This window comes from Streptomyces sp. NPDC059909, from assembly GCF_042730885.1.
GTDB lineage: Bacteria > Actinomycetota > Actinomycetes > Streptomycetales > Streptomycetaceae > Streptomyces.
The window spans coordinates 1-55904 of sequence record NZ_JBHWKX010000029.1 but is presented as its reverse complement, the minus strand read 5'-3'; the positions used below and the strand labels follow the sequence as shown (position 1 = coordinate 55904).

The 55904-nt window shown below is 69.9% G+C and carries 53 protein-coding genes and 3 pseudogenes; 16 read left to right on the top strand and 40 right to left on the bottom strand.

Translation table 11 applies throughout. The annotated features are described in order from the left end of the window. Window positions 1-176 precede the first annotated feature (176 nt). The 12 genes from ACFV9O_RS20695 to ACFV9O_RS20640 all read right to left on the bottom strand — a co-directional run bounded on the left by ACFV9O_RS20695 (window position 177) and on the right by ACFV9O_RS20640 (window position 10536). Window positions 177-947 (bottom strand): class II aldolase/adducin family protein, encoded by a 771-nt coding sequence (locus tag ACFV9O_RS20695; RefSeq protein WP_385419933.1) that lies wholly within the window; start codon window positions 945-947, stop codon window positions 177-179. Further along, a complete protein-coding gene (locus ACFV9O_RS20690) occupies window positions 944-2191 on the bottom strand; it encodes an NAD(P)/FAD-dependent oxidoreductase (RefSeq protein ID WP_385419931.1) in 1248 nt (415 codons plus the stop codon). The genes ACFV9O_RS20695 and ACFV9O_RS20690 overlap by 4 nt, the downstream gene beginning before the upstream one ends. After that, a complete protein-coding gene (locus ACFV9O_RS20685) occupies window positions 2188-2385 on the bottom strand; it encodes a ferredoxin (RefSeq protein WP_385419929.1) in 198 nt (65 codons plus the stop codon). Before ACFV9O_RS20685 ends, ACFV9O_RS20690 begins: the two co-directional genes overlap by 4 nt. A gap of 85 nt (window positions 2386-2470) precedes the next feature. Further along, window positions 2471-3256: a 3-(cis-5,6-dihydroxycyclohexa-1,3-dien-1-yl)propanoate dehydrogenase gene (gene hcaB / locus ACFV9O_RS20680; protein WP_385419927.1), complete on the bottom strand. Its 786-nt coding sequence runs from the start codon at window positions 3254-3256 to the stop codon at window positions 2471-2473. Then, window positions 3253-3558 (bottom strand): hypothetical protein, encoded by a 306-nt coding sequence (locus ACFV9O_RS20675; RefSeq protein ID WP_385419925.1) that lies wholly within the window; start codon window positions 3556-3558, stop codon window positions 3253-3255. Before ACFV9O_RS20675 ends, hcaB begins: the two co-directional genes overlap by 4 nt. Beyond that, window positions 3555-4181: a 3-phenylpropionate/cinnamic acid dioxygenase subunit beta gene (locus ACFV9O_RS20670; protein ID WP_385419923.1), complete on the bottom strand. Its 627-nt coding sequence runs from the start codon at window positions 4179-4181 to the stop codon at window positions 3555-3557. The genes ACFV9O_RS20675 and ACFV9O_RS20670 overlap by 4 nt, the downstream gene beginning before the upstream one ends. Next, window positions 4178-5644, bottom strand: coding sequence for a Rieske 2Fe-2S domain-containing protein (locus tag ACFV9O_RS20665; RefSeq protein ID WP_385419921.1), 1467 nt, complete (start codon window positions 5642-5644; stop codon window positions 4178-4180). The genes ACFV9O_RS20670 and ACFV9O_RS20665 overlap by 4 nt, the downstream gene beginning before the upstream one ends. Window positions 5645-5859: 215 nt before the next feature. Then, window positions 5860-6639 (bottom strand): ABC transporter ATP-binding protein, encoded by a 780-nt coding sequence (locus tag ACFV9O_RS20660; RefSeq protein ID WP_385420006.1) that lies wholly within the window; start codon window positions 6637-6639, stop codon window positions 5860-5862. Beyond that, window positions 6639-7403, bottom strand: coding sequence for an ABC transporter ATP-binding protein (locus ACFV9O_RS20655; RefSeq protein ID WP_385419919.1), 765 nt, complete (start codon window positions 7401-7403; stop codon window positions 6639-6641). Before ACFV9O_RS20655 ends, ACFV9O_RS20660 begins: the two co-directional genes overlap by 1 nt. After that, complete coding sequence (locus tag ACFV9O_RS20650; protein WP_385419917.1) at window positions 7400-8422, bottom strand: branched-chain amino acid ABC transporter permease; 1023 nt, start codon at window positions 8420-8422, stop codon at window positions 7400-7402. Before ACFV9O_RS20650 ends, ACFV9O_RS20655 begins: the two co-directional genes overlap by 4 nt. Next, entirely contained in the window at window positions 8419-9297 is an 879-nt protein-coding gene (locus ACFV9O_RS20645) for a branched-chain amino acid ABC transporter permease (protein ID WP_385419915.1), read from the bottom strand. The genes ACFV9O_RS20650 and ACFV9O_RS20645 overlap by 4 nt, the downstream gene beginning before the upstream one ends. Before the next feature lie 3 nt (window positions 9298-9300). Beyond that, complete coding sequence (locus ACFV9O_RS20640; protein WP_385419913.1) at window positions 9301-10536, bottom strand: ABC transporter substrate-binding protein; 1236 nt, start codon at window positions 10534-10536, stop codon at window positions 9301-9303. Between the two features lie 161 nt (window positions 10537-10697). On the opposite strand from ACFV9O_RS20640, the gene ACFV9O_RS20635 reads away from it, so the two are divergent. Beyond that, a complete protein-coding gene (locus ACFV9O_RS20635; RefSeq protein ID WP_385419912.1) occupies window positions 10698-11492 on the top strand; it encodes an IclR family transcriptional regulator in 795 nt (264 codons plus the stop codon). Window positions 11493-12093: 601 nt separating this feature from the next. Here ACFV9O_RS20635 and ACFV9O_RS20630 read toward each other — a convergent pair. Beyond that, window positions 12094-12858: a FadR/GntR family transcriptional regulator gene (locus ACFV9O_RS20630; protein ID WP_385419910.1), complete on the bottom strand. Its 765-nt coding sequence runs from the start codon at window positions 12856-12858 to the stop codon at window positions 12094-12096. Between the two features lie 271 nt (window positions 12859-13129). On the opposite strand from ACFV9O_RS20630, the pseudogene ACFV9O_RS20625 reads away from it, so the two are divergent. Further along, window positions 13130-13525, top strand: a pseudogene (locus tag ACFV9O_RS20625) (hypothetical protein); the annotation flags it as partial. Between the two features lie 339 nt (window positions 13526-13864). Then, a complete protein-coding gene (locus ACFV9O_RS20620; protein WP_385420012.1) occupies window positions 13865-14110 on the top strand; it encodes a hypothetical protein in 246 nt (81 codons plus the stop codon). Between the two features lie 89 nt (window positions 14111-14199). Here the strand turns inward: ACFV9O_RS20620 and ACFV9O_RS20615 are convergent, their stop codons facing one another. From ACFV9O_RS20615 to ACFV9O_RS20590, 6 genes and pseudogenes are all read right to left on the bottom strand, one after another. Beyond that, entirely contained in the window at window positions 14200-14736 is a 537-nt protein-coding gene (locus ACFV9O_RS20615; protein WP_385420004.1) for an enoyl-CoA hydratase/isomerase family protein, read from the bottom strand. Beyond that, window positions 14728-15215: pseudogene (locus ACFV9O_RS20610) on the bottom strand (IS6 family transposase); the annotation flags it as partial. The pseudogene ACFV9O_RS20610 and the gene ACFV9O_RS20615, both read right to left, overlap by 9 nt. 36 nt (window positions 15216-15251) lie before the next feature. After that, window positions 15252-16367: a hypothetical protein gene (locus ACFV9O_RS20605; RefSeq protein ID WP_385419909.1), complete on the bottom strand. Its 1116-nt coding sequence runs from the start codon at window positions 16365-16367 to the stop codon at window positions 15252-15254. Window positions 16368-16429: 62 nt separating this feature from the next. Further along, complete coding sequence (locus ACFV9O_RS20600) at window positions 16430-17872, bottom strand: ethanolamine ammonia-lyase reactivating factor EutA (protein WP_385419907.1); 1443 nt, start codon at window positions 17870-17872, stop codon at window positions 16430-16432. After that, complete coding sequence (locus ACFV9O_RS20595; protein WP_385419906.1) at window positions 17782-18645, bottom strand: TOBE domain-containing protein; 864 nt, start codon at window positions 18643-18645, stop codon at window positions 17782-17784. Before ACFV9O_RS20595 ends, ACFV9O_RS20600 begins: the two co-directional genes overlap by 91 nt. Before the next feature lie 184 nt (window positions 18646-18829). Next, entirely contained in the window at window positions 18830-19489 is a 660-nt protein-coding gene (locus ACFV9O_RS20590) for an ABC transporter ATP-binding protein (RefSeq protein WP_385419905.1), read from the bottom strand. Between the two features lie 695 nt (window positions 19490-20184). Between ACFV9O_RS20590 and ACFV9O_RS20585 the strand changes: the two genes are divergently transcribed. Together ACFV9O_RS20585 and ACFV9O_RS20580 are read left to right on the top strand one after the other, a co-directional pair. Continuing rightward, complete coding sequence (locus ACFV9O_RS20585) at window positions 20185-21264, top strand: ABC transporter substrate-binding protein (protein ID WP_385419903.1); 1080 nt, start codon at window positions 20185-20187, stop codon at window positions 21262-21264. Between the two features lie 77 nt (window positions 21265-21341). Then, window positions 21342-23078, top strand: coding sequence for an ABC transporter permease (locus tag ACFV9O_RS20580; protein ID WP_385419901.1), 1737 nt, complete (start codon window positions 21342-21344; stop codon window positions 23076-23078). A 454-nt stretch (window positions 23079-23532) separates the two neighbouring features. On the opposite strand, the gene ACFV9O_RS20575 is transcribed toward ACFV9O_RS20580, so the two are convergent. From ACFV9O_RS20575 to ACFV9O_RS20515, 13 genes are all read right to left on the bottom strand, one after another. Next, entirely contained in the window at window positions 23533-24084 is a 552-nt protein-coding gene (locus tag ACFV9O_RS20575; protein ID WP_385419899.1) for an NAD-binding protein, read from the bottom strand. Window positions 24085-24095: 11 nt separating this feature from the next. Beyond that, window positions 24096-24374, bottom strand: coding sequence for an NAD(P)-binding domain-containing protein (locus ACFV9O_RS20570; protein WP_385419897.1), 279 nt, complete (start codon window positions 24372-24374; stop codon window positions 24096-24098). Continuing rightward, on the bottom strand, window positions 24371-26542 hold the full coding sequence (locus tag ACFV9O_RS20565; protein ID WP_385419895.1) for an acetate--CoA ligase family protein: 2172 nt from the start codon (window positions 26540-26542) through the stop codon (window positions 24371-24373). Before ACFV9O_RS20565 ends, ACFV9O_RS20570 begins: the two co-directional genes overlap by 4 nt. A 52-nt stretch (window positions 26543-26594) precedes the next feature. Next, the gene (locus ACFV9O_RS20560) at window positions 26595-27683 is read right to left on the bottom strand and encodes a mandelate racemase/muconate lactonizing enzyme family protein (protein ID WP_385419894.1); all 1089 of its coding nucleotides are present in this window, start codon (window positions 27681-27683) and stop codon (window positions 26595-26597) included. A 2-nt stretch (window positions 27684-27685) separates the two neighbouring features. Continuing rightward, entirely contained in the window at window positions 27686-28171 is a 486-nt protein-coding gene (locus ACFV9O_RS20555; protein WP_385419893.1) for a Zn-ribbon domain-containing OB-fold protein, read from the bottom strand. Window positions 28172-28173: 2 nt separating this feature from the next. Then, window positions 28174-29367 carry a thiolase family protein gene (locus ACFV9O_RS20550; RefSeq protein WP_385419892.1) on the bottom strand — a complete coding sequence of 398 codons (1194 nt, stop codon included), beginning with the start codon at window positions 29365-29367 and terminating at the stop codon, window positions 28174-28176. 164 nt (window positions 29368-29531) lie between these two features. Next, window positions 29532-31301 (bottom strand): hydantoinase B/oxoprolinase family protein, encoded by a 1770-nt coding sequence (locus tag ACFV9O_RS20545; RefSeq protein ID WP_385419890.1) that lies wholly within the window; start codon window positions 31299-31301, stop codon window positions 29532-29534. Beyond that, complete coding sequence (locus ACFV9O_RS20540; RefSeq protein ID WP_385419889.1) at window positions 31298-33412, bottom strand: hydantoinase/oxoprolinase family protein; 2115 nt, start codon at window positions 33410-33412, stop codon at window positions 31298-31300. Before ACFV9O_RS20540 ends, ACFV9O_RS20545 begins: the two co-directional genes overlap by 4 nt. Before the next feature lie 66 nt (window positions 33413-33478). After that, window positions 33479-34237, bottom strand: a complete 759-nt coding sequence (locus tag ACFV9O_RS20535; RefSeq protein ID WP_385419888.1) for an SDR family NAD(P)-dependent oxidoreductase — start codon at window positions 34235-34237, stop codon at window positions 33479-33481. Window positions 34238-34306: 69 nt separating this feature from the next. After that, a complete protein-coding gene (locus tag ACFV9O_RS20530; protein WP_385420002.1) occupies window positions 34307-35206 on the bottom strand; it encodes an NAD(P)-dependent oxidoreductase in 900 nt (299 codons plus the stop codon). Beyond that, window positions 35191-36048: an ABC transporter permease gene (locus tag ACFV9O_RS20525; RefSeq protein WP_385419886.1), complete on the bottom strand. Its 858-nt coding sequence runs from the start codon at window positions 36046-36048 to the stop codon at window positions 35191-35193. The genes ACFV9O_RS20530 and ACFV9O_RS20525 overlap by 16 nt, the downstream gene beginning before the upstream one ends. Then, window positions 36045-36902 (bottom strand): ABC transporter ATP-binding protein, encoded by an 858-nt coding sequence (locus ACFV9O_RS20520; protein ID WP_385419884.1) that lies wholly within the window; start codon window positions 36900-36902, stop codon window positions 36045-36047. The genes ACFV9O_RS20525 and ACFV9O_RS20520 overlap by 4 nt, the downstream gene beginning before the upstream one ends. A gap of 78 nt (window positions 36903-36980) precedes the next feature. After that, window positions 36981-37985, bottom strand: coding sequence for an ABC transporter substrate-binding protein (locus ACFV9O_RS20515; protein ID WP_385419882.1), 1005 nt, complete (start codon window positions 37983-37985; stop codon window positions 36981-36983). 478 nt (window positions 37986-38463) lie between these two features. Between ACFV9O_RS20515 and ACFV9O_RS20510 the strand changes: the two genes are divergently transcribed. Beyond that, on the top strand, window positions 38464-38607 hold the full coding sequence (locus ACFV9O_RS20510) for a hypothetical protein (protein WP_385419881.1): 144 nt from the start codon (window positions 38464-38466) through the stop codon (window positions 38605-38607). A gap of 151 nt (window positions 38608-38758) precedes the next feature. Further along, window positions 38759-39997, top strand: a complete 1239-nt coding sequence (locus ACFV9O_RS20505; RefSeq protein WP_385419879.1) for an NAD(P)/FAD-dependent oxidoreductase — start codon at window positions 38759-38761, stop codon at window positions 39995-39997. A gap of 40 nt (window positions 39998-40037) precedes the next feature. Here the strand turns inward: ACFV9O_RS20505 and ACFV9O_RS20500 are convergent, their stop codons facing one another. The 4 genes from ACFV9O_RS20500 to ACFV9O_RS20485 all read right to left on the bottom strand — a co-directional run bounded on the left by ACFV9O_RS20500 (window position 40038) and on the right by ACFV9O_RS20485 (window position 43680). Further along, a complete protein-coding gene (locus ACFV9O_RS20500) occupies window positions 40038-40286 on the bottom strand; it encodes a hypothetical protein (protein WP_385420011.1) in 249 nt (82 codons plus the stop codon). Window positions 40287-40424: 138 nt separating this feature from the next. Further along, a complete protein-coding gene (locus ACFV9O_RS20495; protein ID WP_385419877.1) occupies window positions 40425-41447 on the bottom strand; it encodes a Bug family tripartite tricarboxylate transporter substrate binding protein in 1023 nt (340 codons plus the stop codon). A 68-nt stretch (window positions 41448-41515) separates the two neighbouring features. Further along, entirely contained in the window at window positions 41516-42169 is a 654-nt protein-coding gene (locus ACFV9O_RS20490; RefSeq protein ID WP_385419876.1) for a tripartite tricarboxylate transporter TctB family protein, read from the bottom strand. Further along, window positions 42166-43680 carry a tripartite tricarboxylate transporter permease gene (locus tag ACFV9O_RS20485; RefSeq protein WP_385419874.1) on the bottom strand — a complete coding sequence of 505 codons (1515 nt, stop codon included), beginning with the start codon at window positions 43678-43680 and terminating at the stop codon, window positions 42166-42168. Before ACFV9O_RS20485 ends, ACFV9O_RS20490 begins: the two co-directional genes overlap by 4 nt. 375 nt (window positions 43681-44055) lie before the next feature. Here ACFV9O_RS20485 and ACFV9O_RS20480 point away from each other — a divergent pair, with 375 nt between their 5' ends. The 4 genes from ACFV9O_RS20480 to ACFV9O_RS20465 all read left to right on the top strand — a co-directional run bounded on the left by ACFV9O_RS20480 (window position 44056) and on the right by ACFV9O_RS20465 (window position 47881). Next, window positions 44056-44970, top strand: a complete 915-nt coding sequence (locus ACFV9O_RS20480) for an NAD(P)-dependent oxidoreductase (protein ID WP_385419873.1) — start codon at window positions 44056-44058, stop codon at window positions 44968-44970. Continuing rightward, entirely contained in the window at window positions 44967-45767 is an 801-nt protein-coding gene (locus tag ACFV9O_RS20475) for a class II aldolase/adducin family protein (protein WP_385419872.1), read from the top strand. The genes ACFV9O_RS20480 and ACFV9O_RS20475 overlap by 4 nt, the downstream gene beginning before the upstream one ends. Window positions 45768-45772: 5 nt before the next feature. Continuing rightward, a complete protein-coding gene (locus ACFV9O_RS20470; RefSeq protein ID WP_385419870.1) occupies window positions 45773-46999 on the top strand; it encodes an MFS transporter in 1227 nt (408 codons plus the stop codon). Window positions 47000-47116: 117 nt separating this feature from the next. Next, complete coding sequence (locus ACFV9O_RS20465; RefSeq protein WP_385419868.1) at window positions 47117-47881, top strand: IclR family transcriptional regulator; 765 nt, start codon at window positions 47117-47119, stop codon at window positions 47879-47881. A gap of 90 nt (window positions 47882-47971) precedes the next feature. Here ACFV9O_RS20465 and ACFV9O_RS20460 read toward each other — a convergent pair whose 3' ends face one another. Continuing rightward, window positions 47972-48694: a FadR/GntR family transcriptional regulator gene (locus ACFV9O_RS20460; protein WP_385419867.1), complete on the bottom strand. Its 723-nt coding sequence runs from the start codon at window positions 48692-48694 to the stop codon at window positions 47972-47974. 171 nt (window positions 48695-48865) lie between these two features. Between ACFV9O_RS20460 and ACFV9O_RS20455 the strand changes: the two genes are divergently transcribed. From ACFV9O_RS20455 to ACFV9O_RS20435, 5 genes and pseudogenes are all read left to right on the top strand, one after another. After that, a complete protein-coding gene (locus tag ACFV9O_RS20455; RefSeq protein ID WP_385419865.1) occupies window positions 48866-49066 on the top strand; it encodes a ferredoxin in 201 nt (66 codons plus the stop codon). Then, window positions 49056-50354, top strand: coding sequence for an NAD(P)/FAD-dependent oxidoreductase (locus ACFV9O_RS20450; protein ID WP_385419863.1), 1299 nt, complete (start codon window positions 49056-49058; stop codon window positions 50352-50354). The genes ACFV9O_RS20455 and ACFV9O_RS20450 overlap by 11 nt, the downstream gene beginning before the upstream one ends. Then, window positions 50351-51805 carry an aromatic ring-hydroxylating dioxygenase subunit alpha gene (locus tag ACFV9O_RS20445; protein WP_385419861.1) on the top strand — a complete coding sequence of 485 codons (1455 nt, stop codon included), beginning with the start codon at window positions 50351-50353 and terminating at the stop codon, window positions 51803-51805. Before ACFV9O_RS20450 ends, ACFV9O_RS20445 begins: the two co-directional genes overlap by 4 nt. 17 nt (window positions 51806-51822) lie before the next feature. Beyond that, window positions 51823-52353 (top strand): 3-phenylpropionate/cinnamic acid dioxygenase subunit beta, encoded by a 531-nt coding sequence (locus tag ACFV9O_RS20440; protein ID WP_385419859.1) that lies wholly within the window; start codon window positions 51823-51825, stop codon window positions 52351-52353. Window positions 52354-52536: 183 nt separating this feature from the next. Beyond that, a pseudogene (locus ACFV9O_RS20435) lies at window positions 52537-52973 on the top strand (transposase); the annotation flags it as partial. 142 nt (window positions 52974-53115) lie between these two features. On the opposite strand, the gene ACFV9O_RS20430 reads toward ACFV9O_RS20435, so the two are convergent. The 3 genes from ACFV9O_RS20430 to ACFV9O_RS20420 are packed head-to-tail and all read right to left on the bottom strand — an operon-like array spanning window position 53116 to window position 55818. After that, the gene (locus tag ACFV9O_RS20430) at window positions 53116-54111 is read right to left on the bottom strand and encodes an ABC transporter substrate-binding protein (RefSeq protein ID WP_385419857.1); all 996 of its coding nucleotides are present in this window, start codon (window positions 54109-54111) and stop codon (window positions 53116-53118) included. A gap of 2 nt (window positions 54112-54113) precedes the next feature. Beyond that, window positions 54114-55139 carry an amidohydrolase family protein gene (locus ACFV9O_RS20425; RefSeq protein WP_385419855.1) on the bottom strand — a complete coding sequence of 342 codons (1026 nt, stop codon included), beginning with the start codon at window positions 55137-55139 and terminating at the stop codon, window positions 54114-54116. Then, window positions 55129-55818: a 4-carboxy-4-hydroxy-2-oxoadipate aldolase/oxaloacetate decarboxylase gene (locus ACFV9O_RS20420; protein WP_385419854.1), complete on the bottom strand. Its 690-nt coding sequence runs from the start codon at window positions 55816-55818 to the stop codon at window positions 55129-55131. Before ACFV9O_RS20420 ends, ACFV9O_RS20425 begins: the two co-directional genes overlap by 11 nt. Window positions 55819-55904: the final 86 nt, after the last annotated feature.

Here is a 55904-nt window from a genome sequence, read left to right as displayed (position 1 = left end):
GGGGGAACGGCCGACCAGGCAACACCAAGTGCGCCTGCTCGCCGCCGAACTCGGCGAGCTGGGCATCCGCGTGAACGGCGTCAACCCGTACGGTGTGGTGCGCGGCTCATGCACCACCGAGCTCGTCGGTGCGGCCCAGCCGTCCTCCGGATCGGTGTGTGCACGACCCGCTCATGTCACGCCGGTGCACCCCCAGGCTGAGACGCGTGGACGCGGGTCAGTTCGTGGCGCCAGGCCGTGTCGTGGTTGAAGCCGCTCCCGAGGTCCGGGAGCTCACGCAGGTCTTCGGGCGGGAGGTCCTGGAGGGTGCCGCCGGCCTGGGTGATGGTCAAGGACAGACGGGCGATGGTGTCGATGGAGATGGCGCGCAGCACCGCCTCCTCGACGCACGAACCGGTGCTGGTCAGTCCATGGCCGCGGAGCACCACCGCCGGCCGGGTGCCGAGGGAGCGGGTCATCTCGCCGGCCAGACGGCGGTTGCGGATGAGTACGCCCCGGGGGTGGACCGGCACGCCCCCGGCAGCCAGGCGGGTCCCTGGGATGTCGAACGCGCCGATGATCGGCCGGATGGCCAGCCCGGCAAGGTCTGCCGCCACCACAGCCACGGGGTGGGCGTGGACGACGGCGGTGACGTCGGGACGCGCTCGCAGTACCTCGGTGTGGAGCGGGAGTTCGTTGGGCGTCGACCATCCGCCCTCGAGTTCACCGACGTCGCCCGGCTTCCCGTCCAGGTCGACCAGGTGGATGTCGTCGGGAGTGGTGTGGAGGAGTCCCTGTTCCCGGGGGCCCCGGCAGCGTACGAGGAGCGTGTCCTCGCTGATACGAAGGCTGATGTGGCCCAGGATGCCGTCGGCCAGGCCGCGTGCGGCGAGGATCCGGCAGGCTTCGGAGACGAGTTGGCGCTCGGCGGTCAGTCCACGCCCTGAGGTCAGGTCGCGGTCGTTCATGTGGCGGCTCCGGAGGTCTGCGCGGGGCGGGCGGTGAGGCGGTCCAGCCGGGCGGCCGCGGTATCCAGCGTCGTCGTGCCACCGGCGACCAGCCGGCGGCACTCGACCAGGGCCCGGGGCCAGTTGACGGTCATCGCGGCGGTCAGCAGGCCCGTCTCGTCGGTGTACAGGGCAGCTCCCCTGGCCGACGCCCCGTCGAAGCTGCCGACCAGGGTGTGATGGGCGGCGTCGGCAGGGCATCCGACGATCTGGATCTTCCAGTCGTACTGATCGCTCCAGACGTACTCGACGGGTGCGTGGGGCCGCAAGTCCTCGGGGTGGGTGATGTTGTGCGCGACGAGGGCGGCCTGGTCGACGGCGTTGGTCCAGTGCTCGACGCGGAGGTGCCGGCCCCGTCCCGGGTGGTACCACCGGGCCAGGTCTCCCGCCGCGTACACGTTCTCCACACCGAGGGCGCGGCAGTACTCGTCACACAGCACACCGTTGTCCACGCGCAGCCCCGAGCCGGCGAGCCAGGCGTCGTTGGGGACGGCGCCGATACCCACGACGACGGTGCGGGCGGGCAGCACCTCGCCGTCGTCGAGCGCCACCGACAGGTTCCCGGCGGTTCCGGTGACGGCGGTGACGCCGCGGCCGAACCGGGCAGCCACCTCATGGCGGGTGTGCAGGTCTGCGAAGAGTGGTCCCGCGGCGGGGCCGAGGACGCGCCCGATGGGGCTGGGCAGCGGATCGACCACGGTGACATGACAGCCGAGCCGGTGTGCGGTGGCGGCGGTCTCCGCGCCGATGAAGCCTCCGCCGACCACGACGACCGACCCGCCGGCCCGCAGGTCGCTACGGAGCGCCGCGGCGTCGTCGAGGGTGCGGACGACGTGCACGCCGGAGGTGGCCCCCCACGGGGAGGGACGTGCCGCGGCCCCGGTGGCCAGGACACAGGCGTCGTAGGCGAGTTCGCTGCCGTCGGCGAGTTCGACCCGCTGGGCGGTCGGGTCCAGGCGCCGGGCGGCGACGCCCAGCCGCAGTTCCAGACCGGCGTTCCGTGCGTCCTCGGGGGTGAGGAGCCGGAGACGGTCGGCGTCCCATTCCCCGGAGAGGAACTGCTTGGACAGCGGCGGCTTGTCGTAGGGGACCTCGGAGTCGGCGTCCACCAGGACGATGCTGCCCTGGTGGCCCTCGGCCCTCAGTGCCTGGGCGGCACGGACGCCGGCGACCGAGGCGCCCACGACCACGACGGTGCCGTTCACGCTTCCTCGATCATCAGGGCCGAGACGGGGCAGCTGCGGGCGGCCTCCTGGACGCGGGCCAGGTCCTCATCCGGAATGCTGTCCTTGAGCAGGACCACCACGCCGTCGTCGTCCAGGTCATAAGTGTCGGGGGCTGCCATCACACAGTTCGCGTACCCCTGGCACGCGCCGAAGTCCGCCTTGAGTACGGGCATGAGTCTGTTCCTTCCACGCCATTCTTCGTGTTGCCGGTCAGGCCTTTTCCGGTGAGGCCTTGCTGCTCGTCAGACCGTGTTCTGATCAGCCCTTGATGCCGATCCCGCCGTCGGGATGGACGGCGCCTCCGGTGATGCCGCGGGACCGGTCGGACGCCAGGAACACGTAGCTCCAGGCGTGGTCGGCCCCGGAGAGGGCCACCCGCAGCGGTACGCGTCCCGCCAGCTCGGCCGCGCGGCCGGGGGTCTCGCCCAGGCTGCGGGCGTCGAGCCCGAGGCTGCCGAGCCCGCGCAGGTCGGTGCCCAGGGTGCCGCCCGGGGCAACCCCGTTGACGCGGACCTCGGGGGCGAGTTCGTGGGCGAGCGTGGTGACCAGGCCGCGCACCGCGAACTTCGACGCCACGTACAGCACTCCGCCGCGCCCCGGATAGTAGGCGGACGTCGACTCGGTGAGGACGATCGAGCCCTTGGTCTTCCGGAGTTCGGGCAGTGCCGCCTTCACGGCGTGCAGGTGGGTCTTGACGTTCACCGAGAACATCTCGTCGAACGCGGTGTCGACGAGGTCTGGGTCCAGGTCGGCGAGTGCCTGGTAGAAGTCGAACACGCCGACGCAGTTGACCAGGACGTCCAGGCCGCCGAACACCTCCACCGCGGTGGCGACCGCCTGCTCGTTGGCGGCCCGGGTCGCGGCGTCGCCCGTGACGACCGGGACGTCGGGGGCCGTCTCGCTCAGCGCACGGCACTTCTCCGGGTCCCGCTCGAGTACCGCTACCCGGGCGCCCTCCGCGCGGAACGCGTCGACGACCGCGCGGCCGATGCCCGAGCCGGCGCCCACCACGAGCGCCCGCTTGCCCTCCAGCCAGCCCGTCACAGCTCCTCCTGCAGCAGCGGGCCGAACGGGTTGCCGATCATCGCGGAGAAGGTGGCGGTGTTCTGCCAGGTGAGTGACTCCAGCTCCAGCGGGCACAGGGACACCCACTGGCCGGAACGGGTCGACTCGATCAGGAGCCGGGTCCCGTTGCGTGTCTCCACCCGGCTCACCCGGATCTCCGAGAACTCGTTGCCCAGGGTGATGGGTTCGCCGACCGTGCGGGAGACCAGTTCGGCCTTCTCGGCGGCCGCCTTCCGCGCCGCCCTCGTGTCCTCCTCCTCGCCTTCCCACTGCAGGTTCACAGGAAGACCGCCAGGTTCTGCATGCGGATGACGGAGTCGTCGGCGAGGATCGTCCGGCGCGCCAGCTTCCAGCCGTCGTCGGTGCGGCGCAGCAGGTCCTCGCGGCCGTAGGACATCTGGGCGGCCTCGCGGACATCGCCCCGGCTGCGGTAGAGCAGGACCCCGGACTCGACGATCAGGTGGTCCGCGTCCTCGGTGGCGAAGGTACGGACGTTGGTGAGGTGGTGGCGCATCCTGGAGGGCGGGTCCTCGGTCCAGGCGTGCTCGGTGAGGAAGCGGGCGACCCGGCGGGAGAGCGAGTACTTGTCCTCGTCGAAGTGCGCCATGCCGGGTGCCGTGTCGAAGCCGGAGCCGAGCGCGGTGGTGACCCGGACGGGCATCAGATAGTGGATGTCGTCGGTGAGCAGGTCGAGCCAGCTCTGGTAGCTCTGTGCGTCGAACAGGTACGTCTCGTCGACGAGCCACTGGTGTGCCAGCAGGTGCCGCTCGTCGGCGAAGCCGAGCGTGTCGCCGGTGCGCTGGACGCGTGAGGCGCCGCGGCCGAGGATGGCCTGCTCGGAGTGGGTGCCGGTGCGGCCGGCCGAGTAGCTGCCGCCCCGGTAGATTCCGGTCTGGGTCGTCATGCTCCGGTCACCACCGTGTTGTTCGCTCCGTCGGTGCTCCTGGCCGCCGTCTCGCTCGCCGGCTCACAGGTGCCGTCCGTCTTCTCCTCGTTCCGGGGGCCCTGTCCGCCGACCTCGACCGCGGCCGCGGTGGTGACCGGGGTGGACAGGTGGTCGGCCCACCGGTTCAGCAGTTCGCGCTGGTTGTACTCGCCGTATCCGGTGTGGGCCGTGCCGGGCCCGGCGAACTGCTCCGGGGTGAGGGCCGGGACGACCTCCGTGTCGTCGGCGAGGATGCCCATACGGCTGTTGAGCAACAGGCGTCGGGCCATGGAACCCGCCGCGGTGTTGGTGAGCGAGACCCAGTTCTCCACGTCGTCCTGCTCGAACATGCCCGTTGAGCCGAAGCACATCAGGTAGGCCTTGTAGGAGAGTTCCTTGAACTCCTCCGGGGCCTCGGCGTCGACGGCGAACCAGGACAGGACCTCGGTCTCGTCCTTGCCGACGGGCTGCCACTGGCGGATGGAGGTGAACGGCAGCACGTCGTCGCTGTCGGCGACCTTGGGCCAGTTGTGCACGAGGCTCAGGTTCGGGAAGACGGACGCCGCGGAGATCATGAAACCGTCGTCGCCGATCACCCTCAGCTGCTCGGCCGACCAGGACTTCTTCATCCGGTCGATCATCTCGTCGGGGTAGCCGACGTACCGCAGGCGCTCCTCCAGGGTGCCGGGCGGCAGCTTGTATGTGGTGCCACCGCCGTTGCCCGCCCAGTAGGTGCAGCCGTCCTTGCGCTTCTCCGCCTTCGGCTCCCGGAACAGGCCGATCTCGACGACGCTGGTGTGGGTCTGCGGCGTGTGGTACATGTCGCCGGCGAAGTTCTCGGCGCCGATCTTCCAGTTGGCCTTCACCCGCCAGCGCTGGGGTCCGCGCAGCTCGATGCCGCTGGGGCTCTGCTTGGTGTAGTAGTCCAGGTAGAAGGCGAAGTCCCCCAGGTACTCACGCAGCGACGGCGCGTCGGGGTCCATGTTCAGGAAGATCAGGCCGTTGTAGGTGTCGAGGTTCGGGGCGGGCAGCAGCCGCTGTCCCTTGCGCCGGAAGCCGGCCTCTCCACCGTAGGCGTCCTGGTGGAAGGGGAGGCCCACGATGCGGCCGTCGTTGCGGTAGGACCAGCCGTGGTAGGGGCAGCGGAAGTGCGAGGCGTTGCCCATCTCCGCCCTGCACACCTGCATACCGCGATGCAGACACATGTTGAAGTGGGCGTGAATCTCGCCCTTCTCGCCCCTGGCCAGGATGAAGGAGTCCTCCAGCACCCGCCGGACGACGTAGTCGCCGGGGTGGGGTATCTCGGACTCGTGCCCCACGAACATCCAGGCGCGGCTGAACAGCCGCTCCTTCTCGAGGTCGAATATTTCCTGGTCGTTGTAGATGTGCGCGGGGATCATGCCCCTGCGCACGTCCTCGAAGACGCCGTCGTGATCGGTCATCGCGTCCCTTCCTCCTCGAAGCGAACATGAAGGCCTTCTGCGTTTTTCTTTAGAACAGATATCACCTCTGCTCAGTAGAACAACATTCCTGAGCTGCGTCAACTCCTCTCCTGGACGGTGGTCTTGGCTGCGGGCGGGACCGTGCGGGCACGGCCGAGAGCCCCCGAGGGCAAGGCATCCTCGGGGGCTGCGGCGTGTTGGTACGGATGGTCTGCTCAGATCTCCAACCGGTCCAGAGCGCGCGGCAGTTGCCGGGGGGCCACTACCGAGTCGGCGCCCGTGGCCGTGCCGACGCCGAGGTAGTGCCGGCTGACGTCCTCGTCGTCCAGGAGCTCCTGCGCCGAAGAGGCGTGCGTGATCCTGCCGTTGGACAGCACGATCCCGCGGTCCGCCGCGCGCAGGGCGGCGGCCGCGTTCTGCTCGGCCAGCAGAACGGTGATGCCGGTGGCGGCCAACTCGCCGACCACCTCGAAGATCTGCGCGACGAACTTGGGCGCCAGGCCCAGGGACGGTTCGTCGAGCAGCAGGACGCGTGGACCGCCCATCAGCGCCCGTCCGATGGCGACCATCTGCTGCTGGCCCCCGGAGAGCATCCCCGCGGCCCGTCCGGTGAACTCGCGCAGAACGGGAAAGAGCTCGAAGACCCTTTCCAGCTGGTCCTGTTGTTCCTCGCGACCGAACGGCGAGGCGTATCCCCCCATCCAGAGGTTCTCGCCGACCGTGAGATCGGTGAAGAGCTGGCGGCCCTCCGCGACCAGCCGCAGCCCCTTCCGCGCCACCTCGTGGGCCGGTGCGCGGCCGATGTCCTGGCCGAAGAGACGGATGGTTCCGCCTCGGGGGGTCTCCAGCCCGGCCAGGGCACGCAGCAGACTGGACTTGCCCGCGCCGTTGGCCCCGATGAGGGCCACCACCTCGCCCTCGGCCAGCTCGAACGAGACGTCGCGCAGCGCGCGGGTCGGGCCGTACCGCACGTCCAACCGGTCCACTTCGATGATCATGTCGCTGCTCCCAGGTATGCCTCGATGACCGCGGGGTCGCGCCGCACCTCTTCCGGCGGGCCGTCCGCCAGGACGCCGCCGGCGTCCAGGACGAGGACACGGTCACTGACCTTCATGACGAGGTCGATGTTGTGCTCGATGAGCACCAGGGCGATGCCGCCGGCGTGGACGGCGCTCAGGGCGTCGGCGAGTTCCGCCGTCTCGGTGTCGTCGAGCCCGGCCGCCGGTTCGTCGAGCAGCAGGATGCGGGGGCCTCCCGACAGCCCGCGGGCGACCTCGACGAGCCGCTGGGCGCCGGCCGGGAGATCGGCTGCCGGACGGTCGGCGAACGGGGTGAGCCCGAGGAAGTCCAGCAGTTCGGCGGTGCGGGCGCGCAGCGCGCGTTCCTCGCGCCGGGCGCGGGGCAGGCGCAGCCCGTCGGAGAGGAAGCGGGAGCGGGTGAAGCGGTGGGCGCCGAGCATGACGTTCTCACGGACCGTGAGCAGCGGGACCAGGCGGGCCGACTGGAAGGTCCGCATCAGGCCCCGTTGGGGGAGCCGGTGCGGAGCCACACCGGTGATGTCCTCGCCGTCGAGCAGGACCGTGCCTTCGTCCGGTGCGGTGAACCCGGTGATCAGGTCCAACAGGGTGGTCTTCCCGGCCCCGTTGGGGCCGATGACGGCCCGGGCGCTGCCCTCGCCCACGGTGAAGCTGACCTGGTCGACAGCGGTGATGCCGCCGAACCGGCGGGTGACGCCCGCCACTTCGAGCAAGTGGGTCATCGTGCGTACCTCCTGCGGACCAGTGCCTTGGCCGTGCCCCACAGCCCCTTGGGGAAGTAGGTCGTGACCACGATCAGGACGATGCCGGCGACCAGCGGCATCCAGAGCGAGAAGGACTGTCCGGCCTGCGGCAGCCCCTGCAGGACCAGCGCACCCAGGAGCGGCCCGACCAGGGTCCTGGCCCCTCCCAGGGCGAGCATGATGACCACGCTGAAGGCAACGGTCACGCTGATCACGTCGGGTGAGATGAAGCGGAGATAGTAGACGTAGAGGCTGCCGGCGACCGAGGCGAAGACTGCGGAGGCCATGAAGGCCTGCGTCTTGTAGCGGGCCGTGGCGATGCCCAGCATGGCGGCCGCCGGGGTGTCCGCGGCGACCGCGCTCAGGGCGCGCCCGGTCTGGCTGCGCTGGATGTTGGCGACGAACCAGGCGCCCAGTGCGCACACGACGAGCAGGACGTAGTAGTTGGCCCGGTCGGAGAAGACCGTCCAGCTGCCCAGCTGGAGGCTGGGGATGGCGACCAGTCCGGAGGGCCCGCCGGTGAGCTCGGGGAGCCCGGCGGCCAGGGCCTCCGTGATCACGGCGAGGCCCAGGGTCGCCAGCGCCAGGTAGTAGCCGCGCAGCCGCAGGAGTGCGCCGCCCAGCAGGGCTGCGAGCAGGGCCGAGACTACGGCCATGGCCACCGCGGCCACCGTGGTCGGCCAGTGCAGCTTCAGCGTGAGCAGTCCGGCGCCGTAGCCGCCGAGGGCCATGAACAGGGTCTGACCCAGGGAGATCTGCCCAGACAGCCCGGTGAGCAGGTTCAGGCCGAGGACCACCAGGAAGAAGATGCCCACCACCACGAACAGGCCGGTCCAGCCCGGGAGCGCGAAGGGCAGGACCAGCGCGGCGAGGGCGGCCAGGGCGCCTGCGGCCGTGCGCAGGTGACGGGGCAGGGACCGGGACTGCGCGGCGGCAGCGGGCCCGTCCGGGCCCGGGCCGGATACGGGGAGTCGTCCGGAGACCGCGGGGGAAGTCATCGGCGCACCTCACTCGACTTGCCGAACATGCCGCTCGGCCGGAACAGCAGGACCAGGAGCAGCGTGCCGATCGCCACCACCTCGGCGATCTCGCTGCTGATGTAGCGGCCGAACACGGCCTGCAGCAGCCCGAGGACGAAGCCGCCCACCACGGCGCCCCGGCTGCTGCCGAGCCCGCCGGCCACGGCGGCGATGAAGCCGGCCACGGCGTACGGCGTCACCGTGCTGAACTGCAGGAACGTCACCGGGATGATGGTGGTTCCGGCGAGCGCGGCCATCGCGCCGGAGAGGCTGAACGCGATGAGCCGGACCCGGTCGGTGTTGACACCGGCCAGTGCGGCCGCTGTCGGGTTGTTCGCCGTTGCGCGCATCACCGTGCCCAGCGGGGACCGGTGCAGCAGCAGCCACAGTCCGAGGACGGAGACCGCCAGTGCCCCGGCGATCCAGTAGTACTGCGGGCTGATCCGCACGCCGCCCACGACGGTCGCGTCGGCCGGGACGAACGGCCGCATGGTGTAGGGGAGGTTGCCCCACACCAGGAGCAGAAGGCCGCCGATGGCCTGCAGCAGACCGACCGTGACCAGCAGCATCCGCTCCGGCGTGGTGCGCCGGGAGCCGGGCATGACGACCACGCGGTCGACCACGGCAAGGACACCGGCGAACAGAACCACCACGATCGCCGCGACGGCCAGCGGAGCGAGCCCCGTGTGCTGCTGCAGCGAGACGGCGGTCAGCGCGGCCAGGACAACGAATCCGCCCTGCGCCAGGTTGATCACCCTGCTGATCGAGTACACCAGCGTCATGCCGAGGGCGATGAGGGCGTACACGCTGCCGTCGATGAGTCCGGAGACGATGATCTGGAGAGTGCCGGACATGCGTCACCGCCCCGCATAGGTGAAGCCGCGGGTGGTCGCGCGGACCACGGCCACGTCGTCCACGGTCAGGCCCCGGTGGTCGGCGGCGCCGAAGGAGTACGTCCCGAGAATGCCGTCGTACGGGCCCAGTTGCTCGAGTGCCTGCACGGCCTTCGCGGGGTCGCCCTCCGCCTGCCTGAGTGCCTCGGTGACCAGCATGACCGCGTCGTAGGCCACGCCGGGGCCGAAGTCGGGGGCCTCGTGGTAGCGGGCCCGGTAGCTCTCCTGGTAGCGGCGGACGCGGTCGGCGAACCCGCTTCCGGCCTTGTCTCCCCAGAAGTCCCTGGTCGCGGGTATGAGCAGGGTCTCGGGCACGTAGTCCTTGATGCGCTCCATGAAGGCGAAGGTGAGGTTGGCGTCCGTGGTGGCCACCGGCAGGGTGTTGCCCGACTCGTGCAGGCCCTTGAAGGCGACTCCCGCTGCCGCGCCGCTCGCCCAGACGACCACGGCCTGCGGTGAGCCGGCGGTTGCCGACTGGAGCTGGGGGGTCACCGAGATCGCCTTGGGGCTGTAGGCCCCGGATCCGGTCAGCTTCATGCCGGGGGTCTTCCTGACGGCCGTACGGAGCGCCTCGCCGCCGTCGATGCCGCTGGCGTCGGTGGTATGGAGCAGCCCGATGCGGGTGATGCCCCGGTGGCGCCAGTACTCCACCAGCCGCTCGGCCAGGTCCTCGGTGGAAGCGCTGGCCGACCAGGTGGTCGAGCCCGGCTCCGGGCGGATGCCTGGGGACAGGCAGTAGTTGACGCGCCCGGCGCTCGTGGCCAGCGGCGCGGCCGCGTTGCAGGCGCCGGCGACCGAGGGGCCGACCACCGCGGAGGTCTGCGACAGCAGGCGGCGGGTGGCCAGCACGGTCTGCGAGGGGTTGCTCTGGTCGTCGGCGACCCGCAGCGAGACCTTGTGCCCGTTGATGCCGCCTGCCTTGTTGACGGTGTCGACGGCCAGCTGCGCGCCGCGCAGCTCGCCCACACCCAGCTGGCTGGCATTGCCGGTCTGGCTGGTGACCAGCCCGATGGTGTAAGGATTGGCGTCCACCGCCACAGCGCTGCCACCGCAGCCGGAGCAGAGTGCGCTGACGAGGGCCAGCGCGACAGCGGCGACGGAGACTCGACGAAGCTTCCGGGAAAGGGTGGCGGCTCGGCCGCCGGGTGGAGCCCCCGCGGAAACGGGCCCGCGCACCCGCTCCAGACTCATCCAGAACATGCAACCAGCTCCCAATATTCTGTCATGAAGAAGGAGTCTCTGTCCTACAGTGATGAAGGAGGCTGGTCAATAGGCGTGACGCGATGCCTCACCCCAAGTTTCTCCGCTGTCGACACGGTCCGTATGGGTCCCGACACAATGTCTTGGACTATTCTTCTGCTATGAAGAAAAATGACAGCGTGGAGTCACTGGGCCGCGGACCCGCGCCTCAGTACCCCATCGAGTCGGTGGACAACGCGCTCAAGATCCTGCTGCTGCTGGGTGAGCAGACTGAACTCCGGCTCACCGACGTGGCCAATTACCTCGAGGTCGCCACGTCCACCGCCCACCGGCTACTGGCGATGCTCCACTACCGCGGCTTCATCCGGCAGGCGGAGCGGGGCAAGGCCTACGTGCCGGGCCCCGCGCTGACCGGCGTGGCCTCCTCCATCCTGCAGCGCTTCGACGTGCGTGACGCGCTGCATCCCTACCTGGAGCGCGTCAACACGGAGCTGAAGGAAACCGTCCACCTGGGGATGCTGGACGGCACGTCCGTGCGGTTCATCGACGCGATCGAGAGCCCGCGAGCGGTTCGCGTCGCCTCCCGCCTCGGACGGTCGATGCCCGCGCACTGCACTTCGACGGGCAAGGCCATGCTGGCGCAGCTCTCCGTGGACGCCGTGCGCCAGCTCTACCCGCAGGAGGATCTGCCGGGACTGACTCCCAACTCGGTCCGTACACGCACCGAGTTGGAGGAAGCGGTCGACAGGGCACGGCGACTCGGATACGCGACGAGCTCCGAGGAGAGTGAGGACGGCGTCGGATCGGTCGCGGTCGCCCTGCCTGCGGAGCGGATGCCCATGCGCATGGCCATCAACGTATCCGTCCCCATCAGCCGCATGAACCGTGCGGACCAGCGCCGCATGGGCGAGGTCCTGCGCCAGACCGTCGAGGAGGCAGCCGCCGCGCTCCTGTGACGTGCAGGCGCGATCGCGCGTCCTTCGGCCTCGACCGCCCCGGCAACGATCCGTCGGCAGCTCCATCGCCCGACGGGCGCTGCCCCCCGACCGTGGCACCAGCACATCAAAACCGATCCGGACCACCAGCGAAGGTGGTCCGCATCCACATGTTCGACAGAACGCCGCCTCGTTCTGGTGCCCGTGGCCGTGGTTGCTGGAGTGCGGCAGCAGCTGGACGAAGTGGACCTGGACGGTCTGGGTGAGGAACTCCTCGTCGCCGGGGCCGACGCCACCAGGTGCGGGACGTCTCGCTGTCGCCGGAGCGGGCGACCGTGGCGTCGTCGACGACCACCGTGTCGTCCCGGACACACTTGGCAGCCAGCTGCCGGGCAGGAACCCATCCAGCCCGTACGTCTGCGATGCCAGTCCGCAGACGAAGGTGCGCCCCTTCTTGGCCATGGATTCCTCCTGTAAGGCAGCTGAATACCGAGCGGGTCGGTGGCCAACCTTCCGCAGGGAGCGGACGTTGACATGGAGGCCGGCGTGCCGACGGCGCACGCGAAAGCGCCCCGGACCGCGGTGGTCCGGGGCGCTTCGGGACAGGTCGTCGGCGGTGGGGTCAGTCCTTCACCCGGGAAGCCGTGCGCTCCAAGTGAGTGCGCATCAGCGTGCTCGCGGCCTCGGTGTCGCGGGCGGCGATCGCCTCCACGAGTTCGCGGTGCTCCTTGGTGCCGCGCCGGCCCATCGTCGTCGGCTCGATGGCCTGGGCCTTCCGCAGACTCATGAGCATCGGGCCGTGGAAGGACTCCACGAGCATCTCGATCGCCGGGTTGTGGGTGCAGGCCGCAAGACGGATGTGGAAGGCGGTGGAGAGTTCCATGGTGTACTCCCCCTTCCTCATCGCCTTCGCGTGGGCGTCGCACATGGCGCGCAGGTCGGCGATGTCCTCGTCGGTGGCCCGCTCCACGGCCAGCGGGACCACGCCCAGTTCGAAGATCAGCCGGGCCTCGGTGACCTGGGAGGCGGTGAGCGGAGAGAGGGTGAGCAGGTCGGCGAGGCCCTCGCCGACCCGGCTCGAGGTCGGGGCCGTCACGAAAGCGCCGCCGCGCGCGCCGACCCTGATCTCGACCAGGCCGTTGGCCTCGAGGATGCGCAGCGCCTCGCGGATGGTGACCCGGCTGCACCCGAACTGCACACACAGTTCGCGTTCGCTGGGCAGGCGGTCGCCCGGCTGCAGCCGCTCCTCCTTCAGCAGGCGCCGGATCTGCTCGACGATCACCTGGGATACCCGGCTCGAGGAGACGGCCTTGAACAGCTCCTGCGGCACGGCCGGCTGCCTGGAGGGTGCCTCGTTCTCCGGGGTCTGACTCGCTCGGGGTGACATGGAAGCATTCTTCCACGACAGAACCGTTCCTTGAACCTGTTGTGACCGACGGAATAACGTCATACCAAAATGCCGTTGGTCGGGCTCCGTGCAGGGGTCCGAGGGGAGGTCCCGTGCTGGTCCTCGGCAACGACGTCACCGCCGCCGTCCTCACCATGCCGGATGTGATAGCCGCCCTTGAGGCCTCCAACGGAGACCTCGCCACGGGCGAGGGCATCTGCCGGCCCCGCATCGACCTGCGCTTCCCCGCCGGTGACGGCCGGGTCTACCAGTGGGGGACAATGGAGGGCGGTTCGGCCCGCACCGGGTACCCGGCGATCCGGATGAAGTCCGACCTCCTGATCGAGACCGACCCCAGAGGGGTCGCGCACCAGGAGACGTACTGCGGCACCCCGGCCGCTACTGCGGCCTCGTCCTACTGCTCGGCATCCGCAGCGGTGAGCCGGTGGCCCTGCTCGACGAGGGGCTGCTTCAGCACTTGGGGGTGGGCGCCGACGCCGCCCTGGGCGCCCGACATGCCGCCCGGCCCGGCAGCCGCATCCTCGGCCTGCTGGGCTCCGGAGGGATGGCCCGCAGCCATCTCGAGGCCCTGTCGATGGTCCTTCCGCTTCAGCACGTGCGGGTCTACAGCCCGCCCCGCGCCCACCGGGAAGCCTTCGCCGCCGAGGCCCGTGGACGGTACGGGATCGAGGCAGTCGCCGTGGCCGAGGCGACGGCCGCGCACCGGGCGCGGATCTCGTCGCCGGCTGCACGGACGCGGTCGGCGAGGTCGTCCTCGGCGAGCATCTCTCCCCCGGCACGCACTCACCTGCGTGGGCGGCCGCCTCGATCGCCGCGCTCTGGGCCGTCCGGATGTGTGGCTGCGCCTCGGGGACGCCACCGAGCCTGCCTCACTCCCGGTTGGGCGACGCGCGACGAGTACGTGATCTACCGCGCCCGCCCCCACGACCCTGTCTGGGCCCGCCACCGGCACGGCTCCACGCGCCGGCCACCGCAAGGGGAGCCGATGAGGCCGCACGTAGTCGGCCTGCACGAGGCCCTGGACGGGACTGCCCGCGCCCGCGAGGACAACCGGCAGATCACCTTCTCGGAACGGGGCAACATCCAGGGCGCCCAGTTCCAGGCGGTCGCAGCCCCCGTCTACGAGCGGGCGCGGGAGCGGCGGCCGAGGCACGAGATCCCGCGGGAGTGGCCGATACCGCGCTGGCGCAGCTCGGCGACCATGTTGATGGTCCTGGGGCTGCGGCCGTAGCGGTCGAGTGAGGGGACCGGGAGGGCCTCGGTAGCGCGGGCGGCCGGCCGCAGCTGCCGCGCCGGAGGGGTCACCTCAGAGGGCGATCGTCACCGACTGCTCCCGGCCGTAGCTGAGTAGTTCGTCGAGTGAGCCCTCCCTGCCGATGCCGCTCGTCTTGAACCGGCCCGGGGCAGGGCGTCGAGGTGGGCTGCCAGCCTCTGGGCCTCCCCTTCCGGCCGCTCGTTGGGTACGACCCTGGTGACCAGGCCCCACTCGCGGGCGGTGGCGGCGTCGATGCTCTCGCCACACAGCAGTAGGTCCATCGCCCGGGACTCGCCGATCGCCCGCACCAGCCGGCGCAGTCCGCCGCCCCCGATGGTCATGCCGTGCCGTACCTCTGGGAAGCCGAGCCTGGTGTTCTCGGCGGCAACCCTGATGTCCGCCGCGAGCGCGATGTCCAGGCCCCGGCCGAGTACATGGCCGTGCAGCGCGGCGACCACGGGAACCCGCGCAGTCGCCGACGGCCCGCCCGAGGTTGTGGTGCTCCCGGTGCCAGATGCCCTCCTGCACCGAGGAGTGGGCGGTGCGCCCACCGCGGATGTCCGCTCCCGCGCAGAACGACTTTCCCTCGCCGTGCGTTTCATCGCCTGCTCGCGCTGGCGGGTCGGCTGGTGGGAGTTCTCTGACCGGTTGTTCAGGTACTTCGAGGTGCGGTGCCACCCCCGGCATGACCTGGCGGTGGGCCGCAGCCGTAGGAGCGGACCTTGTCGGTCACCACCACGCGCGGCACGTACCGCAGCTCCTTCAGGAGGCGGCGGAAGAACGCCATCGCCGCCTTCGTGTCGCGCTTTGGCTGGACCAGGATGTCGTTCCCGTCCTGGTCCACCGCACGCCACAGGTAGTGCAGTCTGCCGTTGATTTTCAGGTAGACCTCGTCCCAGGTGCCACTTGTCGCCGCGGCAGGGGCGTCACCGGCGCAGGGCGTTGGCGTACTGCTGACCGAACTTGCCGTACCAGCGCCGGATCGTCTCGTAGGAGACGACGATCCCGCGCTCGAGCATCAGCTCCTCGACCTCGAGGAACACAGCGGGAAGCGGTAGTACAGCCACACGCAGTGGGAGATGGCCTCGACCGGGTACCGGTGCCCCGGCCTTCGCCGTCACTTCCAGACGTAGTCCGGGTTGGTGTAGGCCTCATCCGGCATCAGCGAGGTCAGACCCCGCTCGGCGAGCTCACGCTCGAACATCACCCGCACCTCGGGGTCTTCGGCGACGTACTCGATCTGGTCGTTCGCGTTGACGACCTTCTCGGTGTAGCCGTTCAGCTGGATCGGCGGGTGGATCGCGAGATAGCGGGCTGGCGTCACGCCGAGGTTGAAGTGCTGATGGAACCAGCGGTTCGGAGGCACGAACATCGAGCCCTCCTGCCAGCGGACGATGACCTTCTCGCCGCCCTCGGGCCACATCACGGAGTAGCCCTCGCCGCCCGGAATGAGAATGGCACGACCGGGCCCGTGACGGTGTCCCTTCTTGTAGGTGCGCGACGCGAAGACGGACATGTGGGCGCTCATGTCGGTGCCGGCGAACTGGATGCGCACGGTCTTGCTGCCGGCTCCCCGTTCCTCGTTGGTGTCGAGCCGGTCCCAGGCGAGCATGTCCGGGAAGAGCCGGCCGTACCAGTAGGCGACGCCCTTGCCGCGTTGGCCGTTGATCCACCGGTAGCCTTCGCCGCCCGGAACGGTGCGCGCGTCGGAGTACGAATCCTCGCCGCCCTCGGCGATCGGCTTGGGCAGCTGGTAGGGGTTGTTGAGGAAGTAGCCGGGGTCGGTGACGACCGAGAGCGCGAGGGGCAGGTAGGTGTAGTGCACCAGACGCACGGTCGTGTCACCGCTGAGGTTGCGGAACTGACGGGTGGTGTTGGCCGGCACGAGGAACATCGCGCGGGCCGACCACTCGAAGGACTGCGAGTGTCCGTTGCCGTCGAACACCTGGGTCATGCCGTTGCCCATAAGGACGTAGACGACCTCGTCGAGGCCGACCTTGTAGGCCGGCAGGGTCGCGCCCGGCGGGATCTCGGTGATGCGGGTCTCGTTGACGCCCTCCTGGCCCATGAGCTGGACGAAGGCGGTGTTGCACTGCCGCTCCTCCCACCAGCCGAGCTCGACGGTGCGAAGGTCGGACACCGCGAATCCAGTGTGGATCGGCACACCGAGGCTCTCCATCCACTCGTCGTAGACGAACCTTGCGCGCGGTTCGGTCGTGGCTTCCACAGTCATTTCGTCGATCTCCTTCTGGTTGCGTGCCCGGGTCTCGGGTGTGTGTTCCGGGTCTGGTGGGGTCAGCGGGTCAGGAAGGTCAGGGACTTGACCGTCACCGGCACGGTGCCGACGGCACCGAGTGGGCGCCCGACGTCGAGGTAGTTGAGCTCTCCCACGGTGAGACCGTCGAGGACGATGAGCGGGCCGGCCCAGCCGACCTCGACGCGGAGGATCCGGCCCAGCGCGTGGGCGACGTCGGCGTCGACGACGACGACGACGAGCGGGCGGTCCGGTTCGGCCACTGCGACGAGCTCCTGAGCGATGCCGCGCAGCAGTCGGTAGTCGGGGTCCGCGGTGATACTGAGGGCGTACGCCGCCGGCGGCATGTGCCCGTCGATCTGGAACCTCTGCGCGGCCGCGGTCAGCGCCGCCGCGAGCCCCGCAGGCTCGGCAACGGTCGCTGCGACCACCTTGAGCCCGATCGCAGGGAGCACGCCGTCGTCGAGGTAGCCGGTCACCCCGCTGGCCTGGACGCTGTGCTGGCCGGCGCCCAGCACGGTGGCGCGGATGCCCTGGGCCGGCTCGAGCACGCGCCGTGCGAGCCCGGTGTCGACGATCCGCTTGCGGATCGCCGCGCCGAGCCGGTGGCCGAGGTCACCGAAGTCGGTCGTCTCGCGTGCGTAGACGAACTCCGAGACGCCGCCGGAGAAGATGATCGTGTCGATCCCACGGAGCGCCCCGGCGGGCAGCTCCTCGGTCACCCACAGGCGCTGCAGCAGCTCGTCGCGGGGCTGGCCGTCGATGACCTGCAGGACGAGATCGACCATCAGGTCCGTGAGCTCCTCGAGCACTGGCTCGGGGATGACATCTCCGACGTCGACCAACGAGCCGATCCGGTCCAACATCCAGCGCCCCGGCGGCTCGACGCGGATGAGCCGGCCGCAGCAGTCGTGGGCGACGAGCCGGGCGCCGACGCTGAAAGCACCGGTGCGGACGACCTCGCCGTCGGCAACGACGGAGAGCTTCGTGGTGCCACCGCCGATGTCGACGTTGAGCACGGGGGGGCCACCCTGCGCGAGCGTCACCGCGCCCGAGCCGTGGGCCGCGAGGAGCGCCTCGTAGTGCGGGCCGGCTGCGACGCAGATGAAGGCCCCGGAGCGCGCCGCGAACCGGGTGGCCAGCTCCTCGGCGTTGGGCCGGTTGGCCGCCTCCCCGGTCACGATCACTACGCCGGTGTCGACCTGGGCCGGGGTGAACCCCGCCTCGTGGTAGGCCGCGTCGAAGAAGTCCTGAAGCCGGTCGGCGTCGATGAGGGTGTCGCTCCGGTAGGGCGTCAGTGTCACCGGCGAGCGGTAGAGCTCGGTCCGCTCAGCGACCACCAGCTGGTTGGACAGCTCGACGCCGAGCCGCTTGAGGACCAACCGCGAGATGGTCAGGTGGGATGTCGCCGAGCCGACGTCGAGGCCGGCGGAGTGGAGCGTGAAGCGCTCGATGCCGTCCATCTCGACGGCGTCGGCCGGCATGGGCTCGGTCTCCCAGGCGTGGCTGTGGCCATACTCGTCGTCGTGACCATGACCGTGGCCTTGACCGTGGTCGTGGTGCTCGTGGGTGTGCCCGTGGTCAGGCATGGACTGGCTCCTGGCTCGCTCCGGCGTAGGAGCGCAACGGGTTCGGTCGGGAGAGAAGGAAGCCGGCGTGCGTTGTGGCGGGCAAGGCCGTCGGCAGTGAGGGCCGCTACGGGGCCGATGACGCCGGCCAGGGCACCGATCAGCGTGTCACCCAGCGCCGGGCCGCGCCGGGAAGACATCTGGTAGAGCGAGGTGACCCGGCCGCGCAGTTGGTCGGGGATGCCGAGCTGGACGATCGAGTGCCGGATGGTGGTGGCCATGGCGTCGCAGGCTCCGGCCAGTCCGGCCACGGCGATCGTCAGGAAGACCCAGCCCGCGTGGCCGAGCATCACGATCGCGAGGCCGTAGCAGACGGTGGCCACCGACAACCTGCGGCCGAGGCGCTGCGATCGGCCGACGACCCGGAACACGGTGTAGGTCGCGACGAGGGTCTTGCTGGGGTCGAGCCGGAGGTATACCTCGGTGCTTGGGTCGACCGAGGTCGACGGCGTGCAGCGCACGCGCACCTCGCGCTTGCCGACGGCAACGATGTGGTCGACCGCGTCGCCGAGGAAGGCGCGGGTCGTGACCACGCCGTGCCACACGTTGCGGAGGCCGGCCGGCCGGTCGATGAAGATGTCGACGTTTTCCGGACGGGTCGAGGCGACCACCTCGGTCCCCGCCGGCACCGACGCAGCCGAGCAAAGGGTCAGTGGGCCGTCGGCCGTGTCGATGACGTATTCCTCCCCGGCCTGGGAACGGACGACACTGTCGACGAAGTTGGCAGTGCCGATGAGCTCGGCGACGAACTTGGTCTGCGGGGTCTCGTAGATCTCCTGGGGCGACCGAGCTGGACGATGTTGCCACCGTTCATCACCGCGATCTTGGTCGACAGCGCGAGGGCCCCGGTCTGGTCGTGTGTGACGTATGTCGAGGTAGTGCCGAGCTCGCGCTGCAGCGCTTGAGCTCGAAGGGCGCCAACTCGCGCAGCTTGGCGTCGAGGTTGGACAGCGGCTCGTCGAGGAGGAGCAGGTTCGGCTCGATGACGATGGCGCGCGCCAGCGCCAGGCGCTGCTGTTGGCCGCCGGAGAGCTTGGTGGCGTGCCGCTTGGCGTACTTCCGCAGTTCCATCGTCTCCGGCACGCGGCTGACACGCTCCTGGATCTCGGTCTTCCCGGGGCGCTTCGCGCGCGGCATCACCTGGAGGGGGAAGGCGACGTTGTCGAAGACCGTCATGTGCGGCCAGATCGCGTAGGACTGGAACACCATGCCCAGTCCCCGCTGGTTGACCGGGACGTTGACGCTGCTCTTGTGGCCGGACTCGCCCGAGAAGAGGACGCGGGACGCGATCGTGACGGAGCCACTGTCGGGCCTCTCCAGGCCGGCGATCGAGCGAAGCGTGGTGGTCCTTGCGCAACCGGACGGGCCCAGCAGCGTGAAGTGGTCACCGTCGTCGGCGCTCGAGTTGCCCTTGCGGCGCTTGCGCTTGCGCTCGCCATCGAACGCCTTGCACAGGTGCGCGACTTCCAGCATGTGGCTGTTCCCTCCCAGATGGGCAGTTCGGCATTATGGACTGACCATCTGACGACATCTACCACACGGCGCCAGGCGGGCGGAAGCCCCCGAGAGCAGGGCAACTCCGACCTTAAGAGTGAGGTCGGAGAACCTCGACGCCTCACTCACCTCGGGGCTGTTCAGTCCGATCTCCGTCGATCGTGCCTCACACGTGATCACCGACAGGTCCGCGCCCTGGTGTGCGACGGCAACCTCACGCCGGGCGAGCGAGCCACCGAGGATGACGTCGCCGACCTACTCGCCATGGTCGACGCCGGCCAGGACGCCCTCTCCGTCGGCACCTATTACATGGACATGTCGGCGAAGTTCCAACATCCGTGTGGCTGCGTGCGCGCACAACCCGGCGATCGAGATGCTCGTCCAGAGCTTCCACCGAGTCCCCGACGAGACGTACACGACCGTCGACGAGCAGACGAGGCCTACAGCGGTCGGCAGGACCTGTTCGAGCAGACCTTCCGCTGACAGAAGCCATTGCAGCGGGCCGCATTCGGGGCGCACGCGCCCGTGCCATTTGTCCCCGAATCCCTCACCCAAGGGTTCCCAGAGAGCCGCCACGTGTGGTAAAAACCACAATCCGTTAGACCTTTAGGCCACGAATGGGCGCTCGAGAGTCCCGCTCCTGCATCTGCCCAACTCAAGTGAAAGTGGTTCAAATGCGTCTTCAACTCCGGACCGCCGCCGTGATCACGGTGGCCATGACCTCGCTGCTGGCCGCATGCGGCGGCGCCGACAAGGCGAGCGACGGGGCGAACCCCGGCGCCAAGGCCTTCACCTACTCGGGCAGCGACCGCGACACCTACTTGGCCGACTGCGCGAAGGAGGAAGGCACGCTCACCTGGTACACCTCGCTCGCCGGCGACGTCATCGACGAGATGATCGCCGCCTTCCACAAGAAGTACCCCGACGTCAGAGTTGAGGCCTTCCGCGGTGACGAGACCGACATCACCTCGCGCGTCGTCGAGGAGTCCAAGGCGGACCGGCTGCAAGGCGACATCATCGAGCTGTCTTCTGACGCCTACCGGCAGCTCGCCGACACCGGCGCGATCGGCGCCTTCTCCACTCCGCTGAGCAGCAACTACTCCGACCGCTTCACACTCAAGGACGACGACGGCAACATCCTCGGCATCGGCGACCGCGCTTCATACGTGTCGTTCGCGTACGACAAGGACAAGGTCCCGGCCGCAGACGTGCCGAAGACCCTGGAAGACCTACTCAACCCGAATCTGAAGGGGAAGCTCGCACTCACCGACAGCACCACCGGAGTTCGGTTCATCGGCAACGTGCTGACGAAGCTCGGCGACGAGAAGGGACGCGCATTCCTCGAGAAGCTCCGCGAGCAGGACGTTCGCATCGAGTCCGTCTCCGGCTCGGCCCTTGCCGGCATGGTCGCAACCGGTGAAGTCGCGTCGTCCCCAGGCGTCTTCCGAAACCACGTACAGCAGCTGGCCAAGGACGGCAACCCGATCGAGTGGGTGCCGATCGAGCCGGTCACTGCGAACGTTGGCTACGCCGGCGTCTTCGCCAAGGCCGAGCACCCGTGCTCCGCGATGCTCTTCATCGACACGCTGCTCGGCCCGACTGGCGGCAAGGTCTACGAGGACCTGCAGTACCCGCGGCCCGACGACGACCTCGGCTTCACGTCCTGGGTTCCGGACGAGACCTTCGACTCCACCAAGGAGTACGAAGAGGCCTTCACGACGTGGCAGGACCTGTTCGAGCAGACGTTCCGCTGACCGATCGCCTCACCCGTCAGGCCGCGTCGGGCCCCGCCCGGCGCGGCCTGACGGGTGAGGAGAAGGAGACTTCAATCGTGACCGTGACCTCACCGGCAACCACGCCGGCCCGCGCGGCTGAGCGGCGTCCCGCGCTTCGTCTTCCCAGGTTCGGAGCCAATGCATGGTTCGCTGTCGTCGCGCTGATCGCATGCACGCTGGTACTTCCTCCGCTGGTCTTGATGGTCTGGACGAGCTTCACCCCCGGTGGCTCGATCACCGAGTCAGGCTCCGTCAGCCTCGACGCATATCACGACCTCGTCACCTCTGACAGCTTCAAGACGATCGCTTGGGACACAGCGGTATTCACCATCGGCGCCAGCGTCCTGGCAATCGTGCTCGGCAGTGCGATGGCCTGGCTCGTGGCGCGCACCAACATGGCTGGCAAGGGCTTCGTTTACGGCTGCGCCTTCCTGTCTTTCGCAATCCCCGGAATGATCGAGGCCACGGGCTGGATCCTCCTGCTCGGCAAGGGAGCCGGCATCGCGCGAGGTCCGATCGAGGCCGTCTTCGGCTGGGCCCCGGTCGTTCAAAGCATGCCCGGCATCGTCATCACCCAGGCGTGGTCATGGGCCCCGATGGTCTTCATGCTTCTGGTCGCCCCCTTCCGTGCCATGGACGCCAGCCTCGAGGAGAGCGCTCTCGTCTGCGGAGCGAAGCGGTTCACGCTCCTGCGCCGCATCTCCGGTCCGCTGATGGCCCCGAGCATCCTTGCCGTGCTCATCCTCGTGGTCGTGCGAGCAGTCCAGGCCTTCGAGTTCCCGCTGTTCCTCGGCAGTTCGGCCGGCATCCGCACGTTCACCACGGAGATCTACAGCAGCCTGCGCAAGAGTTTCGTACCCGACTACGCGACGGCAGCGGCATTCGGCACGATGCTGGTCTTTTTCCTCTCGCTGGGCCTGTACCTCTACCATCGCGCGACGCGGGTCAGCTCGAAGTTCGCCACCGTCACCGGCAAGGCGTTCCGTGCGCGAGAAGCCGACCTCGGGCCTTGGCGCTGGGTGGCTGGTGCAGGCGCGTTCCTCGTCTTCATGGTCTACCTGGCGCCGGTGCTCGCGATGATGCTGACATCGTTCTGGCCCCAGATCGGCCGTGGCGATGGACTGGGTGAGCTCACCCTCAGGAACTACGAGCAAGTCGCAGGATACCGGGACATCTGGACCGGCGTCAGCAACAGCATCGTTGTCGGCGTCGGCTCCGCGACCGCAGCCACCCTGCTGTGCCTGGTCGCGGCGTTCATCATCGTCCGCTCGAAGGTACGCGGCCGACAGATGCTCGACCACGTCCTGTCGGTGCCCATCGTGATCCCGGGGACTGTGCTGGGTCTTGCCTTCCTGATCACCTACCTGCGCGTGCCCTTCGGTGTCTACGGCTCGCTGTGGTTGATCGTGCTGGCTTTCGTCACGCACTACGCCCCATACGCCATGCGCTACGTGCAGCCCGCGCTGCTGCAGATCAGCCCCGACATCGACGACTCGAGCAGGGTGGCAGGGGCCAGCGAGTCGACGGTGTTCCGCCGCATCCTGCTGCCCCTCACGATGCCCGCCGTGATTGGTTCCTGGCTCTACGTGTTCTTCCATGCCGTCCGCGACGTCTCGATCGTCTCGATGCTCTACACGGCAGCGACTCCGGTGGTGGCGACCCAGCTGCTGGACATGTGGAAGGACGGCACGGCCGGTGCCCTGAGCGCCTACGGCTCCATGCTCTCGGTCGCCAGCATCGCGATCGGTGGCATGGCGTTCTGGCTGTCGAAGCGGTTCGGCTTCCGGCTGTAGGGCCCGCTCCTCCGCATCAGCCCATGAGCCCCCGCCCGAGGACTCGGGCGGGGGCTCCGGCATTTCGGCCAGCCCCACGCACCCGGCGGCGTACGGCAGCTCGCCCGGCGCCTCGGCGATGGGGAGCACCCTGCTTCCTGCCCACCTCACGAACGTCGTGCAGCAGTGGCTGACACCGCCCGACTCGGCAATCACCATCCTCGGCGGCACCCCGCGGGGTCGGCCGGACCTCGCACCGCCGGTCGAGCCACCGCACGATGGTGCATGGGCCGACCCCTGCCGGCCACCGACCGCCGTCGGCTGGCATCCCGTCCCGTTACCGCAGCCGCTTTCTCACCGGAACGGGGGCCGAGCGCCCGCCTCGACCGAGGCGAAGAGAGTCACTCACATGCGAGAGCCCCGCGCGGGATCGCCGGGCGGGGGCCCGTGTTGGGGGAACGCTGGAGCAGGGTGATCAGACGGTGAGCTCCCGCAACTCCACAATGCTCTCCCCGGCCAGCAGCGCGGCGACGTTCTTGACGTTGATGCCGCGCATGAACTCACCGACGATCGGGTTGAAGTAGAGCGTCCGGTCGATCTCCGCGGCCATGCTGATGGCGTTGTCGGTGTCCTTCTCGTACCACGTGAACCGCATCTCCTCGAGCTCGCGCAGGGTGCGGCTGTCGGTGGGACCGTTGTACAGCGCGGGGCGCATCCGCTCGGGCGAGATGCCGAGCTCCAGGCCGAGCGAGAGCGCCTCCACGATGGAGACGATCTGGCCCCAGTGGATCATGTTGTTGACCGTCTTGCCGATCTGGCCGTTGCCCGACGGACCGAGGTGGTTGACGTGGCTGGACCACGGCGCGAAGCGCTCGAGCGCGAGGACGTCCTCAGCCGAGCCGCCGACGAGACGGTTGATCTCGCCGGCCTCGGCGCCGCGCACGCCGCCGGTCAGGGCTGCGTCGACGACCTTGATGCCGGACGGAGCGAGCTCCTCTGTGAGCGCCTTGCACGTTTCAGTGCGCACCGAGCTATGGATCACAAAGATGGCGCCGGGCTGCGCGACGGCTTCGAACTCGTTCGCACGGAGCAGACGTCCTCATCGGCCGGCACAAGGACGAGCAGCGCGCGGCACGCGCCGAGCTCGGCGGAGCTCGCCACCGCCTCGCCGCCGTCGGCCACAGCGTCACTGAGTCGGCCCTCGTCGAGGTCCCAGCACAGAACCTTGAACCCGGCCTGGGTGAGGTAACGAACGATGGGGAGGCCCATCGCACCCACACCCACGATGCCGACCGGGTCGGCTGTGGTGATGGTCATTCACGTACTCCTTCTGATGTGGGTGGGGCTATGGTGCGCTCGACGTAGGCGTCCACGCCGACGACGCCGTTGCCGGCGGCCATCACCAGGACGGGGTTCAGGTCGAAGCTCCTGATGGTCGATTCGGGCTCGGCCACGGCAGCCGAAACCCGGGCGATAACGTCGGCGAGCGCCGCTACGTCGTGGGGCTCCTGGCCGCGGGCGCCTTGGAGCAGGTCCCAGCCGCGCAGGGTCTGCAGCAGAGCGGTCGCTTGGGCGGAGGTGACTGGAGGCACGGCGTACACGACGTCGTGGAGGAGCTCGAGGAAGATGCCTCCGAGACCGAACGACATGATCCGGCCCAAAATCGGGTCGGAGTGCATGCCGAGGAAGAACTCCGCGCCGTCAGCGGCCATTTCCTGGATCTCGACCGACACCGGACCGGAGCCGGGCTGGGTGGCGATGTCGGCCATCCGACCGAACAGCGCCTCCACGCGGCCCTCGAGGTCGGCGGCGTCTGCAATGCCGAGTTCCACGAGCTTGAGTTCACTCTTGTGCGCGACGCCAGGGACGATACCCTTGGCGGCCAGGGGGAAGCGCAGAGCACCCGCAGCCGACACGGCCTCAGCGGTGCTCATCGCCTGAACTGTGCGGGTGAACGGGACGCGGGTCTGCTCGACCCAGTCCATCGTCTCGCGCCACGACAGCGCCGCCGTCTCCGGCATCTCCGCGACGCTCTCCGGCAGCGCGGTGAAGCCACCGTCAGCGTTCACGAAGCGCGCGCCCTGCTGCATGTGCTGGAGGTTGGCGAAGGCCTTGAGCGCGCCGTCGTAGCTGGTCAGAAACGGCGTCCCGAGCTCGGCGAAGAGGTCGAACCACCGGTCGGAGGAGGTCTCGGTCACACGGGACATGAAGACGCACTCAGCGCCGTTGGTGCGGATGTGCTCGACGACCTGCTTGTACATCTCCTCGTGCTGAACCGTCGGAGCGAGCGCAAGGTTGAGGCGCAATGCGACGGTCGCGATGTTCGGGTCGGCTGCCAGCGCAGCCAAGCTCGCCCAGAAGACGTCAGGCGCCGACGTCCGCGTGTTCCGGACGTCGAGTGGGTTGGCCAGAATGTTGGTGCGAGACAACTGCTCGTCGAGGATCGCTTGAGTCTCAGGGGTGACCTCGCTGAGCTCCAGGTCGAGGTTCTCAGCCATGTCGCTGAGCAGGCCGCAGTCACCGCCAGAGATGGTGGCGAGTGCGAGCCCACCCCCGCGCGCCTCGGCCGAGAGCCCGGCGCTCAGGGCGATCGTCTCCATGAAGTCGGTCAGATCATCGACGAGGAGCGCCCCGACCTGGCGAAACAACGCCGACCAGACCCGACCTGACGTCGCCATGCGACCGGCGTGGGAGGACACGTTCTTCATGCCCCGCTCGGACTTGCCGATGCTGAGCACGACCACCGTCTTGTCGGAGGCATAGGCGTGGAGGAGCGCCTGGGCCAGCGCCCGCGGCCGCGTCGTGCTCTCCAGGACGATGCCGAGGACGTCGGTGTCCGGGTCGTCGGCGAAGGCACCAATGAAGTCGGCGAGGTCCATCACGGCCTCGTTGCCGACGGAGACCGCGGCCGCGAGTCCGATCTTGCGGTTCGCCACTTGGTTGAGGACCAGGTTGAGCATGCCGCTGGATTGGAAGGCCAGCGAGACCCGGCCCGGCGTGAGCCGGCTCGGCACCTTGCCACCGACCCACGCAGCCACGTGGCGGGAAGGCGCCACGTAGCCCAGGCTGTTCGGCCCAAGGAGCGCGACGCCGCCCCGCGCCGCCTTCTCGGCAAGGGCAGCCTGCCTTGCCGTGCCCTCGGCGCCCATCTCGGAATAGCCGTCAGCGATGACAAGCATCGCCTTCACGCCCGCGTTGATCGTGTCGGCGAGGACGGCGTCCACGCGGTCGACACCGACGAGCGACACGACGAGCGACGGCGGGGCCGGAAGATCGGCGATGCTGGCGAAGCAGGCATGGCCATCGATTTCATCGTACTTGGGGTTGACTGCCATCACCTGCTCGGTGGACAACCCGAACTGCCTCAGGTTGGCCAGCACGCTGGTGGAGTAGTGCCTGCCGGGCGAGGCGCCGACCACGGCGACGCTGCTCACGTCGAACAGCGCCATCGGGTCCGGTTGCCCGGTCGTCGTGCTGGAAGTCATCGTCGTCCTGTTCAGTCTCGGTCCGGGATGGGGTGCCGGGCCGACGTCCCGCTCAGACGAGCGAGACGCCGAGCCCCGGTGCAGTCGGGACGGCGATCCCGCCGTCGACGACCTCGAGCCCGGTGGCCACGTCGTTCATGAGTCGGGCGAACTCGCCGAGCTCGGCGAACGGCTCGATGTGCGGGAGCGCCGCCGCGGCGTGGACGGCGGCGGCATTCATGATCCGGCTGCCGACATGGGCGCCGATGCGCGAGCCGACGCCGTGGGCCGCGCAGAGGTTCGCCGCGAGCAGCAACGAGTCGAGACCGCCGAGCTTGCTCAGCTTGAGCGAGATCGCGTCGACCGCCTCCGCCCGCAGCATCGCCACCACCGACTCGAGCGAGTCCGCGCTCTCGTCGGCTTCGATTGTCAGGTCCGAACGCTCCCGCACCCAGCGCAGTGCCGCGATGTCACCGCGCGGAACGGGCTGCTCGAAGACCTGTACGCCGTACTTGTGGACCGCGTGGCCGAAGATGACCGCCTCCTTGGCCGTGTAGCTCTGGTTGGCATCGACGGTCAGCACCGCCTTCTCACCGACCGCGTCGCGGATGGCCGCGACCCGGGCGATGTCGAGCGAGCTGGGCCGGTTCTCGACCTTGATCTTGAAGTGGTCGTAGCCCTCTGCCGCCAATCCGGCCGCCACGACGGCCATCTCGTCGGGGTTCTTGAGCGCCAGAATGCGGTTGACCCTCAAGCTGACCTGCTCCGCCCCGCCGAGCAGCCGGTAGAGTGGCACACTGGCGATCTTGCCGAGCCGGTCGTGCCAGGCCATGTCCAACAGCGAGCGCACCGGGGCCGGCAGCTCCTGCTTCCACGGCGAGCCGACCAGGCTGCGCCGGTCCAGCGCGGGGGCGGCCAGGATCGCGGGCACCCGCGAGCGGACGACCGCCTCCATCACGTCGATGTCGTAGCCGAGGTGCGGCACCTCGGAGGCATACCCGAGGCCGACGAGTCCGTCGGCATCCTCCATCTCCAGAAGGATGCCGACGGATTCGGCACGAGCACCCAGCGCGAACCGCCAGGTCGGGTCGTCCTTGGGCATGACGACCCGGCGGACCCGCACGTCGCGGATCGGTGCTGCAGCGTGCTCCGTGATGGTCACGGTCACTCGTCGACCAGCTCGAAGCGCGGGATGGTGAAGCCCTCCTCGGGGTAGTCCTCGTAGGCGATCCGCACCCGCCGGCCCGTGTCGGCGATCGGGTCGGTCGGCTGCTCGCCCACGATCGTCGAGCTGATGAGCGGGCCCTCGTCGAGCTCGACCAGCGCATAGAAGTAGGGAACGGCTTCGCGGAAGCCGGGGTGGAAGGCGTACTCGTGTCGGTTCATCGCGAAGATGCGGCCCATACCGCTGGAGGGCTTCCACGACATCTTCTGGGCGAACTCGTCGTTCTCGTGGTTGATGCAGTAGGACTTCGGCCAGTAGGCGGTCCCGCACTTGTCGCACGTCCACAGCAGCAACTCGTGGCGGGTGAGGCCGTCCCAGAACGCCGCGTTGTCGGCATCGATGTTGGGGCGCGGCTTGTTCCAGCCCTTGGTCTCGTTCTTGGTCTCGGTCACGTTCTGCCCTTCGTTGATCGCACCGTTCGTCATCGTCAGTCCACTCCGAGGATCGTGCTGGTGTGGATGGAGCACATGCCCGGCGAGACCAGCTCGCCGCCGTGGCCGGTCGTCAGCGCGACCTTGCAGTTCTCGACCTGGCGCTCGCCGGCCTGGCCGCGCAGCTGCTGGACGGCCTCGGCATAGCCAGTGAGGTCACCGAGGTGCCAGTTGGACAGCAGTCCGCCGCCGGTGTTGACCGGGATCGAGCCGCCAGGGCCGATCGCGCCGGAGGCGACGAACTCGCCCCCCTTGCCCTTCTCGCACCAGCCGTAGTCCTCGAGCTGAAAGAGAACCTCGGCGGTGAAGCAGTCGTAGAGCTGGGCGCAGTCGATGTCCTCGACGCCGCTCAGGCCGGCCTGGGCAAAGGCCTTCTCCTTGGCGGGTGCGACGGCCATGTGGGTGAAGTTGTCCTTCTTCCACCACAAGTCGGCGGCGACCTCGCCGAAGCCCTGGCCCTGCACGTAGACCGGCTTCTGAGCGAGGTCCTTGGCCCGGTCCTCCGTAGTGAGGACAAAGGCGATGGCACCGTCGGAGATGAGGCTGACGTCGAGCAGGTGGTAGGGCTCGACGACCCACGAGGAGTTCTGGTGGTCCTCGATGGTGATCGGGCGTCCGTACATCCGGGCCTCAGGGTTGAGGCACGCCCAAGCGCGCTCGGCGACGGAGATCGCGCCGAGCTGCTCGCTGGTGGTGCCGTAGACCGCCATGTGGCGGGCGGCCATCCAGCTGTGGTGGCTGGCGGCACGGAGGTCGCCGAGCGCCTTGCCCCAGTAGCCCTCCTTCTCCGCGTGCGCCATGCCGCGGTGGCCCTGCTTCTTCGCGGCCTGGGCCTTGGTCCAGTCGTCGACCGCACCGACACAGAGCACATAGTTGGCCAGGCCGCGGTCGAGGAAGCCGGTGGCCGCCGCGGTCGCCAGACCGCCGAGCGCACCGCCGCGACCGATGGTGAAGTAGAACTGCGCAGGCACACCGAGGAAGCGGGTGAACGCGTCGGTGTAGCTGGCGCGGTCACCACCACCGCCAGTGCGCCGCATGTCGATCGCGCCATCGATGTCCTTGATCGACAGGCCTGCGTCAGCGATCGCGCGTCGGGCAGCCTCCGCGGCCATCATCCGCTGGCTGGCGCCTTCGGGCGCCGACTTCACGGTGCCGAGGCCGACGACGGCGATCCTTTTACAGTTTGACATTCAGTGTTCCTCCTAAGATGGCGAATCAGTGGGCGCTCGCGGTGAGCTCGCGCTCGGCGGGGCGGGCTGGCGGGCTCGAAGAAGTTGCCGTAGCCGAGGTGCTTGAAGATCCGGTTCTGCGCGTTGAACAGGCGCAGTGGCGTACCGTCGGCCGCGAAGAGCTGTCAGCCGGCCGGCTGCCGTAGCCGGCGGGTCTCCGCCTCGTCTGCCTGCCAGCGGCCCGAGGACTGCACCAGTGCCACGCCGTAGTGCTCGCGCGCGGACTCGGGCGAGACGTAGCCCTCGCGCACGTCCCGCAGGACCTCGTCCAGGGGGCGGGTGCGCGGGTCGCCGTAGCCACCGCCGCCCGCCTGGGCCACGCGGACGACGTCGCCGGGCTGCAGCGTGACACTGCCGTTCTCGACGGTAATGGCCTCCTCGCGGTCGGTGCCGGGGTTGACGGTGAGGACCGAGGGCTGCCCGGGCAGGCCGCCGTCCTTGCCCGCGGGCGGGGTGAGCTCGCGGCCGTTGCGGGTGGTGAAGCGGGCCGGGGCCAGCACGCGGTACTCGCGCACATAGCTCAGCCCGCCGCGGTACCGGCCCGGCCCACCGGAGTCGGTGACCAGCTCGAAGCGCCGCAGCCGCACCGGGAACTCGGTCTCCAGCACCTCGATCGGGGTGAGGCCGCCGTTGGCGACGTGCACTTTGGAGGCGGACACTCCGTCCTTGTTCCAGCGCGCCCCCATGGCGCCGGCCGGCAGCTCGTACTGCACCTGCGGGGAGCGGCGGCCGGGCCGCAGGTAGGAGAAGGTGCCGTTGGTGCCGGCGCTGCTCTCGGCGATCCGGCCGCCGGTCATCGCCTTGCCGAGGGCGTCCAGGACGGACTCCGCGGTGGCGATGGCGACCGGCATGTACGTGTTGACCGGGGCGGGCGGCTCCGGGTCGAGCAGCGAGCCGTGCCGGAAGGCCAGCGTGAAGGCGTCGGCCAGCCCCGAGTTGGTGGCGATCTCCGGGCCGATCAGGCACTTGAGCGCGTAGCAGCACACCGCCTGCACCAGCGGCGGGCGGATGTTGTACGGCCCGGTCATCTGGTCGTCGGAGGCGCTGAAGTCGAAGCCGATCCGGTCGCCCTCGATGGTGACGGTGGTGCGGATGGCGACCGGCTCGCCGCCGGCCATGCCCTCGCTGTGCATGATCCGCTGCCCGGTCCAGGTGCCGTCGGGCCACTTGGCGACAGAGGCCCTGACCTGGTGCTCGGTCAGTTCGAGCAGCCGCTCGGAGGCGGTGTGCACCGTGTCGGTGCCGTACTTGGCGCACAGAGCGCGCACCCGCTCGGCGGCCAGGTGGGTGGCCCCGACCTGGCCGCGCAGGTCGCCCAGGACCAGCTGGGGAGTGCGGCTGTTGGCCCGCAGCAGGGTCTCGACCTCGGGGGAGGGCGTGAAGTCCCGGTAGAAGCGCACCGGGGGCACCATGAGGCCCTCGTGGTAGATCTCCCTGGCCTGGCTGGAGTTGGTGCCCGGCACCAGGCCGCCGATGTCCGACTTGTGGGCGATGCTGCCGCTGAAGCCGAACACCTTGCCGTCCACCACGATCGGCGCGACCACCGCCATGTCGGTGGCGTGCGGACTGCCGCCGTAGTAGGGGTGGTTGACCAGGAAGGCGTCCCCGTCCCGCATCTCCTCGACCGGGTAGGCCTTCAGGATGTTCTCGATGGTCTGTGGGAAGGCGCCCAGGTGCAGCGGCAGCACCGTGTACTGGGCGACGACCCGGCCGTCCAGGTCGGCGATGGCGCAGCTGGCGTCCTTCGACTCGCGGATGATGGTCGAGTAGCCGGTGCAGAACAGCGAGTTCTGCATCTCCTGGACCACGCCGACGAGGCTCTGCCGGATCACCTCCACAGTGATGGCGTCCACGCCGTCGGATGCCCCGGGGCGGGGCGCGTTGGCGTCGCTCATGAAGTCGGCCTCTCTTCCGCCGCACGGGCACGGGTGATCAGGAGGTTGCCGTAGTGGTCGACCTCGGCCTGCTGCTCGGGGAAGACGACGGTCGTGGAGTCGTACTGCTCGATGACCGCGGGACCCTGGATGCGGTGCCCGGCGCCGAGCTTCGCCCGGGCGTACACCGGGGTGTCGGCGACGGTGCTGGTGGCGCCGCCCGCGCCGGGGAAGTGGGCGGGGCGGGTGCCGGTGAGCGCGTCGCTGACCGGGCCCTCGGCGTCCGGCACGGTCGGCAGGGACACCGGCGGCACCAGGCCGATGGCCTGGACCCGGTAGTTGACGACCTCGACGGACTGGTCGGGGGCCGCGTGCCCGTGGCACTGCTCGTGGATGGCGTCGAAGTCCCTGCGGTAGCGGGCGATGTCCTCGGCCGTCAGCGGCAGCGAGTCGACCGGGACCGGGTTCTCGTAGCCCTGGCCGCTGTAGCGCATGTCGAGGAAGTAGCGGAAGGCCATGCTGTCCTCGGCGAAGCCCTCCTGGGCGAGCTGCTTGCGCGCCGAGCCCACCATCTGGTCGAAGAGCCCGTTGGTGGTGACCAGGTCCAGCTCGTCGATATCGCACAGCCGGCTCTGGACCAGGTCGTGCTTGACGTCCGACATCAGCAGGCCCAGCGCCGAGGTCGCGCCCGGCGCCGGCGGCACCAGCACCCGGGGGATGCCCAGGTCCAGGGCGATCTGGCTGGCGTGCAGGGGGCCTGCGCCGCCGAACGCCACCAGGGTGAAGTCGCGCAGGTCGAAGCCGCGCTCGGTGGAGATGGAGCGGATCGCCTGCCCCATCTTGACGTTGACGATCCGTACGATGCCGTCGGCCGCCCGCACGGTGGGCACGCCCAGCCCCTCGGCGACCTCGCCGACGACGCGCTCGGCGGCGGCCGCGTCCACCGCGAGGGCGCCGTCCAGGAGGGACACCGGGTTGAGGTAGCCGAGGACGACGTTGGCGTCGGTGACGGTGGCGACTTCGCCGCCCTTGCCGTACGCGGCGGGCCCGGGCACGGCGCCGGCACTGCGCGGGCCCACGTGCAGGGCGCCGTGCTCGTCGACCACGGCGACGGTGCCGCCGCCGGCGCTGACGGTGTTGATGTCCAGCATGGGCACCGCGATGTGCCGGCCCTCGACCGCGTTCTGGTCGGAGACCGTCGGCTCGCCGCCCTGGATCAGGGAGACATCGCAGCTGGTGCCGCCCATGTCGAAGGTGATCAGGTCCTCGGCCCCGATGGCCCGGCCGATCGCCACCGAGGCGGTGACCCCGCCGGCCGGCCCCGACAGGATGGTCGCCACCCCGCGGTCGGCCGTGCGGTCGAAGGGCACCGAGCCGCCGTTGCTCTGCATGGTGAACCGGCGGCCCGGGGCGACACCCTGCCGCGCGAGCTCGGCGGACAGGCGCCCCACGTAGCGGCCGACCACCGGCGACACGTACGCGTTGATCACTGTGGTGCTGAGCCGGAAGTACTCCCGCATCTGCGGTAGCAGTTCGCTGGAGGTGGTCACCCACAGGCCGGGGGCAGCCTCGCGCAGGGCGTTGGCCAGCCGCCGCTCGTGCTCGTCGTTCATGTAGGAGAACAGCAGGCACACGGCGACCGAGTCGGCGCCGCTGTCGGTGAGGAAGCGCACGGCCTCGGCCACCGAGGCCTCCGACAGCGGGTCCTCGACCTCGCCGGCGGCGGTGATGCGCTCGGCCAGCTCCACGGTGCGGCTCTCCGCTGCCAGCAGCGCGGGCTTGGTGTAACCGAGGTCGAAGACGGAGGGGCCGAAGGGGCGGCTCTGTTCCATGGCCTCGTACACGCCGCGGAAGCCGCGGGTGACCACCAGGCCGACCTGGGAGCCCCGCTCCTCGAGCAGGGCGTTGGTGCCCACGGTCGTGCCGTGGGTGAACACGGTGATCCCTTCCGGTGGCACGCCCTGGCCGGACAGCGTCGAGAGGCCGTCGAGCAGGGCCTGCTCGGGGTTGGCGGGGCTGGAGGGGACCTTCATGATCCGGTAGGTGCGGGCGGCCTCGTCGAAGACGACGAAGTCGGTGAAGGTGCCGCCGGTGTCGGTGGCGACACGGTAGGAGGGAGGACGTTCGGGCATGGCGCGCAGACCTGCTTTCTGGGGAAGCGGACACACCTTCCGTGCCGGGCGGGCAGCGGGGCCGGCTCAGTCGCCGCTGGTGATCAGGGCGCCGCCGTCGACCAGCAGGTCCGTACCGGTGATGAAGCCCGCGTCCGCTCCGGCCATGAAGGCGACGGCCCCGGCGATGTCCTCGGGGGTGCAGGCGCGGCCCACCAGGTTGCGGCGGGCCCGGTCGGCGGGCTCGACCGCGCTGCCCACAGGGGAACCGACCTTGTTGGGGCTGACGGTGTTGACGCGGATGCCGTGCTCGCCGAGCTGGACGGCCAGCGACCGTACGAGGGCGTACAGCGCGGCCTTGGCCGCCGGGTAGGCCACCGCGTTCTTGCGGGCGAACATGCCCGAGGTGGAGCCGATGTGCAGGACGACCCCGCCGCTCTCCTCGACGACCATCCGCCGGGCCAGGTACTTCGTGGTGAGGAAGGCCGAGGTGAGCGAGACGTCCAGCACCTTGCTCCACAGCTCGTCCGGCAGGTCGAGCACGGTGTGCGGCCGGTCGGTGATGGCGACGCAGTTGACCAGGGTGTCGACGGCGCCGAGCTGCTCCCAGGCCTCGTCGACGAGGCGCTGCACCTCCTGCGGGGAGGAGACGTCGGCGGTGACGGGCACCGCGCTGTCGGGGTACTGGTCGTTGAGTTCCTTGGCGATCCGCGCGGCGGCCGACGGGTCGATGTCGACGACGGCCACCCGTGCACCCTCGCGGACGAAGCGCTCGGCGATGGCGGCGCCGACATTGCGGCCGGCCCCGGTGATCACCGCGCGCCTGCCCTGCAGTCCGGACGACATGTCAGTTTCCCTCCGAATTCCCGGTTCTTGCTGTGCGGCCCGCGCCGGCCGGGGCGGGCAGGGGGCCGGTCATATGCCGTACCGGTCCAGGTCGTAGCGGCGGGGCTTGAGGACCCGGCAGATCTCGCGGTTGACCGCGGCCTGCGGGAGGCTGATCCCGGTGTTGACGGCCATCTCCTGGACGATCTTCATGTCGTCCTCGGCCCAGGCCATGGTCTGCTTGTTCCAGTTGCCCAGGGCGTGGTTGTCGGCGCTGGACATCTTCAGGGCCTCGCGCATCACGTCGATGTCGACGCCGTACCGCTTGGCCAGGGCCAGACCCTCGTGGTTGGCGACCAGGCAGGCCCACAGGATGAGGTTGTTGATGGCCTTGCCGACCTGGCCGGAGCCGATGTCGCCGAGGCGGACGATGTCGGCGGAGTAGGCACGTGCGACCTCGGTGAAGCGCTCGGTCGCCTCCTCGGTGCCGCCCAGCAGGGACAGCAGCTCACCCCGGTCGGCCGCCCACGAGCCGCGGCACACCGGCGCGTCCACGACGTGCAGCCCGTGCTTGGCGCCCTCCTCGGACAGCTCCTGCATGGCCTCGGGGGAGACCGTGCTGAGCACGGCGATGACCGCACCCTCGTTGAGCGAGCCGAGCATGCCCTCGCTGCCGTGCATCATCGCGTGGAGCTGCTCCTCGTAGCCGACGCAGACCATCACGGTGTCGCAGCCTGCGGCGATCTCTGCGGCGGTGGACACGAAGCGCGCCCCCTGCTCGGCCACCGCGGCCTCCTTGCCGGCGTCCACGTCGTACACCAGCACCTCGAAGCCGCTGTGGATGAGGTGGCCGATGATGGGCATCCCCATCCGGCCGGCGCCCAGTACGCCCACCACAGTCGTCTTCTGTGCAGCCATGTCTGTTTCCTTGTCTCTCGAGAACCGATCCGTACGGGCAGGTGGCCGCGTACGGGCTAGTCGCGCTGCCAGCGCAGGACCCGCCGCTCCAGCCGGCCGACCAGCAGCAGGCCGATGGCGATCATGAGCATCAGGACCGTGATGCCGGCGAAGACCTTGGCGGAGTCGAAGTTCTGGGTAGCGGTGTTGATGAGGTAGCCGATGCCGTGCTGGGAGGCGATGAACTCCCCGACGATCACACCGATCATGGCGAAGGAGACCGAGGACTTCATGCCGGCCAGGACGGGCACGCTGATCTGCGGCAGCGTCACCCGGCGGATGATGGTGGCCCGGTTCGCGCCCATCACGCGCAGCACGTTGACCAGGTTGTCGGGCATGGTCCGCACGCCCATGTAGGTGTTGTAGAACATCACGAAGAAGACGGTCATCGCCGCGATGGCGATCTTCGACTCGACCCCGATGCCGAACCAGATGAGGAACAGCGGGGCCAGGGCGATCTTCGGGATGCCGTTCACTGCGGCGATCAGCGGGCTGAAGACGGCGGCGCCGGTGCGCCAGTAGCCCAGCAGCAGGCCGACTGCCACGCCGCCGAACACGCCCAGGGCGTAGCCCAGCAGGAGCTCGTCGGCGGTCACCTGGATGTCCAGCCAGATGCCCGGTTCCTCACCGGTGAGGTACCGCCACAGGGTCTGCCCGACCTTGACCGGGCTGGAGATCAGGTAGTCGGGCAGCAGACGGCCGTTGGCCAGCTGCCACAGCCCCAGGACGGTGGCGAACACGGCGATCCGCAGGCCTTGGGTGCCCCAGTCGAACCTGCGCTTCGGCGGCTCCGGGGTCTCCCCGGAGGGGGGTCCGGGGGCGGCGGCCGGCGCTGTGGTGTCCTCGACCGGGGCCGGACTCGGCTGTGCGCTCACTTCGAGAGCCCTCCCATCGAGATCTCCTCGGCGAACATGTCCCACAGGACGCGGTGCTGCTCGGCGAACTCGCGCAGCTCGGAGACGTGGAAGACGTCACGGGGCCGCGGGATGTCCACCGCGGAGGCGGCCTTGACCCGCCCCGGCCTGCGGCTCATCACGATCACCCGGTCCGACAGGGCGAGCGCCTCGGACAGGTCGTGCGTCACGAACAGCACGGTCTTCTTCTGGTCGTCCCACAGCTGCAGCAGCGTGTCCTGCATGACCGCCTTGGTCATGGCGTCCAGTGCCCCGAAGGGCTCGTCCATCAGCAGGATCGGCGGGTCGTACACCAGAGTGCGGGCGATCGCGCAGCGCTTCTGCATGCCCCCGGAGAGCTGGTGGGGGTAGCTGTCGCGGAAGCCCTCCAGGCCGACCATGCCGATCCACTGGTCGACCAGCCGGTCCTGCTCCTCGGTGGGCAGCTTGCGGATCTGCAGGGGCAGCCGGATGTTCTGGTCCACCGTCAGCCAGGGCAGCAGGTTGGAGTCCTGGGTGACGTAGCCGATGTCGCGGACCAGGCCGGTGACGTGCTCCTCGTTGACGTACACCCGGCCCGAGGTGGGCGGGGTGAGGCCGGACACCAGGTTCAGCAGGGTGCTCTTGCCGCAGCCGCTGGGGCCGACGATGGCGCAGAACTCCTGGTGGGCGACCTCGAAGGACACGTCCTGCAGCGCGGTCACCGGCTCGGCGCTGCGGCTGCTGTGGAAGACCAGGTCGACATTCTCGATACGGACGGCGTGACGCGTGTCGGCCGGCGCCGGTGGTGGTGCGGCTTGCGCCTGTGAGCGGGGTGCGGAGGTCTCCCTCTGCATACGGCATCACCTGTTCGGGGTTGTGGCACCTGGATAAGGGAGGCGAAGCCGTGCGCACCCGCGCACGGCCCGGGGACGTCACTCGAGGTAGCGGTTGGTCCAAGTGCCCTTGTCGGGCTCCAGGTCGACGTCGGCGGCGCCGGGCACGTCGCTGAGCCTGGCCAGGTCGCGGACCTTCTCCCAGCGTTCCTGGGTCATCTTCCCGTCGGGCGGGAAGTTGACGTACTTCAGGCTGTCGAGCAGGACCTCGTCGCTCATCTCCGGGTAGTGCTCGCGCTCGATGGCCAGCACGGCCTCCGGATCGCTGCCCATGATCTTGTCGGACTGCGCCATGGCGCGGGCGACCGACTTGACCACGTCCGGGTGGGACTCGGCGTACGAGGTGGAGGTGACCAGGATGTCGTAGGTCATGTCCCGCAGGTCCGGCACATCGTGCAGCTTGGCGATGATCTTCGCCTTGCCCTGCGACTCGGCGAAGTACGTGCTGGGCGGGGACAGCAGGAAGGCGTCGATCTGGCTGTGGTCCAGCGCGGCGACGCCCGCGGCGTGGGACTTGACCGTGATGATCTTGTACTTGTCGGGGCCCACCCCGGCGCGGTCCATCAGGTAGCGGTAGTACGTCACGTCGGTCGTGGACACGACCCCGAGCGTGCCGCCCTCCAGCTGCTTCATCGTCGTCTCCACCGACTGGTCGGGGGAGGGCTTGTGCTCCTTGACGAACTTGTTGGAGCCGAGCATCTGCAGGGAGGTGCCGTAGTCCAGGGAGGCCACGGCCTGCAGGGGGACGTCCTTGACTCTGGCGTTGAGCAGGGCGGTGGAGGAGGCCGTGACGAACTGGACCTCACCGCTCTGCAGGGCGGCGAACGCGGTGCTGGAGCCGCCGAGCAGCTCCTGCTGGACGGCGACGCCTTCCTTCTTGAAGTAGCCCTTCTCCTGGGCGACTTCGACGGTGGTGAAGCCGATGCTGTCGACGGCCTTGCCGATGATGACCTGCGGCATGCCGCCCTCGGCCTCGCTCTCGGCCTCCTCGGGATTGAGGCCGGCGCAGGCGGTGGACAGGGCGCCGATGAGCAGGGGTACCACGAGGTTGCGTAGTCTCCGGCGGGTTCCGGGGCGGAGGAGTGATCGATGCCGGCGGGATGCGGGTCCGGTCACGGAAGTGGTTTCGCGCATGTATGGTCCCGTTTCTCGATCTGCTTACGTGTACGAGAGCCGCAGTTGCACGGGATCTGCCGGGCGGTGCGGCGGCTCTGCTGACGTGCTTCGAACTCGAACGGGTGCGATGGTCTTACCATCTGACCTTGCAGGGATTTGACCATCGGATGTCGGGCGCGTCAAGGGCGCGGACAACACAGCATGCGGACTGTGCGGCGAAGCGTCATTGCCGCAGGTGGGAGCAGTGGGGTGGGCCGCGAGTGGAGTCCGGGGAGCGGGCGGCGCACGAGGTCCGGGACCCCTTCTCACCTGCGCCTCGGCCGCCGCACGGTGCGCTCGCGGCGACTGCACCATCCAGACGCCCGGGCCGCAGGAGGGGCCGCACCGGGACACCGCCCACGACCGCGTGGTCATCCTCGACGTGGGCGGCAGCACCGCACAGGCACGACCCTACGCGGCCCAGGACAACGGCACGACCAGGGCGTTCGAGGGTGCGTACCACGTGAGCGGCGGCGTGATCCGCGAGGCCTCGATGGAGCGCATCGGCTGAGGCAAACTGCCGCGCGGCTCGCCACGACTGCCACCCTCCCGGGACCGCACTCCCCGGGCACGGGTGTCCGTGCACGGACACCCCCGCTCGCCCTCATCGTTGGTATAATGGTATGACATTAGCAGGTTGCCGGGATGGGAGAGGTCGCACCATGGGGAGCGGGACAGTCGTCGTCGGAGCCGGCCAGGCCGGGCTGCAGCTGGCCGTGTCGCTCCGCCAGGCGGGCGATGAGGAGCCGATCGTCCTCGTGGGCGAGGAACCCCACGCCCCCTACCAACGCCCCCCGCTCTCCAAGGACTTCCTCGCGGGCAAGACCGACCAGGCCTCGCTGGCCTTCCGCGAGCCCGCCTACTACGAGCAGGTCGGCATCCGCCTGCTCACCGGCGAGCGCATCACCAAGGCCGAGCCCGGCCTGCTGCACACCGCCTCCGGCTGCGCACTGCCCTACGAGCGCCTCGCCCTGACCCTCGGCGCAGAGCCCGTACGGCTGCCCGTCGAAGGCGCCGGCCTCGAGGGGATCTGCACCCTGCGCAACCTCGAGGACGCACTCGCCCTACGGGAGCACCTGGCCCGCGCCGAGCGGGTCGTCGTGGTCGGCGGCGGCTTCATCGGACTGGAGGCGGCCGCCGTGGCCCGCTCCATGGACGCGTACGTCACCGTCGTGGAGGCCACGGACCGGCTGATGGCCCGCGCCGTGGCGCCCGTGGTCTCCGAGTTCTACCGGCAGGCCCACACCCGGCGCGGCACCCAGGTGCTGCTGTCCTCCGCCGTCGCCGGCTTCGAGGGCGCCGCCGGGCAGGTGCGCGCCGTGGTGCTCGCCGACGGCACCCGGCTGCCCGCCGACCTGGTGCTGCTCGGCGTGGGCGTACGGCCGCGCACCGGGCCGGCCCGCGAGCTCGGCGTCGAGGTGGACGGCGGCATCGTGGTGGACGCCTGCTCGCGCACCAGCGTGCCCGGCGTAGTGGCAGCCGGGGACTGCACGGTGCGGCCCCACCCGCTCACCGGCGAAGGCCGGCTGCGCCTGGAGTCGGTGCCCAGCGCGGTCGCCCAGGCCCAGGCCGCTGCCGCGAGCCTGCTGGGCCGCAGCGAACCGGACACCTCCGTCCCCTGGTTCTGGTCGAACCAGGGCGAGCTGCGCCTGCAGATCGCCGGCCTGTCCGCGGGCTACGACGCCACCGTCGTGCGCGGCGACCCGGCGAGCGAGCAGTTCTCCGTCCTGTACTACCGCCAGGGCGCCCTGCTGGCCGTCGACGCCGTCAACCAGCCCGCCGACTACATGGCCGTACGCCGCGCCCTGACCCGGGGCGAGCACCTCCCCGCGGACCGGGCCGGCGACACCGGCGTGCCGCTCAAGCGCCTGCTGACCGAGGGCACGGCAGACGTGCGCTGAGCTGGGCACGAAGGGTCCGGACCGGGCGGGACGCTGTTGGTTAATTCGGTCCCTGCTTTGCCCCGCCGAGCGTCAGCTCGGCGGGGCAAAGTGCTGCGAAGTGGCTGGTGCGGGTGCGGGCTTGTGGTGTGCCGGTGGGTGCGAGGAGTCCGTGCGAGCCCGGCCCGCGCTCGGCACCCCCCAGCTCGTCCCTGACCCGGATCGCCAGGCTTCCCTTCGGGAACGCGGCCCGGGCCACCCGCACCGTCTCCGCCGGAATCTCCCCCGGCCCCTTCGGCTGCATCGACACCCACCCCATGCAACAACGTCGGTCTCCACGACCACAACCAGGTCGTGGAGACCGACATCACGCCAGGAGCCGAATTAACCAACACCGTACGGACCCCTGCGGTGGCCGGATGCGGCTTCGGGGGTCGCCCCCGTCAGGTCACGCGCCGTAGGCCTTCTCCAGGAGGTCGACGTAGTCCTGCGGCGAGTTCATCAGCTCCTCGACGTTCTCCGCCACGTCCTCGCCCGAGGCGAAGGAGATGGGGCGGCGTGCCTCCTCGGCGGCGGCCACGTACCCCGGGTCGGTGACCACCTTCTCGAAGGCCTTGCGGATCAGTTCGAGCTGCTCCGGCTTCATGCCGGGCGGACCGGCGATGGCACGGCCGCTCTCGACCAGTTCGGTGTGCGCGCGGGCCAGCGCCTCCTTCTGCGGCGGCACGACGTCGGCCAGCACCGGAGCGTCGGCCAGCAGGTCCAGGCCCTTGTTGCTGCCGATGGTCAGCAGTGGTACGGCGTCTCCGGACTTGAGAGCCGACTCCTGGCTGCCGTACGACCGGGAGTGCAGGTCGACGACGCCGGACATGACGCCGAGATAGGCCTCGTTGCTGGTGGAGTACCCGGTGATCACCTTGCTCTTCAGGCCGAGCAGGCTGTGCAGGACCACGCCGTCCATGTACTCGTTGGAGCCCGGTCCGGTGGCCGCGAAGCGCGTCGGCTCCGGCCCCTTCTCCTGCATCACGTCCTTCCAGGTGTCGTACTTGCCCTTCTTGGACGTCAGGACGACATCGGGCTCGGAGCTGAGCCGGCCGATGTACGAGAAGGAGTTGACGTCGTACTGCACACCGGGCGCTCCGGCGAGGGCGCTGCCGATGTGGCCCGGCATGTTGAACAGGGCGAGCGTGGTGCCGTCCGGCTCGGCCTTCGACAGTTCATTGGTGGCCAGCACACCGCCCGCGCCGGGCTTGTTCACCACGATGACCGTGGCGTGCAGCTCCTTGGCCAGCTCCGGTGCCAGCATGCGCGCGTACGAGTCGTACCCGCCGCCGGGGGCGAAGGGGACGATCAGTTCGATGGTCTCCCCCGCCAGGCCGACCTTGTGGTCGTCCGCGGCCGAGGTACCGGTGCAGCCGGTCAGGACGAGCATCGCCGCGGCCCCCGCGGCCAGGGTGGAAAGCAGGCGCATGGGCGTTCCTCGTCTCCTGGTCTCCTGCAACTTGTCATCCGTGTGCTTCATGATCGGGTTCCCGCTCCTCAAGGCCTGAACGTCAGGCCGAGCAGGCCCTCGGGGAGGGGCAGCTTCAGGACGAGTCCGAACAGGCCGTAGACGGCCGCGACCAGGACGGCCGCGTACACCCCGGAGAACAGCCAAGAGGACTTGGCCTGGAACCGCAGGTAGAGGACGGTGAAAACCGCCGCGGCCACATACAGGCCGCACACGTACAGGCCCACGAAGAAGGCTGCGAGGTAACCGAGGGACACCGCCCAGTCCTCGCGGTTCAGCGAGGCGAAGAACATGTGGTCGGCCTCGGACTGGTCGGCCGTGGTGTCGTCGGCGTCCTCGGAATCGTCCGCATCTCCGGTGGCCTCGGTGGCCTGGCGGGGGCCCGGAGCCGGCTCCGGTTCCGCCCGCCGTTCACGTCCCCGGCGCACCAGGGTGCTCACCGAGAAGGCTGCGCTGAGGGCGACCCCCACTCCCGTGGCGATCAGGGGGAACAGGCCGGCGACGGCCTGCCACTGCAGCGCCGTGACGAACGCGGCGGCGAACACCACGAACAGGGCGAGGGCGATGATGACGTCGGCCGAGCTGCCGTCGCTGCGCCGGGCCGGCGTAGCGGCCGCGGGTGCGGCGGCGCTCTCGGTACCGGTGCCCGTGGCGGTCGCGCCCGGGCTCACAGGGTTCGTCATGCCGCAGCACCTTCCTTCGTCCTGAGGGTGTCAACTGCTGGCCTGCGGTTGCGGAGCGCGCGCAGGATCTGCGAGGCGACCAGGACCACGGCGACCGCGATAATGGCGATGACCGAGGGGCGGCCGAGCCACTCCCAGTCGTAGAGCGAGTGGGACAGGATGAAGTACCGCTCGAGGATTCCCCCGAGCACCAGTCCGAGCAGCAGCGGCACGGCCGGCCACTTCCAGCGCACGGCAAGGACTCCGACGGCGAGGAACACGAGCATCACCAGCACATCGGCGAAGCTGTTGGACTCGGAGTAGGCGCCCAGGGTCAGGAGCAGGATGAGGCCCGGGACCAGGACGCGGCCCTTGACCCGGGTCAGGTGGGTCAGCGGACGCAGTAGCACGTAGCCCAGTGCGGCCGCGGCGAAGGTCGCCAGGACGACGATCCAGACCATGGACAGGGTGACGTCCAGGTCCGAAGTGAGCATCGCCGGACCCGGGTCGAGGCCCAGGATCACGAAGGCGCCCAGCATCACCGCCATCGACACCGAGCCGGGTACGCCGAAGGCGATGGTCGGGACCAGCGCGCCGCCGTCCTTGGCCGTGCTGGTCGCGCCTGCGGCGATGACGCCCTCGATCGCGCCCTTGCCGAAGTGCTCGGGATTCTTCGAGGTCTGCTTCGCGTGCCCGTACGCGATGAACTGCGCCATTGAGCCTCCCAGGCCGGGCACGGTGCCGACGGCGACCCCGATCGCGCTGGCCCGCAGCACCAGGAACCAGTGCCGCGCCGTCTCGAACAGGCCCGTCCTGATGCCGCCGACCTCCGGCCGGCCCAGGTGACGGGTCCGGTTGTCCTTGTCCAGCATGATCTGGAGCAGTTCGGCGCCGCCGAGGAGGCCGACGACCACCGGGACGATGCCAATGCCCTCCCACAGCTCCAGCGAGCCGAAGGTGTAGCGGGGCATTCCGGTGTTGGGGTCGAGGCCCACGAGGGACAGCACGACGCCGAGGGCGGCCATGATCGAGCCCTTGAACATGTTCTTGCCGGACAGCGAGGCCACGAAGGCGAGGCCCAGCAGGCCGATCGCGAACAGCTCGGGCGGGCCGATCGACAGCACCAGCGGGCTGATGACGGGGATCAGCGCGGTCAGTACGGCGACGCCGAAGACCGCGCCGATGACCGAGCTCGCCAGGGCCGCGCCCAGGGCCCGGCCGGCCTGTCCCTTCTTATTGAGCGGGAATCCGTCCAGCACCATGGCAGCGGCACTGGCCTCTCCCGGTATGCCGAACAGGACTGATGTGAAGTCACCTGCGATGGCGCAGACCACGTACATGCCCAGCAGCAGGGAGAATGCCGGGACCGGGTCCATGCCGAAGGTGATGGGGATGAGCAGGGCAAGCGTGACGGCCCCGCCGAGGCCGGGCAGGATGCCGACGACAAAACCGATGGCGACGCCCAACAGCAGCATCACCAGCGATTCGGGCGCGACCACTTGCTGCAGTGCGCTCCCGAGTTGATCCAACAAGGCCCGACTCCAATCTCGTCGACGATCGCCGGAGTGCTTCGACGTACGGCCGGGACCGGCGCCGGACGTCGGTGACCGGCTGGTGACGGTGTGGTGCTGGCTCGCCCTGCAGAGAAGTTTTCTGCATCAGGCGGACGGGACTGTATCCCCCGTCACATAGGCTGTCAACGGATTCCGCAGCGCCCCCTGAAGTGGATTCACACTGGAGAAATGCGGTGAATACACACAAGAATCCCGACACTCACACGCCGCGGCAGAACGGGTGTCAGCCCCGCACCGGGACCGCTGGGTTGGGGATCCACCCGTGGCACTGGATCAACTTTTTTCTGCTATACAAAAGCTCCTTTCTTCAGACGGTGTGCGAGAGGCTGACTCTTGACGAAACGACAGGTGGGCGTGATCGGCCTCGGACCGATGGGCCTCGCCCTCGCCGAGGCCCTCGGCTCCGCGGGGTACGGGGTCCTGGGGTGGGACCGGGACCCGGACCGGTGCGCCGCCGCCGCGGCGGCCGGCGTGGCGGAGGCCGGCAGTGCGCGGGAGGCGGCGGCCAGCAGCGAGGTCGTCTTCACCGTGCTGCCGCACGCGGAGGCCGTCCTGCAGGTCGCGCTCGACCCGGAGCACGGGATCCTGGCCGGACTGCCCGAGGGTGCGGTGCTGATGGACATGACGACCGCGGGCCCGCCGCTGGCGCACCGGCTCGATGCGGAGTTCAGCACCGCGGGCCGGCGCTTCGTCGACGCACCCGTGTCGGGCAAGGCGCCGAAGATGGCGGTGCTCCTCGGGGCGGAGGAGGGCGAGCTCGGCGCGGCAGAGCAGGTGCTCCGCGACGTCTCCTCCTCGGTCGTCCACTGCGGGCGGCGCGGCGCCGGATACGCCGTCAAGCTGGTCAACCAGCACATCAAGTACGCGTGGTACCTGGCCTCTTCCGAAGCCCTGCTCATCGCGAGGGAGTGGGGGCTGGACGTGCGGACCGTGGTCGCAGGAGTGGAGCAGTCCAGCGGGGGCAGCCGCGGATTCACCGATGCCGCGGCCTACTTCCTCGGGGACACCGCCCAGGTCGACGCCCGCGGGCCGGCCCGCACCATCGCCAAGGACATGGTGCTGGCCGGCGAACTCGCCGAGGCCGCCGGGGTGCAGAGCCCGACCCTCTCCGTGACCACCGACTTCTTCAGCCGCCTCAACGCGAGCGAGTACGCCGACAAGCCCTTCCCCGTCGGCAACGCCCTGCTCGAGACCCTGCGGACCGCCGAGCACCACGACGACATCGACATCAAGGGGGACCAGCGTTGAACACCATCGGCACAGAGACCCACAGCCTCCGCCCGGCCGGCCCTGCCGCACCGCGCACGGAAGCGGACGGGCCTGCGGGCGAGCTGAAGCTGGTACTGGCCGAGGCCTGCCGCATCCTCGCCCGGGCCGGCCTCGCCGAGGACATCCTCGGGCATGTGAGCGCCCGCGCCCCGGAGGGCGAAACCCTGCTGGTGCGGTCGCGCAGCCCGCAGGAGTGCGGCCTGCTGTTCACCACCCCGGAAGACATCCACGAGGTGGCGAGCAAGGAGGATGCACTGCCGCTGGGCTACCGGCCGCCCAACGAATTCCCCATCCACAGCCAGGTCATGAAGGCCCGTCCGGACGCCGCTGCCGTGGTGCACGCGCATCCCCCCGCCATCGTGGCCTGCGAACTGGCCGGGCTCGAACTGCGGTCGATCGTCGGGGCGTACAACATCCCTGCGATGCGGATGGCGGCCGAGGGACTTCCGGTCTATCCCCGCAGCCTGCTCATCAACAACGACGAGCTCGGCGCCTCCGTGGCCGACACGCTCGGCGACCGCCCGGCGTGCATCCTGCGCGGGCACGGCATCGTCACCGTCGGCGCGACCGTGGAGCAGGCCGTGGTCCGCGCCCTGAACCTGGAGGCCCTGGCCCGGATGACGCTCGCCGCCGACCGTCCCGGCACGGTGCCGCCCGTGGTCCCCGCGGAGGACATGCAAGCCATGCCCGACCTGGGTTCGGCCTTCAACGACGGCTATGTCTGGCAGTACCAGCGGGCCCAGCTGGAGCTGGCCGGCCTCGGGCTGCGGAAGTAGGCGGCGTGCCGGACACGGACACGGCACCGGGGGAGGACACCGCGCCGGAGGAGGACACCGCGGCACTGCGTACCGACCGCGGGCTCAGCCTCGTCACAACCTCCCTGTTCTCGGTCTCCCTGGGCATGGTGAGCGTCGCGGCGCCGATGATCGCGGTGCAGGCCGGGATCTCGGCCGCGGCCATCGGCGCGCTCGTCGCGCTCTCGGGGGTCTCGCAGATCACGACCCGCCTGTGCATGGGGCCGCTGCTGCGGCGCTTCCCTGACAAGGTGTTCGTCACGCTGGCGTCCTTCGCCCTCGCGGTGTCCTGCGCGGTCCTCGTACACAGCGAGGCGATGTGGGTGTTCGGGGTGTCCCAGTTCCTGCAGGGCCTGGCCCGCGCCCTGTTCTGGACCGGCAGCCAGACGCACGCGATCCGAGCCTGGCCCACCTCGGTGGGCGGCCTCGCCGCCGTCAACGTCGCCAACGGCGCGGGTGCCCTGGTGGGCCCCGCCTTGGCCGGCGCCCTGGCCGCACGATCGCTGGACCTGTCCCTGGTCGTGGCCGGCGTGACGGGGCTGCTCGGCAGCGTCTCCGCCGTCTTCCTCAAGCGGTTCCGGCCGTTCCGGAAGGACCCGGAGGAGAAGGGCAGCGGGCGGCGCCGCCTGTGGCTGCGGCCCGGTGTCGGCGCGGCCTGTGCGATGACCGCGGGCGGCGGGGCGTGGAAGGGGCTGATGAACTCCTACGTACCGGTGGTGCTGTCGCACGCCGGGCACGCCGCCCCGGTCATCGGCGCGCTGGTCACCGCTGCCAACCTGGCGGTGCTGGTGGGCACCGCGGCCTCCCGGCGCGTACAGACGCTGGGGCTGCGCGGGTCGACGGTGCTGGGACTGGTGCCTGCCGGGGCGGGCCTCGCCCTGACCGGGCTCTTCCCGGGGAGCGCCGTGGTCTCCGCGGTCATGCTGTTCGTGGCGGGGCTGGGCGCCGGCGTGCTGCAGACCGTGGGCCCTGCGCTGGCGGCGGACGCCGTCGGCCCCGAGGAGCGCGGGGACGCCATCGCCTCCATCGGCACCGCCCGGGCCGCCACGCTCCTGGTGTCACCGCTCGGCGTGGGGGCGCTCGTGCTCGTGCTCTCCTCCGGCACCGCCCTCGCGGTGGCGGGGGCACTGATCTCCCTGCCCGCGGTCGCCGTGGCGCTGCGGCGCAGCGTTCACGAGCACGCCACCGACACCGGCACGTCTCGTCTATCGTAACCGTGCCTCCGGCACAGCGGATCTCCCGGACGGACGCCGGGAAGCGCCGACCCTCGCTGTGACGGGGCGTCAAGCACGCAAGGTCCGCCCACCGGGGAAACCTGAAAGTGAGCAGCATTGAGTCCCAGTGAGAAGAGCCCGCCGGCGTATCCGATCACCTCGGTCGACAACGCCCTGCGCCTGATGCTCATGTTCAAGGAACACCGCCGCGTCCGGCTGTCCGACGCGGCCGAGGAACTGGGCGTGGCGACGTCCACGGCCCATCGGCTGCTCGCCATGCTGCAGTACCACGGCTTCGTCCGGCAGGAAGAGAACGTGCGGACGTACGTACCGGGGCCCGCGTTCCTGGACATCGGTCTGGCCGCCGTGCGGAACATGGACATCCGCGAGCATGCCCGGCCCCTGCTCAGCGACCTGGCGATGCGGCTCGGGGAAACCGTCCACCTCGCCCAGCTGGAGGGCGCCAACGTGCGCTACCTCATCGGCGCCGAGGGCGGCGAGGCGCTGCGCGTGGTGGACCGGACCGGCCAGGTCGTGCCGGCGCACACCAGCGCCACCGGCCGCGTCCTGCTGGCGGACCTGCCCGACTCCCCGCTCAGTTCCCTGGTGGAGCGCCTGGTGCCCGAGGAGGCCGAGCGGGCCGGGCTGTACGAGGAGCTGGAGCAGATCCGCCAGCGCGGGTACGCGGTGAACTCCCGCCCCGACGACGTCATCTCCGTGGCGACGCCGGTGCGCAACGGAGACGACGTCACGGTGGCCGCGATCAACGCCGTGGGCCCCGCCTCCCGGATGTCCCCGCGCGACCAGCGCCGCGTCGTGCGCCAGCTCCACGCCGCCGCAGCCCAGTTGGAGGACATACTGCGCAGCGCGCCGCCCTGCTAGGAGCGGGCACTGCGCCGTAGCGGCGCCGGGGGCAGGGCGAGGCCCGGAGAGGCCCACGCCCCAGGTTCCCGGACAGACGGGTGGCCGGGATCAGTCCTCTGCCACCGCGTCGGCGGTGCGCCTCAGGTGCGCCGCCAGCACCCGGCGGGCCTCGGAGGCGTCCTTCCGCCCGATCGCGTCGATGAAGGCCCGGTGTTCCTCGACACCCTGCTTGCCCTCGTGGTGGGCGACCCGCATGGACATCAGCACAGCGTCCCGGATGGAACCCATGATCATGCCGAGGGCCGGGTTGTGGCTCGCCTGCACCGCCCGCAGGTGGAAGTCGTAGGACATGTCGACGGTGTAGCTGCCCTGCTCCCTGGCCTCCTCCGCCTGGTCGCACAGGGCGCGCAGGGCGCGCAGGTCGTCCTCGGTGGCCCGCTGGCAGATGTACTCGACCGCGCCCATTTCGAAGGCGATGCGGGCCTCGGTCACCTGCGAGGCACTCAGCCCTGAGGTGGACAGGAGGTCGGTGAGCCCCTGTCCGGCGGAGTCGGTGTCCGGGGTCGTGACGAAGGCTCCGCCGTGGGCGCCCGCGCGGATCTGGATCAGCCCGCTGACCTCCAGCGCCCGCAGCGCCTCGCGGAGCGTGAGCCGGCTGACGTTCATCCGCTCGCACAGGTCGCGTTCGGCCGGGAGGCGCGTGCCGATCGGCAGCTCTCCGGACCGGATGAGATCCCGGATCTGGCCGACGATCATCGCGGACGGCCGGCTGGTGGGCACCGGCCGGAAGATCGCGTCCGAAGCGCCGGTCGCCGGTGTCCTCGAGGCCACTGCCCCTCCCTCTCCCTTGCTGCCTGCCCAGGTTACGTCCATGGCGTGCCCGCCCAGATTAGTTCCATCGCTCCACCCCTTGACACCGGCGACGCCTCCTTCTTAACGTTTCGATAGGTTCAATTACTAAACCATTGAACGCTTCAGCGGGGAAGCCGCGGAGGGAGTCCCATGCACATCGGCCTGGACCTGGGCAAATGCCAGAGCTACGGAAACTGCGTGGCCGCAGACGAGGCGCACTTCGACCTCGACGACAGCGGGCTGGTCGTCCTGCTGGACAAGAACGTGACCGAGGCCGACCGGGAGCGGGTGGCAGCCGCGGTGCGCAGCTGCCCGGCCGACGCCCTGTGGCTGGCCGAGAATGACGGCTGAATCCCCGCGTCCGCCGCGCCGCATCCTGGTCGTCGGCTCCTCCGTGGCCGGAGTGCGCACCGCCCAGGGTCTGCGCGCGGAGGGCTACACGGGCGAACTGACGCTCGTGGGCGCCGAGCCGCACCTGCCGTACGACAAGCCGCCGCTGTCCAAGGAGTTCCTGGCCCAAACCCGCACCGCCGAGGACATCCTGCTGCTGCACGACGACGCGGCGGCGGACCCCGGCTTCACCCTGCAGCTCGGCCAGGCGGCCGTCGCCCTGGACCCGGCCCTGCGCCGGGTGCGGCTGGCAGACGGCTCCCTGCTCGACTACGACGCCCTGGTCCTCGCCACCGGCGTACGGCCCCGCACGCTCACCCCGCCGGTGGGAAAGCCGGAGGAGGCGCCCTGCTTCACCATCCGTCAGCTGTCCGAGAGCGCGGAGCTCGCGGAACGGCTCGCGAAGAAGGAGCCCGTGGTCGTCATCGGAGGCGGCTTCATCGGGGCCGAGGCCGCGGCCACCGCCGCGGGGCTCGGCTGCCCCACCACCTTGGTCGAATCCTCCCCCGCGCCCTTCTCCCGCAACCTGGGCCCCGAGGCGGGCGCCCTGCTGGCCGGCCTGCACGCCGAGCACGGCGTCCAGGTGCTGGCCGGCGCGCGGGTCACCCGGGTGGAGCGGCTCACGGACGGCTGGGCAATGGTGCGGCTCGATGACGGGCGCCGCCTGGAGGCCGCCACCGTGATCGTCGGCATCGGCTGCGTGCCCAACACCGAGTGGCTGGAGAGCTCGGGCCTCGCCCTCGACGACGGCGTGGTCACCGACGAGCACTGCGCCGTGCCGGGCGCCGAGGGCATCTGGGCGGTCGGCGATGTGGCCCGCTGGTACGACGCGGACTCCGGCAGGCACCGCCGCGTCGAGCACTGGACCAGCGCCACCGAGCAGGCCGCGCTCGTCGCCCGGGCCCTGGCCACCGGCGAGCGCCGCGCCTTCGCCCCCGTCCCGTACCTCTGGTCCGACCAGCACGGAGTGAAGCTCCAGATGGTCGGCCGCCGCTCCGCCGGCGACCGCGCGGAGGCGTTCACCGCCGCCACGCCCGCCGGTGACCGGCAGATCGTCCTGTTCAGCCGCGACAACCGCCTCACCGCCGCTGTCACCTTCGGCTGGCCGCGCGGCTGCATGACCGTACGGCAGGCCCTGGCCAAGGGTGACGGGTTCGCCGACATACGGGCCCGCCTCGCCGGCCTGGCCACCGCACTCACCCCTCTCGACCTGTCACCGTCGACCTACCCGGAAGGCAACCGCACATGAGCACAAGCACCCCTGAGCAGCAGGGGATCGGACCGGTCAGCGAGCTCGTCGACCTCGGCAGCGGCGAGATCAGCCGGGAGATCTTCGTCAACGAGGAGATCTTCAAGCGCGAGATGGAGCACCTCTTCCCCCGCACCTGGCTCTTCGTCGGCCACGCGAGCCAGGTCCCGCAGCCCGGCGACTACTTCTCCTCCCGGATGGGCTCCGACCCCGTGCTGCTCACCCGGGACGACAAGGGCGAGCTGCACGTCCTGCTCAACTCCTGCCGCCACCGCGGCATGCGGGTGTGCCGCTACGACGAGGGCAACACCATGCAGTTCACCTGCCCGTACCACGCCTGGTCGTACTCGATCGACGGCTCCCTGGTGGAAACCCCGGGCGACCTGCACGGCGTTCCGCAGATGAAGGCGGCGTACGACAACAAGCTCCGCAAGGAGCAGTGGGGGCTAGTGCACTGCCCCAACATCCACGTCTACAAGGGCCTGGTCTTCGCCAACTGGGACCCCGACGCCCCCTCCTTCGAGGAGTACGTCGGCGAATTCCACTGGTGGCTGGACAACCTCGCCGACGCCTTCGACGGCACCGAGGGCGGCACCGAGGTCTTCCGCGGCGTGCTGAAGTGGCGCATCAAGTCCAACTGGAAGTTCGTGTCCGAGAACTTCCTCGGCGACACCTACCACGGCGCCTCCACCCACGCCTCCGTCGAGGCGGTCGGCATCGGCCCCGGCGGGCAGGGCAAGCGCCGGCACGGCGAGCGCCAGGACCAGGGCGGCTTCTCCCGCGGCCGGATGAAGACCTCCTTCCGGCTCGGCCACGGCGCCTCCGACAACCTCGGCTACGAGGTGCCCTACCCGGAGTTCAAGGAACCCGAGATGGAGGAGCACTTCGCCGCCGCCTGGAAGACCCGGGCCGACAAGCTGCGCGCCGAGGACCGTCCGCTCGGCGGCCGCGGCCCGGCCACGATGTTCCCCAACATGTCCTTCGCCGCCGGCTTCCCGCGCTCCATCCTCGTCGCCCACCCCATCAGCCCCACCGAGACCGAGGTGTGGCGCTGGTTCCTGGTCGACCAGGACGCCCCGGAGTTCGTACGCGAGTGGCTCCGCCACTACTACATGCGGTACGGCGGCCCGGCCGGCATGACTGAGCAGGACGACATGGAGAACTGGGACTACGCCACCGAGGCCAGCCTGGGCGTGGTCGCCCGCCGCTACCCGTACAACTACCAGCAGGGGCTGGGGCAGGAGCTGCCCAGCGAGCTGGACGGGGCCGTCCACTCCCACCACGCCATCGCCGGCGAGGTCAACGCCCGCGCCTTCTACCAGCGCTGGGCGGAGTTCACCGACAACCTGTCCTGGCCCGAGCTCAACGAGCTGGCCAAGGTCGACGAGCGGACCGCCGGGATCTCCCCGGACGCGGCCCGTGAGATCGGCCGCCTCGAAGAGGACAACTGACCACCGAGGGAGGGCCCATGGCCATCGACGAAAAGCTCATCGAGCAGCTGCTCCTGGAGCGGGAAGTATCCGACTTCCTCTACCGGGAGGCCGACCTGCTTGACGAGCGCCGCTACGAAGAGTGGCTCGACCTGCTGGCGGACGACTACCACTACAGCGTCCCGCTGCGGCTCAACGTCCACTACAACGACGTCGCGGAGCGGGAGAACACCCGCCCCGGCGAGGTCCAGTGGTTCGACGAGGACAAGAACACCGCCGAACTCCGCGTCGCCCAGCTAGCCACCGGCAAGCACTGGGCAGAGGAGCCGGTCTCCCGCGTCTCGCACCTGGTCACCAACGTGCGGCTGGACCGGGTCGAGCTGCCCGAGGTGCACGTAAGCTGCCGGTTCCTGGTCTACCGGAACCGGGTCGCCGACGAGACCGACTTCCTGGTCGGCCGCCGCCGCGACACGCTACGGCGCGCCGAGGACGGCTGGCGCGTGGTGAGCCGCCGCCTGCTGCTCGACCAGTCGGTCCTCATGGCGAAGAACCTGTCGATCTTCGTCTGATCCGGACTGCGCCCCTCCGCGACGGCCGGGCAGGCAGCGGCCTGTCCGGCCGCCCAGGCCGGGGGCGCACGCCCGCGGGTCCGTACGGTGTTCCGACGCTGTTGGTTAATTCGGCTCCTGGCATGATGTCGGTCTCCACGACCTGGTTGTGGTCGTGGAGACCGACGTTGTTGCATGGGGTGGGTGTCGATGCAGCCGAAGGGGCCGGGGGAGACTCCGGCGGAGACGGTGCGGGTGGCCCGGGCCGCGTTCCCGAAGGGAAGCCTCGCGATCCGGGTCAGGGACGAGCTGGGGGTGCTGTTCCGCGACGAAGACTTCGCGGATCTGTTTGCCTCCCGGGGCCGGCCTGCATGGTCTTCCGGGCTGGCGCTGGTGTCGGTGTTGCAGTTCGTGGAAGGACTGACCGACCGCCAGGCCGCGGAGGCGGTGCGGGCGCGGATCGACTTCAAGTACGCGATCGGGCTTCAGCTCGACGATCCCGGCTTCGTCTTCTCGGTGCTGTCGGAGTTCAGGGACCGGCTGGCCTGGGCGGGCGGCGGGTACTGGACGGTGTGCTGGCCGCGGCCCAGGAGAAGAGGATGCTCAAGAGCGCGGGCCGGGCTCGCACGGACTCCTCGCACTCACCGGCACACCACAAGCCCGCACCCGCACGAGCCACTTCGCGGCACTTTGCCCCGCCGAGCTGACGCTCGGCGGGGCAAAGCAGGGACCGAATTAACCAACAGCGTCCCGCCCGGTCCCTTTCGCTGTCTGGGCGCCCGGTCAGATCACCGCCGCCTCCAGCGCCTCCGGGGCGAACAGCTCCTCGGGCCGGTACTGCCGCGGGGACAGGCCCTGCTCGTGGTGGTAGCGCAGGAAGGCCTCCAGGGTCTCCCGGTTGCCGCCCTCCAGTCCGTACGACCAGTAGTCGCGGCCCAGCAGCTGCCGTGCCTCCTCCAGCTGGGGGGTGAGCCAGGGCAGCATGAAGCGCAGCGCCGAGGTGTCGTACAGGTTGTCCAGCGCCTCGTTCTTCGCCCCCAGCAGCGCCTTGTAGAGGGACTGGGCGACCCAGGGGTTCGCCTCGTACACGTCCCGGCGGACCACGACCACATGCATGATCGGGAAGATGCCGGTGGCCGCGTGGTACTCCTTCTCGGCCGCCACCACATCGGGGAAGACCCGGCGCACCCGCGGGTCACCGGCCTGGAAGGGGCTCGGCACCCGCGGCGTGCACAGGGCGTCGATCTCCCCCTCGGCGAGCATGCGGGCGAGCGTGGCGTCCTCGGCGATGCGGCCGATGCGCACCGAGTCCGGCAGGTCGACCCCTGCCTTCTCGATGCGGCCCGGGGTCTCCTGGCCGCCGGTCACATAGCTGACCGAGTCGAAGGGGACGCCGTGCCGGTCGCCGAGGATGCCACGCATCCACACACAGGCCGTCAGCTGGTACTCGGGGGTGCCGATCACCTTGCCGCGCAGGTCCTCCGGCTTCGTGATGCCGGCATCGGCGTGGCAGTACAGCGCCCCGTGCCGGAACATGCGGGAGGTGTAGACGGGCAGCGCCACGAACGGCGAGGGGTCGGCGCCCAGCGACAGCACGTACGAGGACAGCGACATCTCCGCCACCTCGAACTCGCGGTGCCGCATCATGCGGAAGAAGGTCTCCTCCACCGGCAGCCTGAGGTAGTTCACCTCGATGCCGTCCGGCCGGATGGTGCCCTCGGCGATGGCGCGGGTGCGGTCGTAGTCGCCGCAGGCGAATGTCAGTCGTAGGGGTGCCACCTTCACCGTCCCTGTGAGCGGAGCCTGGCATCCAGGCGCGGATAGACACGTCGGGCGTTCGCCTCGTACACCCGGTGGAGCTGGTCCTGGGTGAGGCCGACGGCGTCCACGTACGTCTTGGTGTCGTCCCAGGCGACGCCGGTCTCGGGGTCCACGCCGCGGACGGCGCCCAGCATCTCCGAGGCGAACAGCACGTGTTCGGTGCCGATCACCCGGGTCAGCAGGTCGACGCCGGCCTGGTGGTAGACGCAGGTGTCGAAGACGACGTTGCCCAGCAGCTCGGCCGGGTCCGCCAGGCCCATGCGGACGGCCAGGCCCCGGTAGCGGCCCCAGTGGTAGGGCACCGCTCCCCCGCCGTGCGGGATCACGAAGCGCAGGTCGGGGAAGCGGGCGAACAGCGCGCTGCCGCCCTGGAGGAGCTGCATGAACGCGGTGGTGTCCGCGTTCAGGTAGTGCGCGCCCAGGGTGTGGAAGGCCGGGTTGCAGGCGCTGGAGACGTGCACCATGGCCGGTACGTCCAGCTCGCACAGCGCCTCGTACAGCGGGAACCAGGAGGCGTCCGTCAGCAGCGGGGCCGTCCAGTGGCCGCCGGAGGGGTCCGGGTTGAGGTTGCAGCCGACGAAGCCCAGCTCCCCGACGCAGCGGCGCAGTTCGGCCACCGCGTCGGCGACCCCGCCCTCCGGGGTCTGCGGGAGCTGGCAGACCGGGGCGAAGTGCTCCGGGTACAGCTCGGTGACACGGTGCACCAGGTCGTTGGAGACCCGCGCCCAGTCCCGGGCGGTGGCGGGGTCGGTGACGTGGTGCTCCATGCCCGAGGCCTTCGGGGAGAACAGCATCAGGTCGCCGCCGCGCTCACGGAGGATCTTCAGCTGATTGTGCTCCACGCTCTCGCGCAGGGCGTCCTCGCTGATCCGCTCCGGCTGCGGGACCGGCAGCGAAGGCTTGACCAGGCGGGCCAGCTGGGCGTCGCGGAAGGCCTGGTGGGGTGCGGGGGCCGTGGTGTAGTGGCCGTGGATGTCAATGATCACCGTCGGCCTCCACATAGGTGAGGCCCTTGGCAGCGAGCCGCTCGCGCATGTTGTTGACGTCCATGCCCAGTTCGCCGCGCCGGTAGCGCTGCCGCGAGGCCTCCTCCTTCTCCTCCCGTGCCCGCGAGGCCTCCACGACGTCCGCCGCCTTCGCGCGCGGCACGACCACCACCCCGTCGTCGTCGGCGACGATCACGTCTCCGGGGTGGACGATCTGGCCGGCGCAGGCCAGCGGCAGGTTCACATCGCCCAGGGTCTCCTTGACGGTGCCGAAGGCGCAGATGTGCCGGGCCCACACGGGGAAGCCCATCTTCTGCAGGTCGGCCACGTCCCGGCAGCCCGCGTCGATGACCACGCCGCGTACCCCGCGCGCGGCCACCGAGGTGGCGAGCAGATCGCCGAAGTAGCCCGCCTCGGACGGGGTGGTCGGGGAGATGACCAGGATGTCGCCCTCACGGCACTGTTCGACCGCCACGTGGATCATCCAGTTGTCACCGGGCGGCACGCTGACGGTGACCGCGTTGCCCGCCACGTGCGCGCCCGGCCACACCGGGCGCAGGGCGGGCGAGAGCAGGCCGGTGCGGCCCTGCGCCTCGTGCACGGTGGCGACGCCGTACTGCCCCAGGGCATCCACCACGGCCAGGTCGGTGCGCGGGGTGTTGACGGCTACGGTGCTCATTAGAGGACCATCCCTTCTGCAGCCCTCACGAGTAGGGTTGTGACCTCTCGGTCCCGGTGGGTGCACGGCCATCGGTGCGAGCCGCT

Excerpts from the sequence above, each read along its gene's own strand:
- ACFV9O_RS20695 (WP_385419933.1), bottom strand. The coding sequence starts at position 947 with ATGAACGACCGCGACCTGACCTCAGGGCGTGGACTGACCGCCGAGCGC.
- ACFV9O_RS20685 (WP_385419929.1), bottom strand. The coding sequence starts at position 2,385 with ATGCCCGTACTCAAGGCGGACTTCGGCGCGTGCCAGGGGTACGCGAAC.
- ACFV9O_RS20670 (WP_385419923.1), bottom strand. The coding sequence starts at position 4,181 with ATGACGACCCAGACCGGAATCTACCGGGGCGGCAGCTACTCGGCCGGC.
- ACFV9O_RS20665 (WP_385419921.1), bottom strand. The coding sequence starts at position 5,644 with ATGACCGATCACGACGGCGTCTTCGAGGACGTGCGCAGGGGCATGATC.
- ACFV9O_RS20655 (WP_385419919.1), bottom strand. The coding sequence starts at position 7,403 with ATGACCCACTTGCTCGAAGTGGCGGGCGTCACCCGCCGGTTCGGCGGC.
- ACFV9O_RS20650 (WP_385419917.1), bottom strand. The coding sequence starts at position 8,422 with ATGACTTCCCCCGCGGTCTCCGGACGACTCCCCGTATCCGGCCCGGGC.
- ACFV9O_RS20645 (WP_385419915.1), bottom strand. The coding sequence starts at position 9,297 with ATGTCCGGCACTCTCCAGATCATCGTCTCCGGACTCATCGACGGCAGC.
- ACFV9O_RS20640 (WP_385419913.1), bottom strand. The coding sequence starts at position 10,536 with ATGTTCTGGATGAGTCTGGAGCGGGTGCGCGGGCCCGTTTCCGCGGGG.
- ACFV9O_RS20635 (WP_385419912.1), top strand. The coding sequence starts at position 10,698 with ATGAAGAAAAATGACAGCGTGGAGTCACTGGGCCGCGGACCCGCGCCT.
- ACFV9O_RS20630 (WP_385419910.1), bottom strand. The coding sequence starts at position 12,858 with ATGTCACCCCGAGCGAGTCAGACCCCGGAGAACGAGGCACCCTCCAGG.
- ACFV9O_RS20620 (WP_385420012.1), top strand. The coding sequence starts at position 13,865 with ATGAGGCCGCACGTAGTCGGCCTGCACGAGGCCCTGGACGGGACTGCC.
- ACFV9O_RS20615 (WP_385420004.1), bottom strand. The coding sequence starts at position 14,736 with ATGAAACGCACGGCGAGGGAAAGTCGTTCTGCGCGGGAGCGGACATCC.
- ACFV9O_RS20605 (WP_385419909.1), bottom strand. The coding sequence starts at position 16,367 with ATGACTGTGGAAGCCACGACCGAACCGCGCGCAAGGTTCGTCTACGAC.
- ACFV9O_RS20600 (WP_385419907.1), bottom strand. The coding sequence starts at position 17,872 with ATGCCGGCCGACGCCGTCGAGATGGACGGCATCGAGCGCTTCACGCTC.
- ACFV9O_RS20590 (WP_385419905.1), bottom strand. The coding sequence starts at position 19,489 with ATGCTGGAAGTCGCGCACCTGTGCAAGGCGTTCGATGGCGAGCGCAAG.
- ACFV9O_RS20585 (WP_385419903.1), top strand. The coding sequence starts at position 20,185 with ATGCGTCTTCAACTCCGGACCGCCGCCGTGATCACGGTGGCCATGACC.
- ACFV9O_RS20570 (WP_385419897.1), bottom strand. The coding sequence starts at position 24,374 with ATGACCATCACCACAGCCGACCCGGTCGGCATCGTGGGTGTGGGTGCG.
- ACFV9O_RS20565 (WP_385419895.1), bottom strand. The coding sequence starts at position 26,542 with ATGACTTCCAGCACGACGACCGGGCAACCGGACCCGATGGCGCTGTTC.
- ACFV9O_RS20555 (WP_385419893.1), bottom strand. The coding sequence starts at position 28,171 with ATGACGAACGGTGCGATCAACGAAGGGCAGAACGTGACCGAGACCAAG.
- ACFV9O_RS20550 (WP_385419892.1), bottom strand. The coding sequence starts at position 29,367 with ATGTCAAACTGTAAAAGGATCGCCGTCGTCGGCCTCGGCACCGTGAAG.
- ACFV9O_RS20545 (WP_385419890.1), bottom strand. The coding sequence starts at position 31,301 with ATGAGCGACGCCAACGCGCCCCGCCCCGGGGCATCCGACGGCGTGGAC.
- ACFV9O_RS20540 (WP_385419889.1), bottom strand. The coding sequence starts at position 33,412 with ATGCCCGAACGTCCTCCCTCCTACCGTGTCGCCACCGACACCGGCGGC.
- ACFV9O_RS20535 (WP_385419888.1), bottom strand. The coding sequence starts at position 34,237 with ATGTCGTCCGGACTGCAGGGCAGGCGCGCGGTGATCACCGGGGCCGGC.
- ACFV9O_RS20520 (WP_385419884.1), bottom strand. The coding sequence starts at position 36,902 with ATGCAGAGGGAGACCTCCGCACCCCGCTCACAGGCGCAAGCCGCACCA.
- ACFV9O_RS20505 (WP_385419879.1), top strand. The coding sequence starts at position 38,759 with ATGGGGAGCGGGACAGTCGTCGTCGGAGCCGGCCAGGCCGGGCTGCAG.
- ACFV9O_RS20495 (WP_385419877.1), bottom strand. The coding sequence starts at position 41,447 with ATGCGCCTGCTTTCCACCCTGGCCGCGGGGGCCGCGGCGATGCTCGTC.
- ACFV9O_RS20490 (WP_385419876.1), bottom strand. The coding sequence starts at position 42,169 with ATGACGAACCCTGTGAGCCCGGGCGCGACCGCCACGGGCACCGGTACC.
- ACFV9O_RS20455 (WP_385419865.1), top strand. The coding sequence starts at position 48,866 with ATGCACATCGGCCTGGACCTGGGCAAATGCCAGAGCTACGGAAACTGC.
- ACFV9O_RS20450 (WP_385419863.1), top strand. The coding sequence starts at position 49,056 with ATGACGGCTGAATCCCCGCGTCCGCCGCGCCGCATCCTGGTCGTCGGC.
- ACFV9O_RS20445 (WP_385419861.1), top strand. The coding sequence starts at position 50,351 with ATGAGCACAAGCACCCCTGAGCAGCAGGGGATCGGACCGGTCAGCGAG.
- ACFV9O_RS20440 (WP_385419859.1), top strand. The coding sequence starts at position 51,823 with ATGGCCATCGACGAAAAGCTCATCGAGCAGCTGCTCCTGGAGCGGGAA.
- ACFV9O_RS20420 (WP_385419854.1), bottom strand. The coding sequence starts at position 55,818 with ATGAGCACCGTAGCCGTCAACACCCCGCGCACCGACCTGGCCGTGGTG.